Origin of the sequence: Paenibacillus vulneris (assembly GCF_039543185.1) — a bacterium.
GTDB lineage: Bacteria > Bacillota > Bacilli > Paenibacillales > NBRC-103111 > Paenibacillus_S > Paenibacillus_S vulneris.
Map to the genome: position 1 here is coordinate 57,672 of NZ_BAABJG010000004.1, position 56,853 is coordinate 114,524.

Here is a 56,853-nt window from a genome sequence, read left to right on the forward strand (position 1 = left end):
ATGCATTCGTCGGCAGGGTGCGGTCGCTCTCCACGATAGGCACATTTTCCGGTTCACCGTACGTAGCCGCCGTGGAGGAGAACACGATTTTGTTCACGCCGTACTCGTTCATTTTTTCCAGAAGACAGAGCGTTCCGTACACGTTGTTATGATAGTACTTGGCCGGATTCTGCATGCTCTCGCCGACCAGCGAGTTCGCGGCGAAATGAATGACAGCCTCAATCTCATTTTCCTTGAACACCGTATCCATAAAAGCCGCGTCACGCAGATCGCCCACGTACAGCTTGCCGCCCAATACCGCCTCGCGGTGTCCCTGCTGGAGATTATCGACAACGACAACCTCCTCGTTTCTTGCCAACAGCTCCGCAACCGTATGCGAGCCGATATAGCCCGCACCGCCTGTTACCATGATAGCCATTTTGATTGCCTCCCCTTCGTTGTATGTCATGTTTCCTATCCGAATGCCCGAACAAGCTTCAGCCCAGGCCAGGCTTTTTTATGCTTCCGTTACTTGCTCTACGCCATTACCGATGTCACATACGTAGAAATCCGCGGTTAACCCTGTTTTTTCCTTGTAGACGCGGCCCACCTGCTCGATAAACGTTTCGACGCTATCCTCATGCACCAATGATACGGTACATCCGCCAAAGCCTGCCCCGGTCATACGGGAGCCAAGCACCCCAGGAATCTTCAAGGCTTCCTCCACCATGACATCAAGCTCCAGGCAGGTTACTTCATACAGGTCACGAAGCGAGTTATGGGAGCCGATCATCAATTGGCCGAAGGCCTCGAGATCGCCTTTCTCCAACACTTTCATGGATTGAAGCACGCGGTCAATCTCCTCCACAACGTGCCTTGCCCGCTTGCGGACGGTTTCGTCCGGAATAAGATGCTGGTAAGCGTTAAACTGCTCCAGATTCAGCTGGCCAAGCAGCGTCAGCTCCGGAAATTGCTGCTGCAAATCCTTGACTGCCTGTTCGCACTGCGATCTTCTTTCGTTGTAGGCCGAATCAACGAGGCCGCGCTTCTTGTTCGTATTGCCGATCACCAGCTTGTACGCGCCGCTCTCAAACGGCACATGCTTGTACTCAAGCGTATCGCACATCAGCAGGATCGCATGATCCTTCTTGCCCATCGCCACGGCGAATTGGTCCATGATGCCGCATTTCACACCCATGAATTCATTCTCCGCCTTCTGCGACATCAATGCGATCTGAACTTTATCCGCAGGGTGTCCCTCCATGGTCAGCAAGCCATAAGCCGTTACCACTTCAATAGAGGCCGAGGAAGACAGTCCGGAGCCGTTAGGAATAGCGCCGCTGTACAAGATGTCATAGCCGCCTACGGACAGGCCCTTCTTCTGAATCTCATGGATAATCCCTTTGGGATAATTCATCCAGTCATCGGCCGGATCAAACGCGATGTTGTTGATGGAAATATGTTTGTGCAGCGGGAAATTGGTTGAGGCGAATCCAACCTGCTCATCCTCGCGCTTGCGGATCAGCATGGTCGTCCCGAAGGTAAGTGCCGCCGGGAATACGTAGCCTCCGTTATAATCCGTATGCTCACCGATCAAATTAACGCGCCCAGGTGCATGAAAAACGTGGATAGGTTCTGCGTTCTCGCTGCCGTATAGTTCTGTGAAACGGCCTTTCAATGCTTGTAAATCTGCCATGGGTACACCACCTGTTTTAGAATGATGCCGCACATCTATGGATGCGGGGCTCGTTGTTTGCTTGCTTTCAGTATACTGCTGCCGGGTTCTCTTCACTATGGAACGATGTCAGTATAGCATGGAAAAATGTTAGATCGCCCGTTTAACTTCTCCAGGGACATGATATACTCTATCTTATAGAAAGACAACCTGAGCGAAAATGCAAACTACGACCGATCATGCCAGGAGGATTGACCGATGACCGTGCCCACCAAACGAACGGAAAGCTATTATGTCGTCTCCAACCCCGAGCCGCCCGCCGATGACGATTTGACCGTGCTGTTCAGCGGCGGCAGCCAGACCAAGCCCGGGCACAAGCCCGGCCCGAAGGTGGTCGACTACTATTTGCTCCACCACATTCAAGCCGGGCGCGGTACTTACACATGCCAGGGGGTAACCTATCCTCTGGGGCCCGGGGACAGCTTCCTGATCGAGCCGGGCCGGCTTATCAGCTACAAGGCCGATGAGGATGATCCTTGGTTCTATCGCTGGATCGCGTTTGAAGGAGCTCGTGCGGAGCGGATGCTGAAGCAGATCGGCCTCTCCTCCCAGCAGCCAGTCGTCCACACTGGCCGCAAACGCAGCATCGGCGTGCTCTACCATCAAGTGCAGACCGTCTTCCAGACGAGAATAAGCCAAGCCAACCTTAGGGCAAGCGGCTATCTCCACCTGCTGCTGGCCGAATATGCCGGCGCTCTGCAGCCCGAGCCGAGCGGATCACCCCAGCTCCCAAGCAGCAGCGGGCAGATCGTCCAGCAGGCTATTCAATATTTGTCCACCCAATATGCGGAGCCTATCACTATAGAGCTCATGGCCGAGGCTCTCGGCTATAACCGTGCCTACTTGTCCACGTTGTTCAAGAAGCATACGGGCATGACTCCCGTAAGCTTCCTGCTTCAGCTCCGCACGGACAAGGCAAGGCTGCTGCTTCGCGAGAGACAGGAGCTTACCGTGGAGCAGATCGCCTCCTCAGTCGGGTTCCATGACCCGCTTTACTTTTCGAAGCAGTTCAAGCGGCTGTACGGGATGTCGCCGACCGACTATCGCCAGGCGATGAAGCGGCTCTAGCCTATTGTCCGGGCAGGAGAATCCTTCCTTCACTTAAGCGCGAATGATCTGCTTGACCGGCTGCAGAGGCAGCAGGAAGCAGATGCAGGCTCCTTGTCCGAGCCGGCTCTCTGCCCAGATGCGTCCGCCATGGAATTCCACGATTTCTTTGGCGATGGCAAGTCCCAGGCCGCTGCCCCCCTCGGCGGAGTTGCGCGCCTTGTCCTTCTTATAAAACCGGTCGAATATGTAAGGTAAGTCTTCCGGATCGATCCCGCTCCCATTGTCCTGTACCCGCATTACAAGCGCTTGTCCTTCAATGGCCATTTGGAGCTGTATAAATCCTCCCACGGGAGTATGCTTGATCGCGTTATAAATAATATTGGTCAATACCTGATCGATCCGGTCGATATCGATAAATACGCTGCCGGTTTTATTCCGCTCCTCCGGAGCAGGGATAGGAGCCTGTACACTGAAATGCAGGCCGGCATTCTTCACCTCAAGATCGTAGCGATCGCTGTAAAAGTGAATGACGTCTTCTATGGCCATCTCCTGCATGGAGAAGTCAATTTGTCTGGCCTCAAGCTTGGAGAGCTGGAACAAGTCGGCTATAAGCCGGTTCAAGCCCGTGATTCGCCCCAGAATGAGCCGCAAATATTTTTCCTGCTGGTCAGGGTCAACAACAACCCTGTCAATCAAAGCCTCCACATAACCCTGGATAAGCGTCATTGGCGTCCCGAGATCGTGGGATATGTTGCTCAGCAGATGGCGCCTGGAGGTTTCCAGACGTCCCAAATCCTCATTCATTTTCTCCAATCTCCGGTTAGACCTCTGAAGCTCGGCTGTTCTTTCCTTGATCCGGTGCTCCAGACCCATATTCAGCTCACGCAGCTGGCGGGACAAGGTCTCCACTGAAGCAAAGGCTTTGAAGGACTTGAGGCTGATGATAAACGATGTCATAAATATGAAGAAAAACAAGCCAAAGGAAGAGATGTTCCCTAAATGAATCCACTGATTATAATACAAAATATCTATACAAACCGTAATCGCGTATACGATGCCCCCCAATAGAGCAAACCAAGCCCCTTCCCTGCCGCGGAGCAGAGCTCTGACGATCCCGGTCAGCACATACACGCAGACCAGCACTGTAATCACTTGGTAGGGCTGGGTCGTGAATGTGAATTGCTTTGGCGGAAGGATTATCACTACGACTGAGAAGACGGCCCCAATCACCTGTGTTCCGACCACGAAAAAACGCATAATCTCCTGCGGGTATAATGATCTGCAGAACATGACCGCCAGCGGCAGCGCCAAATAGTAGCATAGATACTCTATCCGCAAGCCGCATTCCCAAGAAACGGACGGGAACATTTGCAGTGCGGCCCCCTCGCCGACATACGTAGCTCGTATTCCGATCAACAGGCAGAATAGGGAGAAATAAAGCGATCCTCTCTCTTTAAAGCGGATAAGGAACAGCCCGAAGTGGTACAGCCCCATCAACAGCAAGCTTCCTACCAGCATTAAATCAAGGCCCATATGATTATTATGGCTTGTTGTGATCTGAGAGGCTTCCCCCAACTTCAGCTCGTTCCATATTCCTCCGAGCCGGTGATCGTAATTGGAAACCTGGAGCACGATATCCAACGTCGTACTCGCCGGTTTAAAATAGACGACCTGAGGTCTATATCCCGGCTCCCCTTCCTCGGGACTGACCCCTACCTTACCTGCTTGGGCGAGCCGCTCGCCATTGATCCACAAGGTATAGGCTGTGCGTATAGAAGGCATCTCCACTGCCAAAATGCGATCGGTCGGCTGCGTCAACAGCTTCAGATGAAACGTCGCATAGCCGATCCCGGATAGCGCTTCACCGTTGACCCAATGTCCATTCCAGGCGGCGGGAAGCTTGAGCCGATCCGGAACCTGACGCAGATATCCGTTTGAGGCAGCCTCCTGCGGGTCAACCAATTGCCTCCAGTAAAAGTCCCAATCTCCGTTTAATTCCACGCCGCCGTCCTGCTCAAATTGCCAGCTCCGCAGATCCATGACCCCATCAACCGCAAGAGGCTGAAGCCGCTTTACCGTCTCGTCCTTGCCGCACCCGCTTAACAAAAGGATAGCAAAAACAACTGGAATCCATATATAATAGAGATATAATCTGGAAACGGAAATCACGTTCTTTCTATAACATTTTTCTCTCATCGTATCGCAATTTTCATTTTTTGGGAACTAGCAGGTTACAACAGGGGTCAGGAGATGAAGAGTGACAATGCCAGCTGAAAAAATATTAATCGTAGATGACGAACCGGAAATTATTGAGCTCATTCGATTGTACTTGATCAAGGAAGGATATGAAGTGATAAGCACGGACAGCGGCACCGGGGCTTTGGAGTATATGGAGCAGCATAAACCGGATATGGTGATCCTGGATGTGCTGCTGCCGGGGATGGATGGTATTGAAATATGCCGGCAGATCCGCAGAAATTACGACATTCCGATCTTGTTCATCAGCTGTAAGAGCGAGGATATGGATATCATTCTTGGCTTAAGCATCGGCGGCGACGATTACGTGACCAAGCCCTTCAGCCCGAGCCAGCTCGTCGCGAGAGTGAAGGCCCATCTGCGCCGCAAGCAGCAGCTGGACCAGCAAAAGGAGGAATCGCAGCAGCTGTCGTTTCCGGGGCTTGAAATCGATCTTCTCAGCCGCAATGTCTGGGTCAACGGAACCATTGCCCCTTTGTCGTCCAAAGAATTCGACCTGTTGGCCTTAATGGCCAAAAAGCCGAATAAAGTGGTGCCCATCGAGCAGCTGTACAAAATGGCCTGGGGAGTGGACAGCAACGGGGACACCCGAACCCTTCTCGTGCATATCAGCAATCTGCGCAAAAAAATCGAGCCCAATCCGACCGAGCCCGTTTTCGTACAAACGGTCCGCGGCGTAGGCTATAAGTTTAACTGCTAGAACTCTTACATAAGATTAGAAAAGTAAAGGGCCGCACAGACCAGGTATCTTCCAACCTGGCCTTGCAGCCCTTTTATTATTGATGAATTTAAGCCGTTAGTGTTTCTACGGACAGCTTCTTCACGATAATCCGCGAAACCCTGAGTTCATCCGTTTCTTCCACGATAAACTCATATTGGTCATTGTATGCGATCTTCTGGCCTTTTTTAGGGGGAATCTCGATATGGGAGTAGACCCAACCGCCGATCGTATCATAGTCCTCGGTATCGATCTCGGTCCCGAATCGGTCATTCACTTCATCGATCAGCATACGGCCGTCGATAGAAAACGTTCTTTCGTCCTTTTGCTCCAGCACTGGACGCTCATCCGTATCGAATTCATCCTGAATTTCACCGACGATTTCCTCAATGATATCCTCGAGTGTCACCATACCCGAAGTACCCCCATATTCGTCGATCAACAGAGCAATTTGCGCTCTCTTCTTCTGCATCAGCTTCAGCAGGTTGCTGATCGGCATCGACTCAGGCACTTTGGTAATAGGACGAATGACCTTACGAATGTCCGCGCTGTTGGCGTTGGCCTTCAATAAATCTTTTATATGGACAAACCCGATAATGTTATCTTTATCCGGATCACAAACCGGGTAGCGTGTTCGCATCTCGTCTAGCGCAATTTTCATATTCTCCTCAAACGACATTTGGACGTATAAGCAGCCCATATCCGTGCGGGGAATCATAATTTCACGCGCATTCGTTTCGGTAAATTCAAAAATATTATCAACCAGCGTAAGCTCGGTGTTATCGATCAAGCCGTTCTTATGGCTTTCTTTCATCAGTACGCGAATTTCTTCTTCCGTGTGAGCCGAGTCATGCTCGGAAGTAACCTCGATCCCCGCCTTGCGGAGCATCCAGTTGGAAATCGTATTCAATAGCCAGTTGAATGGGAACATAATTTTATAGAACAAAATCATAGGTCCGGCAGACATCATCGTGATCTGCTCCGGCTTGCGAATCGCATAAGTCTTCGGAAATTGCTCACCCAAAGTAATATGCAGCGTGGTAATTACGGAAAAGGAAATGATAAAAGAAATCGTATGAATCAGTGTATCGTTAAACCCAAAATCCTTGAGCACAGGCTCAATGATTCTCGATACGGTCGGTTCCCCGACCCAACCTAAAGCTAGTGACGCTAATGTGATACCTAACTGGCACGCAGACAGATAAGCATTCAAGTTGCTCGTAATTTTTTGGGCAAACTTGGCGCTTGTGTTCCCATCCTTGGCCAACGTTTCAATCCTGCTGTTACGAACCTTAACCATCGCAAATTCTACAGCGACAAAAAATCCATTCAATAAGATCAAAACAAGAATCAATACCAGATTCCACAATAAAGGTAACGGGTCACTACTCAATAATTCCCTATCCCCTCGGTGAGGCGGATAGGTACACCTCCCTTAAAACTCAATTTTTCAAACCATACATAAGCAACATTTATATATACTTATATATACTTATTATATCGCAATTTATGCATGCTTCCAAGGAACAGCTTGCCGCTAAACGGCGTTATATCCCGAGATAAGATGTAAAAAGTATAGGGATACAAACTATTTTCTAACAATTTTGCGCCGATTTGGACTGTTTTGGCCTTCCGAACCGGTTTCATTTATACCTCAGCGTCATGGAAAGGGCTCATATGAATGGTAAAGAAATGCCGGGTACTCCGGTCGTAAACCGTGTGATGTGGTGAAAGCCATGAAGGAAATTGTACATGAAACGAGCGTTTCTGCACAGGGGCTGGGAATCATTACTGCCGCCAGGAGACTTGGCTTCGAAGCTGATTCAGGGGTAGAGCGCGAGCCGGCCAGCTCCGGAGTCGAGCCGGCTTGCCTCATGCCGCCGCTTACTTACGATCGTGAGCGATCGTTCGCAGCAGCTCGTCCATTTCCTGATCCGTCAAGTCACGCCATTTGCCTGCAGGCAGCGGGCCCAGATGGATGTTCATAATTCTTACCCGCTTCAAGCGGCGGACCTCATATCCGAATGCACTGCACATTCTCCGGATTTGCCGGTTCAATCCCTGGGTCAGAATTATTCGGAACACCCTGTCTCCCTGCTTGTATATGCGGCAAGGCTTGGTTACAGTGCCCAAAATATGGACTCCGCCCGCCATGCCCTGCAAAAACATCGGGGTAATCGGTTTATCCACCGTGACGATATATTCCTTCTCGTGGTTGTTTTCCGCCCGCAGGATTTTGTTCACGATGTCTCCGTCATTGGTCAACAGGATCAGCCCCTCGGAATCTTTATCCAGTCGCCCGATAGGAAAGATCCGTTCCTTATGCCCGACGAAGTCAACGATATTGCCGCGAATGTGCTGCTCCGTCGTGCTTGTAATGCCGACCGGCTTGTTCAGCGCGATGTAGACGCCCTTCTTCCTGGTGCTGATCGGCTTGCCGTCGACCCGGACCTCATCCCCTTCTTCCACCTGGCTGCCCAGCTCGGCCCTCTTGCCGTTAATGGTTACGCGCCCGGCTTCAACCAATTTGTCCACCTCGCGCCGCGAGCAGAAGCCCGTCTCACTTATAAATTTGTTAATCCGCATATATTGTCACTCCACCTAATGTTCTCTCCATTGCCTGTATTATAACACGGCCTATCCTGCCCAAACAAAAATAGGCAGATTTCCCCTTTCCTTATTTACATAATATCCCTGTTTAGGTACGATAGTCCTATGCTCATGTTCGATAACTATCACAATCCATCGAAAGGAGGCGAAATTCGTTGTTGTCCAAAATGTCCTATCCGGCCAAAACGGTATTCTACTTCAGCCTGTACATGTTCACACTCAGCCTGGCCCTGTTGGTCGTACCGGGTCTGCTGGCTCTGCTGCTTGGCTACACCCAGGAAAGCGAAATCTGGATTCGCGTCATAGGCATGTTCCTGCTCTTCCTGGCGTTCTATTATTGTGCTTTGGCCCTTGGAGGAATGACATACTTCTTCTACTTGACCGTCTATACGCGGGCATCGATCATCGTGTTCATGACGACCTTCGTCTTGCTGGGTATGCTGAAGCCGATCTTCATTGCGCTCAGCCTTATCGACCTGTTCGGAGCGCTCTGGACGTTAAGCGCTCTTCGCTCGGCCAGGAAGCATCATAAGAGGACTTCCATTCATACGGCGCCATAAGGGGCTTCGCTCTGCCGCCTGTTTCAAGGCCCGGGAAACAGGGTAAATACAACTACCCGATTCTCGGGATGCCTGATTTCGGTCGCTGGCATTCCCACACCACCATTCAAGGAGTGTGAAGGCAATGACACGCAAGAAGCAGATGCATTTGATCACGCGCCCCTTTTCCCACGTTCACAATATATTAACGGCACTAGGCTTTGCCGAACGAGCTCAGCGAGATGGATGCGTATATGAGATCATGTTCCGCGACCCTATCACGCTGAAAGATTATCTGTACCAGCTGCCGGCCCAAACGGCAACCAACGGCCTCACCATCGTTCATCTTCACAAAGCTTGCTTCAAAGACGGAGGGGATATTCCTCTCAGCGCCATAGAAGCGGCGGCTCAGATGATGGCCGAGGTCGAGCAGTATTTGGCCAGCCACGAGCCCAAGGAGGCCGGCAAACCGATTGAGGAAGCCATGAACGGCCGCATGGCCAATAACGAGGAGGAAGTGAAGCGGCTTGGCAAGGAAATGGCCAGCATGCCGACGAACTCCCAGGTGATGAAAAGCGGGCTGGTGCCCGATCCCATTCAATAGCAATAGCAGAATGGGATTAATCAAAGAACTCCGGCAGCTGCGGTACCAGAGCCTGCCGGGGTTCTTTGGCATGCAGAAATATCGGCGGTATCAACTGAAAATCGGCCCATTGCCCGAATACATTACTATGCGACAGTTTGTATTGCTCGCCATATCCAGTTTTTGTAGCGAGGGGTTTACTTCATGACATCAAAACAACCTTCTTTACTAGCGCTGCTGCGAAAGAGACTGCGGCGCAAATGGGCAGGAAAGAACGCAGCACGAAATACCTCCGTTTCGAAGCAAACGAACAGGATGGAACAACCGGCCCCGGATGAAAGCCGGGGTCTGCAGCAGCCCAAGCGGCCGAAGCGTGCCCGGCGCCGATTCGGACGGATCGCGCTATGGCTTGCCGGGATTATGGCGGTAGCCTGCGGCATAGCAGCATTTGCAGCCGCGCAGTGGGTTCGCAGCCTCGATATCAGCAAGCTGGAGAACCCTCTGCCCGAGCCGACGCTGATCTATGACCGGAACGGCAAGCCGGCTTCCCAGCTGTCATCCTCCCGTATCGTCCCGGTATCGCTGGACCAAATCCCGCTCGATCTGCGCAATGCGGTCATCGCGGTGGAGGACCGCCGGTTTTATGAGCATTCGGGGATCGATCTCTGGTCCACGGCCCGCGCTCTGGTTCGCGATGTAATGTCCGGCGAAATGAAGGAAGGCGGCAGCACGCTGACCCAGCAGCTGGCCAAAAACTTATTCCTTCAATCGGATAAGACGTTAAGCCGCAAGCTGAAGGAAGCCGGCTACGCTCTTAAAATCAATACCGTATACAGCAAGGATGAAATATTAGAGCTGTATTTAAACAGCATTTATTTCGGGGAAGGCCGCTGGGGCGTCGAGGGCGCGGCTCAGGAATACTTCGCGAAGCCCGTGCAGGAGCTGAGCCTGGCCGAGTCTGCTCTGCTGGCCGGCCTGCCCAAGGCTCCCACGGCCTATTCGCCGGCCAAAAATATGCAAAAGGCGCTGGATCGGCGCAATCTCGTCTTATCGCTGATGAAGGAGCAGAACTTCATTACGGAGGCCGCCTATGAACAGGCCGTCGCTCAGCCGATCGTGCTGAAGCAGCACAATGAGGAATCGCTAAAGGGCAAATACCCTTCCTATGTCGATTATGTCATCCAGGAGGCGGCGGATCTGTACGGCTTTACGGAGGAGCAGGTGCTGACCACCGGGCTCCGCATCTACACCGACCTTGATCCGCAGGTTCAAGAGGCGGCTCAGGATGTGTACGCGAGCGACGCCTTGTTCCCCGAGAGCAAGCCGGATCAGCTGATCCAGAGCGGCGTGGTCATTATGGACCACAAGACCGGAGGCATCCGGGCGCTGGTCGGCGCCCGCGGACCGCAGGTCTACCGCGGCTTCAACCATGCGACGCAGCTGAAGCGGCAGCCCGGCTCGTCCTTCAAGCCGCTGGCGGTGTACGGCCCCGCTCTGGAGCAGGGCTATATCCCGAGCTCTCCGCTTTATGACGGAGACCTCGATATCGCCGGTTACCGTCCCAAGGACTGGGACGGTCAGACCCGCGGGCAGGTCACGATGCGGGAAGCCATTATGCGCTCGTGGAACATCCCCGCCGTATGGCTGATGAACGAGATCGGCATCGATGCGGGGATGGACTTTGCCCGCCGGGCAGGCATAGCGCTTGGGCCTGCCGACCGCTCTTTGAGCATCGCCCTCGGCGGCTTGTCCGAGGGCGTGTCGCCCTTGCAGATGGCGCAAGCGTTCGGCGCCATCGCCAATCTCGGCGTGCGGCAGCAGGCGCACGCCATCGTGAAGGTAACGACCAAGGAGGGCTACCCCTTGGTCGAAGCACAGGCGCAGCCGGCCGCGGTCACGAAGCCAGCGACCGCCTACACCCTGACTTTACTGCTGCAGGATGCAGTCAAGTCAGGTACGGGTCAGGCCGCCGCGCTCGGGCGGCCGACCGCAGGCAAGACGGGCACGACGCAGCTGCCCGACACCAAGGAATTCGCCGACATCGGAGCCAACGGCATCAAGGATGCCTGGTTCGTCGGCTTCACGCCCGAGCTGACCGCAGCCATCTGGCTCGGCTACGATCAGACGGACAAGAACCACTATCTGATGACCGGGGGAGCGGTCCCCGCCGCGCTGTTCAAGGAAATCATGTCCCGCGCGCTGCGCGATGTGCCCGTGACTCCGTTCACGGTGCCGGCCGATTACGTTCCCGAGCCGGACCCGCAGAGCACCTGGCTTCAATCCGTACAGGAAAAGCTCGGCATCGGTAAACAGGAGACGCCTTTCAAGCCCGGCCCCAAGGGGAAAGAGATTGACCCCGGGAAAGGCAAGGGCAAAGGCAAGCCGAAGGAGCATTAACCCATGACAAAAACCCCGCTTACAGCGCTTCGTCTTTATGACTAGGCCTGCTTGTTAGCGGGGTTTTTCCTTACCTGTTAAAGCAAAGCATCAATCATCATCATGACCGTTACGTCCCTTGTCCTGATGCTTTTCTTTTTCCTTCTCCTTCTCCTTGTCCTTGCCTTTTCCGTTATCCTTCGGCTTTTCCTTCTCGTTTCCTTTAGCCTTGGATTCCTGAGGCGAAGAGTTCGCTGCTTTATCCAGCCATTTCACATCCAGCTTCCATTCCGGGGATGTGTTTTTAAGCTGAAACTCCGAAGCAATTTTTTGCTTCAAGGAAGCCTCGAACGATTTGGCGTCAGAAGGAACCCCCTTCATCAGCAGCTGAATGAACGAGTCCGCCTCGGCGCCCTCGAGATGAATGATGGAGCGGTCGTTCGTCTGCAGGAACATCTCACTCTTCGATGGGCCCGACGAACCCGGCTTGGCCGGCTCCTGCTTGACCTTAAGCTCGAACTCGCGGCTCTTCCATTCAAAGGACAGTTTCTCCCAAGCCTTGGCTGAAGATGAACCGCTTGTTCCTGGCGTGCCGACGCTGGCGGTGTCCTTCCCTGTACTCGCATTGGACCCCGGCGTCGACTTCGAACCGGAAGCCGTCGCTGACGATGATGCAGTCGGGGCTGCAGGAGTACCTTGCGGAGCCGCTGCACCGGAAGTCCCTGCTTCCGCCGGCGCTGTCGGCGTCTTGGCGCCGGGCCCGGCGCTTGCCTCTGCGCTGTCGCCCGTCGCTGGCGAAGTAGGGCTGCCTTGGGAAGCCGAATCGTTGGATTCCTGGCCGGCCGAAGCCTGCGCCGACTCTTGAGCGCTGGCGGCTTTAATATAGGCAGCCTGATCCTTGCTGTTTAAAATAATGTCTACCGTATCCCCCGGCTGAAGATCCGCCAGAGCTGACTTTTGCATATTACGATATACCCATACCGCAGCAGAAACCGGATAAGCTGCTTCCTGCCCGCCAGTACTCACGACGAGCCGCTTGCCCCCATCCTCTACGCGGACAAACTGCCCCTTCGTTTCCTTCGATATTTCAGCCGATACCGGCCGTTCCGACAAGCCGAAAGCACCGTACGAAATGCCTCCGAGCACCAAACAACCGACAATAATCCATATGAGCCTTTTTCTCATAGTCCCCTCCTATAGGTCATCATGTCTTATCTAGTCCCTATAGGTTTCGTAATGATCTCCGCTTTTCGGGGAACATCGGGGATTTTTTCGATGATGGACCCGCTATTGCACGGCGTCCCACCTGTGGTCCGTGGTCTGCAGCCGGGGATGAAGCTCGGATGGGCTGGCCCCCGCAGGCATATCGATCCATAGACGGACCTTCTTGATCCAGGGCTCGAACGATTCGAAGGACGCCAGCTTATTCGCCATGTCCTGCGTTACCCATATGAAATGAGGCCCGGGGTACTTATCGGCCAAATAACGGAATGCGGTATCGGCGGGCGTGTACTTTTTGCGTTTGCCCTCGAACCGTTCGATAACCGTCTCCGTCTCCGAAGGAAGCCTCTCCAGCAAAGCCTCCAGCTCCTCTACCCGTCGAAAATAAGGCGCGGCCTCCCGGTCCCCCATCCGTTTGAGCGTCTCCTCATGCAAAGGATAGAACACGAGCCTGGCTACCGTTTTTTCCTCCGCCATGTGAACTAGTGCAGCCATCTGCTGCTCCCCGAACGTCTCGAAGCTGTCGTATACCCATACCGTACCCCGCTTAGCTTTACGTTCATCTTCCGGCATATAGCCGAAAGGCACACTGCTTGCTTGTCTCGCCATGCTGGTTCCCCCATCTATTGGAAATGATCGTTGTTAGCCTTAGTATACCATCCGCCTCTGTAAACATTCCCGCAATAAGGAATAAATGTCCTCTTTCCAGGCAAGCTTAAGAACAGCTTACTGCCTTCGGCACGGGCGTATCCGCGCTGCTCGGGAAAGAAAGCCAAGTATACAAGGAAATGGAGAGAGATCGAATGTCGGAAAATAAAAAGCATCAAGGAAACTACGAGGGAACCGCCTCCATGAAAGCGGAAAATCAGGATATGGAGTTCGTGAATGATACGGTGGAGGACGTGAAAACGACCAAAAACTTAAACGGAGCCATTTTCAAGGATTCGGCTGAGGAAGAGTAAGCAGGATATCTGCCGTTCGGTATCCTGACTTTGAAATGAACCAAACGGTTAGCGCTAGCTTACGATGTCATTAGGAGAATTCCCCGTCTGCGGCGGAGCCGATTCAGCCTATGTGGTGTCACCAAAATAAGAGGATGAGGGATTCCCGAAGGAATACCTTCATCCTCTTTTGCCAGAGAACCCGGGTTATAGTTTTACGGCGGATATCAGAAGAAACATCGGTCTTCGCAATTCATCCTTTATTTCAGGACCAGTATCCATAAGCCTTGGGTCCGGTTCAGGCTCCACCAGCTCCCTGATCTGGAACCCCGATCGGATTAATTGATTGATGTATGACGTCAGCGTCCTGTGGTATTTTGTGACTTTCTCGCCCAAAAACCGGGTATGACGCATGCCTTCTGCAAAATACTGGTCTACCGGCCAGAACATCCTCTGGCCCAGCTCATCGTAGTGCCAATCCTGCTTCTCATGGGCGGTGAACACCGGATGCTCGACCGAGAAAACAAACGCGCCCCCGCTTGTGAGACACCGGTTTACTTTGCGGCAAATCTCCTCGAAGGACTGAATATAGTGGAATGCCAGCGAGCTGAAGACGACATCAAAGCTATTCTCCGGAAAATCAATATCTTCAATTGGCAATTGCAGGTATTGAATAGAGTCTGACTGCGTCATACGCTTCGCCTCCCGGAGCATTCGTTCCGAAATATCGACGCCGGTGACCTGCTTCGCCCCTTGCTCGATTGCATAACGGCAATGCCAGCCATAACCGCAGCCCAAATCCAAAACCCGCTGATTCCGCAAGTCCGGAAGCATTCTTTTTACTGCATGCCACTCTCCCGCAGCATCCAGGCCTCCGATGGAACGGGCCATTTGACTATATTGTTGAAAAAACGCGTGATCATCATATTTGTTTTCTTTCATCTTGAAGACCTCCTTACCGTAGGTTAAACGTGTCGGCAGCCGTCGCTTCCTCTCTGAGTATGGCCCAGGATTCCAGCTTGGCCTCGAATGACAAGGTCCTCGCAGGGCTAGTGGAGGGCAGCACCATGTACGAGAGATGCTCCCCAATGCCAAGCTCCTTCAGCTTCGGCAGCACCCTCTTCCGGTACAGCTCGCCGGCGGCCTGCCCGTTGAAGAAGACTCGGCTTACTTGAGGGTACTTCCGAAACAACCATCCGAAGTCATTCGGCTCTGGATGGCGGATGTTCGTATCCAGGCTGCCCTCCCGCTCGCAGGAGGCCAGCACGTCCCATAGACCAATCCCATGCGATAAAGCAAACGCAAGCCGCTCCTCGTAGCTCTCGCTCGGGCTTACCTGCTGTCCCTGATGAGCCGTCGTCTGGGAGCCGAATAGGGTATACAGCAGCCTCCAGAAATGATTCCGCGGATGCCCGTAATATTGCTGCTTGGTTAAGGACAGCGCGCCCGGCATGGAGCCGAGCACAATCGTCCGGCATGATGCATTCATCACGGGTGGCAGCCCGATAAGACGATCTTCTTCTCTATTCACGTAGATCCTTATCTCCTTTCACCACGGCTGCGATCCGATTACGACCGATATCATCTCTATTGTTCCCTGTTTCCTGCCGCTAGCCGCCTCTAGGCTTCAAGCCGCTTGCTTTGATCGAGCTTGACCCTTTGCTTCAGAGGCCAGTTCAGCAGCAGCAGCCCGGCCATGAAAACGCCCGCCCCGCCTATAATATAGACAGTAATAGGATCATGAAAAAATAAATATGACCATGCTATCGTGAACAGGACTCCGCTGTTGCTGACAATGACGGCAACAGCAAAGCTCACTCTTTTGAGTGCCTGCGCGAACCAGTTGAAGCTTAGCCCGGTTATGAGCCCGAGCCCGAGCAGGGCTGCAATCGCCCATCCGTTCACCGGCCCTGTCGCATGGGCTTGTACCGGCAGCGGAAGCGCCATAAGCAGCGAGCACCAGAAAAAGACGGAGAAGTTCATATTTTCCGCATCCATCGATTGAATCAGCATTTTCTGGCTTAATACGTGGAAGGTTGTGCCGACCGCGGAGAAAATAAACAGAACGGTCGTCAAGCCGTTGCTCGCCAGCATCTGATGCAGCGGAAGCCCGTTCCAGCTGATCATCAGCACGCCTCCGATACAAAGACCCGCCGCCGCCCATCCGCGAGCCGAGACGCGCTCCTTAAAGTAAAAGGCCGAAACCAGCAGCAAAATCACGGTCTGGATCGGCCCTACCAAGATATTGCCATATGAATAGCCGATCGATAGGGCCAGGTTTTCGAAGAAATAGTTGCAGCTTTTGCCAAGCGCCCCAAGCCATATCCACTTCATATTGCCGCGAAGCTTGATTCGCCCGTCCTTCAAAAGCAGTAAAATGCCTAAAAAAACAATCCCTAACGCAAACCGTGCAAAGGTAATCGTCGTACTATCGACCATCCCCGATGCCGTCTTCACCAGGATCCCGACAAAGCTCCAGGATAACGTCGCCAAAAAAAGCAGGAAATACCCCACGCTGCCACACCTCATTCGTCCTCTTGACCCGCTCTGTCTTTCGGCATGCCGAGTCTGATTCTTGTCCGCTTCGATTTTACGTAGCTATTGTACCACAGCCCTGGGATGCCGTAACGATGAATATGAAGTTCGGCAGATCCGTATTTGGCGAAAAAAAAGAAACCGCGGGCGGTTTAAAACTTAAACCTGCCCACGGTTTCACTCAATTGCCCCTCGGCTGAACGAAGCGCATCCGATAGAGCCCGGGTTTCCTCCGATTCCTGGAGCTGCCGTTGTGATGCTTCAGCTACCTGGTGCGCATTCTCCGATGCCGATCCGGCGATTCTCGCCATTTCCTCGATGCCCGCGGTCACTTCCTCCGTACCGGCCGTCATTTGCTCGGCAGCAGCGGACACTTCCTCCATCTGCCCGGAAATGCTGCGGATCATGTCGACCATGCTCCCAAGCACCCGGCGAACCTCTTCAACCTGAAGAACTCCAAGCTCAACGTCCTTCCCGCCCTGCTGCATGGCCAGCACGGCGGCTTTCATGGTGGTTTGTATGCCTTCGACCATCTCGTGAATTTGCCCGGCGGAGGCCTCCGATTGATCGGCCAGCTTGCGTACTTCCCCGGCAACAACGGCGAAACCTTTGCCATGCTCTCCCGCCCGGGCCGCCTCAATCGCCGCATTGAGCGCAAGCAGCCCCGTCTGGGAGGCGATTCCCGAAATCACATGCGCCATCTCGCCCACAACCTGCATCCCTTCCTCCAGCTTGTGAATAGCCTCGGCTACCTTGCGGGCAGATTCATTCATCGTGCCCATCTGCTCCATCGCCTTCTCGGACGAATGGCCGCCCTGATCGGCCTCCTCAACGAGACGTTTTGTAGCCTCCGTCACATGCGAGGATGCTTCGGCAATGCGCTGAATACCTCCAGCCATCTCCTCCATCGCTTTGGCGCTGTCCTCAGCCCCGGAAGCCTGATTCTCGGCGCCGGCTGCCATTTCCCGAACGGTACGCGATATATCGGAGGCCATAGCGGTTGATTGGGCTGCGCTCTCCGTCAGCTTGCCGGATATATCCCCTATCCGGCCCGACATGCCATGCACCGTACCGATTATGCCTTGAAGATGGGCGATAAACCGGTTCACCTCTTCCGCCAGCTGTCCCATCTCATCCTTTCCTTTTACCGGAATCCGGTAGGTCAAATCGGCCTCATGGGAGTTCAGGTTGGCCGTTGCCCGAAGGACGAACCGCAGCTTGCGTGCAACAATCAAACGGGATAACACGAACAAAAGAAGGAGCATGCCCGCATACAGCAGCCCGAATGCGCCGCCCATCAGCATACGCTGCTTGGCCACCAAGGCGTCGGACCCTTCCTTGGATAAGGCGACGCGGACGCCGCCCCAATGCTTGCCTTCGATTGTAAGCGGGTACGAAATATTCCACGTTTCCACGATCTTGCCCTCGAGATTGCGGGGGTATTTCTGCAGCAGTGCCTTGGACGTGTCTTTGGTTGCGGCAGACCGGTATCCGGTCTCATCATTGAAGACCCGGTTGCCCCGGTACTTTTGACTCAACAGGCCTGTGGCCCCCCATGAATCCTTGGATGCCTCGCCCTGCGGACTGTATTTGCTGTTATGCGTTGCCGTATAGCCGACGAAGTCCGGATGATCCGAATACATCGATGGAATAGCAAAGATGACGTTATCGTCCGTCAGGAAGCTATCGATCACCGCCTGCCAGCGATCATCGGTATATTCGTCGAAAGCGCTTGTATATTTAAGCTCATATTGCGCAAGCGGAACGGAACGGCCGTCAAACAGCAGCTGCTTGCCTTCCGCATAAGCCGGGTCCTTCGAGCGCTTCTGCGCTTCCTGCTGGCTTTCCGGCACGACCGTCAGCGTATCATTGAATAAACGGCTCTTCAGCTCTTCTCCCGTCAGCCTTGTTCCATTCCTCAAGACAACGCCGTTGCGAATGTCATCTTCGGTGACGCTCTGCAGGGTCTTGGAGAGCGCCACTGCCAGGCTGTTCCCTTTATCCAGCAGCTGTGCTTCCGCATCCTTGTTTATCTCATGCCACTCGACGGCATAGATTCCCGCCATCAGCGCCAGTAGGATGATCCCGGTATACGCCATAAACTTGCCTGTTAGAGATACGAAGCCTTTAGCCATAAAATCCCCCCATGCCCTATGGATTAATTTTCCACCATTATACATGGTTTTTTGGGGATAAAGGCCTACCATCACGTACAAAATATGACATTTTCAGCAACAAACCGACATCCGTTAGACGAATCGTCTCCACAGAAGCATAAGCAGCATAACCGCAACAAAAACTCCTAAGACAACAAAAAAGGCCTTTAGAAACCCAACGATAAACGATGGCTCCTGCTTACGGTCCGGATCCCGGTCCAGCCAATCCCGCACCCATAATACGGCCACCGTACCCAAAGAGGCGCCGCAGGCCCAGCGGAGCAGCTTCAGCACATATTCTCTCATGGGCAATAATTCCGTTACGGTCGATGAAGCGCTTCTGGAGACGGTTATCTGATCGTCACACAGCAGGACGGCCAGGAACAGTCCGATGATGAAGCCGTATAAACCGCCTTTCACCAGCTTGGTTTCCAATGTTTCCTCCCCCTCGTATAAAAAATAATGAGCCCCTTCGATCTTTCGTCTTGGGAGCTCATCTCTTGGTTGTAAAGTTTTTTAGATTATCCGCTTTATTGGGCACTAGCGGCATAGGCGTTCCATAACGGCCGCAGCTCAGGCTCCAGCGCACGCTCCAGGTAGGGATCGGCCCCAAGGAAGCTCCGGTAGTCCACATAGCTGCGGACCATGGCCGACAGCTCCGCTTCCGCAGGCCGTTTTCCCTTGACGGCCCGAATCAGTACATTTTTGGGCGTATGCTCCATATCGATGAATTCCAGCAGCTGCGTCTTGTAGCCTACGATATCGAGCAGCTTGGCCCGAATGGCGTCCGTAGCCAGCGCAGCGAACCGTTCCTTCAAAATCCCGTGCTGCAGCAGAGGCTGAAGCACCTGATTCTGCAGCTGACGGAACAGCTCATGCTGACAGCAGGGCACGGACAAAATAACGTCGGCCTGCCAGCGGACCGCCTTTTCCAGAGCCGCATCCGTCGCCGTGTCGCAAGCATGCAGCGTCACGACCATATCGACCCGGTCCAGTTCGTTATACTGGGCGATGTCCCCTACGAGAAACTGCAAGCGGTCATAGCCGAAGTCTTCGGCAAGCTTGCTGCAATGCCGGATGACATCCTCCTTGAGATCCAGACCGATCACCCGGATATCGAGTCCCTGTACTTCTTTCAAATAATGATAGAGGGCGAAGGTGAGATACGATTTGCCGCAGCCAAAGTCGACGATGTTCAGCGTCCGGTCTTTTGACAGATGAGGCACTACATCCGCGATCATCTCGACAAAGCGGTTGATTTGGCGGAACTTGTCATACTTCTTGGCGAGCACCTTGCCCTCCGCGTTCATAATCCCCAGCTCGACCAAAAATGGAACCGGGGTCCCTTCCTCGAGCACGTAATTCTTTTTACGATTGTGGGATAGCTCTGCTGCAGGCTTCTTGGTCGGCGGCTTCTTTAAAATACCGGCCTTCCCCTTCTTGCTGATCAGTACCTGGTAGTCCGCTTCCACTGCTTGCAGCAGCGCCTGACGGAACGACACTGTCAGCATCTGCTCTATTCGTTCAGCGGCTTCCTCGGGCACAACATTATCATGCAGCACTTTGCTGCCGCAGTAGGAGCTGAATTGATAATGAAGCTTGCCCTTCAGCTCCAGCGGCTTCACGACAACCTTGGTGCAGCCCTGTGGATCCTTGGTGCGAACCTGGCTTAAGGTCGCTTGTATGAGCGAGCGCTGTTGGATAAGATCGTTCAATAGCGATGCTATGGATTGCATAAATGGTCATTCTCCGTTCCGATGGGTAAGTAAGGTCATGGCTATTTTTAGGAAGCAGGCCGCGATCCGTCCGGGCTCTTCCTGACCGAATCAGGCCCCCCGGCAAAGTCCGGTTGATTCGCCAGCATGACCATGATGGTTAGTAGTAATTATACCTAATTTGCCCACAGGAATGCGAGCAGGAACATTCGCCGCTTGAATCAGCGATAACATAGCTCCATTAGAAAAGAAAAAGCGCCGCATTCCGCAGCGCTCATTCCTTTTCCCTCCATTATTGCACGAACGATTTCAGCATCCACACATGCTTCTCCAGGCTCGCTTGTATGCCCAGCAGCAGATCGGAGGTCGACTCGTCTCCCGCCTCTTCCGCGGCTTCCATACCTTCCTGAAGCTCTTTGTTTACGGTATTGAAATCCTCGATCAGCTGAGAAACCATTTCCTCGGCCTTTTCTTTGCCGCTGGCCTCCTTGATAGAGGAATCCTGCAGCATTTCCTTCATCGTAGCTACGGGCTTTCCTTGAATCGTGAGCAGGCGCTCGGCCACCGCATCGAAATGAAGCGTCACTTCGTTATACAGCTCTTCGAATTTGACGTGCAGCGTAAAGAAATGAGGTCCCTTAACATACCAGTGATAGTTATGGAGCTTCATATATAATACACCGAAGTTGGCTACCTGCTTGTTCAATACTTTTTCAATCGATACGGTTGTAGCTGTAGACATATGGGTCACGCTCCTTTTTAGATCATTGGAATAGGATATTTTTGCTCACAATGGAATTACCCTTCTTAAGGAAGGTTGAAACGCGGCAGTAAGCTTTCACTTCAGCTCCGATGCACGCAGTGGCCTTCCGCTTTCTATTTATCGCTTTGGTCGATATGGAGCCTTGGCTTGGTATTGCCCTTGGTATTCTTGTACAGCTCTTGCTCCTCGCTCTCGAGAGGCAAGCTGACCAGCTCCCATTCGGTTTGGCCCATCATAGGATCGTAAGGAAACTCATCCCCCCGCTTCAGCGTCTCCTCGCGTCCCCATTCATTCTCATATATACCGTCTGTTTCGACTTCGTCACTGGATACAGGCTTCATGCTTTTATCGTTTGCCATAGATGCCAAAACCCTCCTTGATGTTGAACTCGGACGTTATTATACCCTTATCCCCCGGGATCTATGATGCGGAAATGACGGTGAAAGGCCGGTCGAGGCGGCGTAAAAACTTTAAGTTTATTTTCAGGTTTCCATAAAGTGGTTCTGCTACAATGATCTCAAACACTACTCTATGTAGTGTATAATCGCTTCAGAAGGCGGGTGTATTCGAAGGCAGCTGATACTTAGAGAAGGCTAGTAGTGCATTATATTAGATGAGAGGATGAGAGCGATGGATTATCTTATGAAAAATATGCATTTTATTTTTATCCATATTCCGATTGCCATGTTAATTTTCAGCTTCGTCTTCGACATCCTGGCTGTCGCCTTGAAGAAGAAGGATTGGCATACCGCCGCTATCCTTTGCTTGGTCGTAGGAACTCTGGGAGCGATCGCTGCGGTCTGGACCGGTCCGGACATCCCCAATCCTGCCATCCAGAAGCATGCGCTGTACGGAAAAATCACGATGGTGCTGTTCATTCTCTTAACAGCCCTGCGCTTATGGTTTCACTGGAGAAAGAAGGCCGAAACCGGGAGCCGGCCCGCTTATTTGGCTGCCGCCTTTATCGGGGTGCTGCTCGTGTCCTATACGGGGCATCTGGGAGGGCAAATGGTACATAAAGAAAAAGGCCCGATGCAGCGCCCCAACGGCCAGCCCGCCATGCAAGGAGGTCCTGTGACGAACGGCACCGCCCCCGCTTCCTCTCCGGCTTCAGGTAAGCCTGCTCCCTAATGGATAGCAGAAGCTTTTTTTCTTCACCCACACAAAAATCCCCCTCGCTTCTTCCAGTAAGCACAGGGGGAGTAAGTCTTATAACATATATCGGGCTGCATAATGCTGTATCAATTCCTCTTTACGCTGCAAAACGGGCAGGAAGGACTCAGGCACCCCTTTCGGAAAAAGTACCCCCAGGCCACTGCTGTGCGGGAATGACATATGCGGCAGCACTGATAATGCATCCCACAGCTTATATATACACCAAAGTCGGCAAGACGCGCCACAATATCATGGAACAAGATGATGCCATTGGGCGCTATCTTCGGATACCAGGTTTGAAAGTCATGAAGCACCGCTTCATAGGTATGATATCCGTCAATATGCAGTAAATCGATGGAGCCGTCCGCGAACAAATCCAACGCCTGATCGAAGCTCCCGCGAATCAGCGTACCGATCTGGGGAAACTCCCTCGCTGTCACCACAGAAACATCAAGGTAGATATTTTCTCCATAAGCCCCTGTATGCAAATCTCCCTTCCATGTATCCACAGCATAGCAGCGGGTAGACAACCCCCCGTCCTTCACCGCCTGGCAAAAGCTGAAAAACGAGGTTCCATACAGGGTGCCCAGCTCCACAATCGTTCTGGGTTTGGCAAAGCGAACCAGATCATAGGCGAAGCGCCGATGCCCCGACCAGGCTCCATTTACCATGAATTCAAGGGGCAGCTCGGGGGCTGAATCCGCGATAAATACCGCATCGTGAAACTCCCAATCCATTGAAATGATCACCACTCTCACATTGATACAAGGATTGGGATATTGTATGAAGAATGGGACCGTCTTGGGAGGGCATATCGGCCGGAGGCCTGCCCATTTTGGCAGGCCTCAAGAATCCGAACCCGTACGCGCATGATCGTTGAACCAGCGGTAACCCTTCCTCACTGCAGTCAACAAAAACTCAGGAACGGGCATATGGTGCAGAACCGGGAAGTAAAACCGGTCGTAAGCGGCCTTCAAATCGTCCCACATACTGCAAGGCTCCTCCTTCAGGAAGTCCGACACGTCGACCACGATTCCCCGTCCGTCTTTCAGCATGACGTTTTTGCCGTGTACGTCGTGCGGATTCAGCCCTTTTCGCCTCGCGTAATCGAGAGCTGCATCAATATCGTCGATGACCCGCCGGGGGATCGGAATCCCCCTCAGGATGCAGTTATACAGCGTAATGCCGCTTAAGCGCCGCAGAATCAGATAGGAATCCCCGGCATAATAGCATTCCGAATAGGCAGGATGGCTCCCCAGCCGCCTGTATACCTCCGCCTCCGCTTCAAGCCCCGGACGGCCGGGAGCGTATACTTTTACCGCCATATCGCTATAGTCGGGGTGATATACAACCGCGGCATAATTGCCGGCTCCGAGCAGCTTCCACGGCTTCGGCACATGATGCACCTTAACAGGGTCATGGGAGTGCTCGCTTTCGATGCGAAGCGCGGGGAGCAGCTCCCGCTCCACTATGTTGACGAACGTTTGGATCATGTACATCAGCTCCTTGTTTGCTGACTGTCAGCCTCCGTACATACGAGTAGGAAGTCCAACTACTCCCGGCTTTACGCGAAATACTCCACCGGCGTGCGGCTGCTTGGCGAGCTCCTCCTCCGACAGCCCCGTGCGCGCGGTCGTGATATACAATTCATCCAACCGCTCCCCTCCGAATGTGCAGGAAGTGACGCGGGCTGCTGGCAGCGAAATCTTGCCGATTTGTTCGCCCGTTTGCGGATTCCAGCGGGATACCTGCCAGCCGCCCCATTGAGCCACCCACAGCATTCCCTCCGCATCCACTGTCATTCCGTCGGGGAAGCCGCCGCCTTCCGGTATGGTCACTACCGTTCGCGCCTGTCCCAAGCTTCCGCTTTCCACATCGTAATCATATGCAACGACCTTCTTGGTTGGCGAATCAATGTAGTACATCGTTCCGCCATCCGGGCTCCAACCGAGCCCGTTGGATACCGTGATGCCGTCAAGCACTTTGCGTACCCTCCGATCCTTTTCCAGAACATAGAGCGCTGCTATCGGCTCCTTCTCATCAAAGCTGAGCGTACCGGCCCAGAAACGGCCTGCCGCGTCGCATTTGCCGTCATTAAACCGGTTCTCCGTCTTGTCGCTCTCCGGATCATCAATGAACGTCAGCTGCTCCGTCTCCCAATCCAGCAGATAGAAGCCGTGCTGGAGCGCCAGCACAAGTCCGCCTTCCTGCCTCGGAACAACCGCTCCCACCATTTGATCAAGCGTGATCGTACGGTTCGTTCCTTGCTCAGGACAGTAAGCATGAAGCTGATTTTGCTTGATATCCACCCAGTATAACGTTCCGCTCCGGGAGTCCCAGCAGGGGCCTTCTCCCAAGGTGGCTTTTAGGTCTAGAACCAGTTCCGCTTGAGGCTGTGTCATCGCAGATTCCTCCATTCATATTTAAGCGTTCTCAATGTCCATTATTGCCTTTATTGTAGCATAGGAGACCGGGAGAAATCACGGGCAGCCCCGAAGCAGGCTCCTTGGCTTTCAAACCTATTCCATGCCAAAAAAAACCTGCAAGCCGGTCCTACCGGTCATTGCAGGTCTTGCTGATTGCTTGGTTGAGCGGTCCGCTCATCGGGTTTCCGTTTCTTCCGGGCTTTCCATTGGTGTCAGGCTTTGCAGCGCCGCCTGATCCTCTGCCAGATCCGCTCTAGCCTCCTCTACCGCCTTCTGATTATGGCTGAAGCCGGCCTGCTCCACTGCACGCTCCGCCCGCTCCACCGCCGTTTGAGCCTGCTCGATCAATTGCTCGCTCGGATGGCTTTGCGCCTGCGTAACCGCATGGTGAGCCGTCTTAACGGAGTTTTGCGCCTGGGAAATCGGGTTCTGCGATTGCAGACTGGAATCCTCTGTCATGGAAGATACCTCCTTAAGTCTTGGTTTTCATTCCTTGCTTACTATGGAACAAAAGGAGGTATTTTATGCCGATGAGCCCTTCTTCGCAAAGCCCGGCATCCGAATTATAATAACGCCGTCGGCTGATCTTCCGTTTCAAAGCGCTGCGACTGATAGCCGTACAAATAGGGATGCGCGTGAAAGCGTCCGATTTCGTTAATCCGCTTGGGCAATGGAGGATGGGTCGACATGAGCTCATACCATGCGACGAAAAAGCCCCTCTCTCTTGCACCCTGCTCCACATATTCGTTTATATTGACCCGGTTAAACAGCTGCTTCCCTATAGCAAGGATGGTTAAAGCCCGCACGGCCGCATTGGCATTTCCGGTATACGCCGTTGCAATACGATCGCAAGTAAACTCGCAGGAACGGGAATAGGCTTTCCCCAGAAAAGGAACCCACATCGCAGGCCAGATCAGCATATGCTTGTTGATATGCTTTCTTTGGATATGCGCAAGCTCATGGGCAATTACGAAGGTCAGCTCCTCGTCATTCCCCTGCTCGATCAATTCGAATATGTCCGAATATAAAATCACGAAATTTCGTCCCAGAAAGCGGGTTGCGAATGCATTCAGAACTCCCCCGGATTGAACGACAAACACGTCGGGCACCTTCGCGATCCCCATTTGCCGGCACAGCTCCTGCACTTTTTCATGCACTACGGGAAACTGGTTCGATGACAGCTTCACGCCCGAGCTGCGAATGCCTGCTACCAGCAGCCCATGCAATATGAGCGATACGATCAAGCCTATGATCAAATATGGAATCCCGATCATGGAAAAAATCAGACTGAGATAAATAAACACACTAACGCAGACACATATAATGAATAAAGCTGTTTCATTCTCATGTACCAACCTCGGATTCATTCTCCTACAACACTCCTGTTCAAAATAAGTCCAGCTGCTTCGGGGCGTTCTCCTTCGGCTGCATCCCCAGCAGCTCCATCAATTGCTTGGCATTGGCCGCCGCGTCACCGCCGGAATTGTTGTTAAAGATGACGCATAGCTCATCGGTCTTTTCCTGAAGCCGTTCCAGATGCTGCTTCCATTCCATCAGCTCATCCCGGGAATAGCGGTACAGGTAGCGGACATCCCTCCAATTCGGGGCGCTTGCCTGACTCCAGCCCTCTTGATTCCGCCCGTGCATTCGAACCATCGTCATGGAGCGGACCGTGGGATGGAGAACCGCAGGCACCGAACCCAAGCCCGCCTGAGGCTCGTCACAGATGCTGTGCATCCATCCTTCCTTTTCCATAAACGACAGCGTCTTGTCCCTCATTTCGGGGGTAAACCAGCTCTGATGCCGAAACTCCAGCGCAACGGGAATGGGGCCCATGCGTTCTTTGGCCTCCCGCAGCTTCTGCACATGGGCTCTCGTGCAATCAAACCACGGAGGGTATTGGAACAAGACCGTCTTCAGCTTCCCTGCGGCCTGCACAGGTCCTATCGATCGGATGAAGGCCTCGAACATCGCGGCTTCGTCGTCGAAGGGAATTTTCCCCCGCGAATGTCCAGTCATGCCTTGATAGGCTTTAATGATAAATCCGAAATCATCCGGAGTATCATGTACCCATTTCTCATATGTCGTTTCCGCCTGAACGGCATAAAACGAGCTGTCCACCTCTACAATGGGAAAATGGCGGCTGTATACCTTTAATTTATCCCGGCCCGGGGTTCCTTCCCCATACAAATCATCATGATCGCCCCAACCGGCAAGTCCGATATGTATCATAGGCACCTCACTATTCTTGCAGCTCCTATTGTATACTGGAATCCATTTCCTTTTCAATTATAAAATAGGAGAGATCAATCTCGCCATCGATTCCGCAGCACGGGTCAGAAGCGGCCTTTTGTTGTAGCTATCCCAGGTCAGCAGCTGGCAGTAACGAATATCCTGCTCGAAAATATGCTCAAGACGGGAAGCCACCTTGGGATCGAATAAAAAGGCATTGATTTCAAAATTCAACTCCAGACTGCGGCGGTCCATATTGGCTGTACCCACGGATGCCGCCTGACCGTCGACCACCATCGTCTTCGCGTGCAAAAAGCCCTTGTCATACAAGTAACAGCTTGCCCCTGCACGAAGCAGCTCCACCAAATAGGCGTAGGAAGCCAGATGAACCAGAGGATGATCGCCCTTGAAGGGGATCATGATGCGAACGTCTATCCCGGACAGCGTCGCTATTTTCAATGCGTTCAGCACGCTATCGTCGGGAATGAAATAAGGCGTTTGAATATAGATTCTCTTCTGGGCCTCGAAGATAAATTTGATGAAGCCGTTCTTGATCCGCTGCGTCTCCGAGCTCGGGCCGCTGGTAATAACTTGTACCGCCGTTTGCGCCGTATCCCGCATCGCCGGGAAGAATGCAGGGTCAGCCATCGGGCTTTCACTGGAGGCGGCAACGCCCCAATCCAGCAAAAATTGGACCTGCAGCCGATGCACCGCATCGCCCCGCAGCATCAAATGCGTATCCCGCCAATAACCGACACGCTTGTCCATCCCCAAATATTCATCCCCGATATTAAAGCCCCCGACAAACCCGACCCGCCCGTCAATGACTACGATCTTTCGATGATTACGGTAGTTGAGGCGGAAGTTCAAATAAGGGATTTTGGACGGAAAGAAGGGAAGCGCCTCTCCGCCTGCGGCCAGCAAGTCCGTGAACATTCTTTTCCTGACCCCAAGGGACCCGATATGGTCATACAAGAGACGCACCTTAACGCCCTCTTGCGCTTTTCGCGTCAGAGCCTCGATAAGCCTGCTGCCGGTCTCGTCGTTGCCGATTTTATAATAAAGCAAATGAACGTGGTGCTCGGCACGGCTAATCTCCTTAAGCAGCGCTTCGAATTTCTCCACCCCGTCGATAAAGATCGTGACTTCATTGTTCTGAGTCAAAGGGGAGTAGCCGCTGATCAGGTTCATATAAATCAACCGCTGGTAGTCCCGAACCGAAGGATCGTGATATGCGAACGTATTGTTATGCAGGCTCTGGGCCTGCCCCTTCATCTCCTCCCGGACCCGCCTCTCCAAACGCGGACGGTTGCGGTACACCTTCTGTCTGGCCAGGTTTTGGCCAAGAAAAATATACAGAAGGAAACCGACCACCGGCAGAAGCAGCAGCACCATAAGCCAGGCCCAGGTAACCCCTACATTACGCCTTTCCAAAAAAATAATGGCCGCCGCAAACAGCAGGTTGATGACGGGAATCCAATCATTCAGCGTCTTCCATATATGTATCGTCCAAAAATCCATGATTCCCCACCTCAAACAACGATTCTAACCCAACATTTACTAATACCATACACCATCAATGAAAATATGCAAATCTTTCATTCTATAAAAAATCGTAAATCCGTCTGATAGCCCAAGTATCCCCTCCTGCTCCCGGCACAGGTATAGAATCTAGCAAAATCGGCAAATCTAGCTACTAGCAATCGATTCTATCATTTGTGCTATCGAAGGAGGAAAAGAACCATGTATCGTAAAAGCTTGAGCATTATGCTGTTACTTCCTGCATTGCTGCTATCCAACCTGACCTTGGCCGCCCATGTATATGCCTATCATGTATTAGACGATGGAACGGATTTGCTCGAGGCCTATTCCGACCCCTACTATTATTCTTTGGCTCCTGAACCTTTGCTCGGGCATCAGCCTGCCGATGAAGAGCCTTCGGCGCCAGAGCCTGTCTATTATCAGGTAAACTCCGGCGATACGTTGTATAAAATTGCAAGTATGTTCGGCATTTCCATAGAATCCCTTATGGTTGAAAATAATATTAACGACCCGCGCCTTCTCTCCATTGGCCAGCAGCTGCAGATCCCTTCTGCGGAATCCGTCCTCCCGCTTTCCGACGGTCAGCAAAAGGTTATCAAAAAAGTGCTAAGCTCGACGCTTACCGCATACACGGCCGGCAAAGAATCTACGGGAAAGGAGCCTACGAGCCCCGCCTACGGCATTACCTACAGCGGAAGCAAGGCGGAGGAGGGCCGGACTATTGCCGTAGACCCTGCCGTCATTCCTATCGGCTCTACCGTATTCATTGACGGCATCGGCATCCGCACAGCGGAAGATACCGGCTCTGCCGTCCGGGGCGCGCGAATCGACGTGTTCATGAACGATTTGGATGAGGCTATTAACTTCGGCGTGAAAAAAAATGTAAAGGTCTACGTGCTGTCTTAAAAAAGCAATAAGTTCCCCCCTCCCTGTACTCCTGTACGATGCGTCAGGACATGCTCGTGAATATACTGCATGGATACCTCAATATTCGAGGAGCGTGAGCACCATGAGTATACATTCACTGCAGCAGACATTCCCTCGAAGAGCGGAAGGGAGCAAAATATTTATTGGGGAATTTACTTACGGCTACCCGGAAGTTCTATCCTGGGGGGAGAACAGCATTCTGACCATCGGAAAGTTCTGTTCTATTGCCGATAGAGTATCCATCTTTCTCGGAGGAGAGCACCGCCCGGACTGGGTGACTACGTATCCTTTCAATGCCCTGATCCCAAGTTTCAGCTATATCCAGGGCCATCCGAAGACAAAAGGGAATGTGGTGATCGGCAATGACGTCTGGCTTGGGTCTGGAGCTACGATTATGTCAGGCGTGCAGATTGGTGACGGTGCCGTCATCGGGGCCCGTGCCGTTGTTACCAAGTATGTTCCTCCGTACGCTGTCGTAGCCGGTAACCCCGGCAAAATTATTAAATACCGCTTCGATGACGAGACCATTCGCCGCTTGCTTCAAGTGCAATGGTGGAACTGGCCTCTGGACCGGATCGAAAGAGCGATCCCCTTCCTGCTGTCCACGGATATCCAGCTGTTTCTAGCGTATTGTGAAGCGCAAATTTTGTAAGAACGCTTTTCGCGGGACGACCGAAAAATCCCTCCATCCGGCTTGCTTTCGCCTGGATTCGGAGGGATTTTCGTTCCTATTGACATATGCCTGCCAGCTGCAGCGTTTGCTCCCGTCACGCGGGGTCTCAAAAGCAAGGCTGTTAGGCTGCCGAAGGGAGCCTGTTTTCCCCGGAAACTGCCAAACTCCCAAAAAAGTCATAGTTTTAGAGGAAGGACCATTATATTTCAACCCGATTTTGTGTATTATATTAAGATAAACTATTACGTAAGAAAGGTTGATTCTGTTGGAGAACCCGTCTGCATCATCCAATTTTATTAAAAACATCGTTATGGAAGACTTGAAATCCGGCAAAGTCGACTACATATTAACCCGTTTCCCGCCTGAACCGAACGGTTATTTGCACATCGGACATGCCAAATCCATCTGCCTTAACTTTGAGCTCGCCGACGAGTTCAACGGCAAGACTAACCTGCGCTTTGACGATACGAACCCGGTTAAGGAAGATACCGAATATGTCGAAGCCATCAAAGAGGATGTGGCCTGGCTCGGTTTTGAATGGGACGGCTTGTTCTTTGCCTCGAACTATTTTGAAGAAATGTATAACCGTGCGGTGCTGCTGATCAAGAAGGGTCTCGCCTTCGTCGATGACCAGTCCGCCGATGAAATCCGCAATACCCGGGGTACTTTGACGCAGCCTGGACAAAACAGCCCGCATCGCGACAGAACCGTTGAGGAGAACCTCGATTTGTTCGAAAGGATGCGCAAGGGTGAATTCAAGGACGGCGAGAAGGTGCTGCGTGCCAAAATCGACATGAGCTCGCCGAATATTAACCTGCGCGACCCGGTTATTTACCGTATCGCTCACGTGACTCATCATAATACCGGCGACAAATGGTGCATTTATCCGATGTATGCCTTTGCCCACCCGCTAGAGGACGCGATTGAGGGCGTAACCCACTCTATCTGTACATTGGAGTTTGAGGATCAACGCCCGTTCTACGATTGGGTTGTATCCGAGTGCGAGATGGAGCACCAGCCGAAGCAATATGAATTTGCCCGGCTGAACATCACCAACACGGTGATGAGCAAGCGGTTCTTGAAGCAGCTCGTGGACGAGAACATCGTTGACGGCTGGGATGATCCGCGCATGCCGACGATCAGCGGACTACGCCGCAAGGGCTACACACCGGAATCGATCCGCAATTTCGTTCGGGAAACCGGCGTAGCCAAAAGCTACAGCGTCGCTGATGAGCGCATGCTGGAATATTTCATCCGCGAGGATTTGAAGCTTAAGGCGCCTCGCACGATGGCGGTTCTGCGCCCTTTGAAGGTTGTCATCACGAACTATCCGGAAGATCAAGTGGAAATGCTGGACGCGGAGATCAATCCGGAAAATCCGGACATGGGCGTTCGCCAAATTCCGTTCTCCCGTGAAATTTACATTGAGCAGGACGACTTCATGGAGAACCCGCCGAACAAATATTTCCGGCTGTTCCCCGGCAATGAAGTGCGTCTGAAGAATGCTTATTTCATCAAATGCAACGACTTCATTAAGGATGCGGAAGGGAATGTGGTCGAAATTCACTGCACGTACGATCCGGAGACGAAGAGCGGCAGCGGCTTTACCGGACGTAAGGTGAAGGGAACGATCCACTGGGTCGATGCCAAGCATGCCCTGCCTGCCGAATTCCATTTGTTCGAGCCGCTCATCCTCGATGAGGAAAAAGGCGACAGTGACAATTTCATGGAGCATATCAATCCGAATTCACTGGAGATCGTCCATGGCTTCGTAGAGCCGAACATGAAAGAGGCTCAGCCTCAGGACAAGTTCCAGCTCTTCCGCCACGGCTACTTTAATATTGATCCGAAGCTGACCAAGGGCGATAAGCTGGTCTATAACCGAATCGTCTCCCTTAAAAGCTCCTTCGAGCTGTAAGGAACGATCCCCATATTCATCCGAAGCAGTTCCGGCGTTGACGCGCTGGGGCTGCTTTTTTGGCTTTCAGGAGACTTTCAGTTGCACTTCAGTCGCTTTTCATAAAACCGTTTTATACTTGCTATCAGATCAGCAAACGAAAACATTATGATAGAAAAGGTGAAATTCTTATGAAGCGCACACGTCAACTGCATTTATGGATTGGATTGATCTGTTCTATTTTTATTTTGATTGAATCCGTCACGGGATTATTGCTATCGGAACGATGGCTGGTCGGATCGGGCGGCATGGACATGAAGCCTCCTCAAGCCATTACCCAATCGGCAGCAGCAGGACAAGATTCAGGAGCATCCGATCAAGCATCCGCCAATACGGGACGAGCTTTAGCCAACCGTCCAGACGGAGCCTCCGATACGGCTAATCGGCAAGCCTTTAAAGGCGGCGACCGCGGCGGGGAAGCCGGCGGCGTTATGGGGGTTATTAGAGGCCTCCACGAAGGCAGAATCGGCCAAACCGATGTGAAATGGCTCGTCGATTTGACGGCCGTCGGCATGATCGTCCTTACTGTAACCGGGATTACGCTGTCTATTAAGACCCTCCGGGCTCAAAGCATCAGCCGCAGAAAAAAGCAGCAGGCTTAGGCTTGAATAATGTCTGACCACGCTCTAAGGCGTGGTTTTTATTTGCCCAAATTTACCATAAATTAACACACAGTTGTTCATCCTTTAACATTCGGCTGATACAATGCGGTGGACAAATTAAATAGGTAACCTAAGGAGGGCAAGTATGAAGAAAAGAACAGCATGGCTTTCTGTAATGCTGACATTATTCATCGCCGCATCCACGGCGGTCCCTGCATCCGCTGCTGACGCAACGAGCGGGGCGGCAACGATCACCATCCTCCACACGAACGACATCCACAGCCGGGTTGAAGAAAGCAAGGAGGGCATCGGCTACGCCAAGCTGTCGACCTTGATCAAGCAGCAGAAGGCGGCTAATCCGAACACGCTGGTTCTGGATGCCGGGGACACGTTCCACGGGCAGACTATCGCTAATCTGGAGCGCGGCGAGAGCATCGTCAAAATCATGAACAGCATCGGCTTTGATGCCATGGAGCCCGGCAACCATGATTTCAACTACGGAAGCAGCCGGCTTGTCGAGCTGAGCGGCAAAGCTCAATTCCCGATTCTTTCGGCCAATGTGAAGAAGGCTGACGGAACCCGCCTGCTCAAGCCTTATATTATCAAGGACGTTGCCGGAGTAAAGGTGGGCATCTTTGGCCTTACGACCCCGGAAACGGCATACAAGACCCACCCCAATAATGTGAAAGGCCTTACGTTCGCCGACCCGGTAGCTGAAGCCAAAGCGATGGTTAACGAGCTCAAGGGGAAGGCCGATATCATCATTGCTTTAGCGCATCTGGGAATCGATAAATCAAGCGCGGATACGAGCACCAAGGTAGCTGAGCAGGTCCCCGGTATTGATGTCATTATCGACGGGCACAGTCATTCCACGCTGGAGCACGGGATAACCGTCGGAAATACCCTCATAGCCCAGACTGGGGAATATAGTAAAAATATCGGCAAGGTCGATCTCCAGCTGGACGGCAAAACCATCAAAAGCAAAACGGCAAGCCTTATTACCAAGCCTGCAACCGAAAGCGTGGAAGCCGATCCTGCGGTCCTGAGCATAATCGATGAGATCAAGAAGAGCCAAGACAGCATATTATCCCAAGTGGTAGGCTCTTCAGCGATGAAGCTTGTCGGAGAGCGCGAGGTGGTTCGTGTCGGCGAATCCAATCTGGGCCATCTGATTACGGACGCCATGCTGGATGAGACCGGGGCGGATGTCGCTCTGACCAACGGAGGCGGCATTCGCGCATCCATCGAGGCCGGTCAAATCACCAAAGGTCAGATCATTACGGTGCTTCCGTTTGGCAATTACATTCAGACTAAAAAGGTCAAGGGCTCTGATATCGTAGCGGCCCTCGAGCTGGGGGTTTCCTCCTATCCTGAGCCTCTCGGCGGATTCCCGCATGTCGGAGGGGTTACGTTCACGCTTGACGCCGGCAAGCCCTCCGGCCAGCGCGTAAGCGATGTATTGGTCAAGGGACAGCCGATCGAGCCAGACAAGGTCTACGTTCTGGCCACGAATGATTTTATGGCGGCCGGCGGCGACCAATATACGATGTTCAAGGATTATCCGATAGCTAACGACTTCTCCTCACTTGAGGAATCGGTCATCGCTTACCTGCAAAAAATAGGCTCCGTGCAGCCGAGCGCCGATAGCCGCATGAAGGTCATATCTTCCGCTTCGGAGCCCCAGCCGGCTCCGGTTAAACCTGCTGCGCCTGCAGAAGCTCAAGCCTCCTCGGGGGTATATATCGTACAATCCGGAGATTCCTTATGGACTATTGCCCGTCGGTATGGAACCCAATGGGAAAAGCTGCAGGAATGGAATCAGCTTGCCGATCCCAATCTGATTTTCCCCGGACAAACAATTGTCGTGCCGGCCAGCTAATATGACATAGGATTGGCATTGTGTTCGTTCCATTGTACACTGAAGATACGGCAGCCCCCGGCTTACGCCAGGCTGATACAATCTGATGAATGAGGTAGGACATGGAACAACAAATGTCGTCTTTGCTTGGCTTTTGGATGAAGCGGGCTTACCGGGATATTTGCAATTATTTGGACAGCCGCCTGGAATCGTACGGGGTCACCAATTCCCAGCTGGGTGTACTGATGATGCTTTGGGAGCAGGACGGGCTGACGCAGACCGATATTCAAAAAATGCTCGGCATCCAGCCCGCTTCTATGACTCATTTGATTAAAGGGCTGGAGAACAAGCAGCTCGTCACCCGCAGCGGAGACCCTAACGATTCTCGGGTCAAGCGATTATATATCACGCCGCAAGGAAAGGCATTGGAGAAGCCTTGCATGGCCATAGTCATAGAGGGCGAGGAGAAAATGCGCGGCGGCTTTTCCCCGGACGAGATTAAGATCCTGAGAGCCTGGATTCAGAGAATGATGGGCAATCTGAATGAAGGGAAATAACCCGTTTAAAGTTGGGCCCATGACTTCGAAGCAGATGTAGCGGTGCTTTCTGCGGGGAGAACCAAAATTATAATACTTTATCATGTGCACAAAGAACTCCCTTGAACGGGGGTTCTTTTATTTAGATATCGAAGTTTGTTTTTTCTTGTTATTATTCTTTTTTCAAACAACTGGGGCAGGTTGATAGTTCCCGATGGATGTCCTGATAGCCCTGAATTAATCTATATTAATCGTGATTTTATTTAATTATATAAATTCCTTGCTACATATGCACTCGGAACTATTTTGGAAATTTACGTATTTCCTTCTTGAAAAACCTTCCATTTTGGTTTATTATTCACTTAGATATCTAAATATATTTTCGAATGGAGGTTGTTTCCATTGCCTGATGACGTTTTATACCGCAAATCGTATTTAGGCCGCATTTCAGAATTGAGACCGATGGCCTTACCGGCAGCGAACAGCTATTTTCAATACGAAAAGGAAGCCTTCGCTTCCGGGCTCATCCCCCGTAAGACAAAGGAGCTTATTGCCGTAGCCGCCGCTCATATCACTGGCTGCCCTTATTGCATCGACGTGCATGTAGCCAAGTACAAAAAGCTGGGCGGCACGATGGAGGAGATCATGGAGGCCGTTATGGTCGCTTCCGCCGTCAATGCTGGAGCCGCTCTAGCCCATGCCGTCAATGCCCTGAATGCGTACGAGCAAAATTAACCTCAAAGACATCCCCAACCCGGCATGCTTCACTTCAACTATGGTCTATAGCCAAACAGGAAAGCCCGGCTCGAAGCTGAATGCTTCTACCGGGCTTATGTTGTTCCTAGTGATCCTGCTTGTTCAAAGATCTAAGCGCATCGCGAAATTGATTATCGCCTGTCGCCTTAGGCGGCAGATGCTGTTGATCCTCATCTTGCTCCTCTCCGCTCTCAAAGTTCCTAAGCGCCTGCCGATAGTCATAATCGCCCCGATTGCTTTGCTTTTGCACCTTGGGCTCCGACGGTAAAGATTCCGCTGCTGCGGGCACTTCCTTCACCGGCTCTCTTTCGGGTTCTGCAGGTGGCGCTGCGGAGGGTACGGCTGCAGGAGGAGCAACTTCCACTCTGGCAGGAGTTTCCATTTCGGCCTCCTTCTTTTTGCGGTTAGCCTCGACCTTCAAATTGTAAACAATGAGGAAGATAAGCCCGACAACGGCAATAATACCAAAAATGATATATTGCATAAGCTTACACCCTGTCGTGCTTCATCTTGGCGGTTATCGAAGCGACCCGTTTACCTAATGCCCGGCCAAGTGCAAGGTCTCGTTCCGAAGGCAGGTTCGGCGGATCATTACGTGACGCCTCTACCGGGCAGGTAACGCCGACTCCATAATAGGAGCCGTATAAGGCATTTTCAGGGATGTTGCCGGGAAGTCCCACAATGATCATTCCTTGATGCAGCATCGGAGTAATCAAGTTCAGCATCGTCGCTTCAATGCCGCCGTGAACCGTAGCGGTGGTGCAGAAGACAGCGCCGATTTTATCCATCAGCTTCCCTTGTGCCCAGAGATATCCCAATTGGTCGATCCACGTTTTCATGCCGGAGCTTATGGTTCCGAAATGCCCCGGACAGCCCCATATGATCGCATCCATATCAACTAACTCGCTCGTATCCGCATCGCTTACATGGCGAAGCTTGACCGTAGAGTGAGGATGGCTGTTAGCCCCTTCGTAGATGGAGCGTGCCAGCGCCTCCGTGTGCCCGTTCTCGCTATCATAAACCACAATGATTTTCATGGTTGCTCTGTCCTCCCTATCCTGTGCTTCTTCCTTCAATTTTCCCCATGAATCCGCAAAGTATGAGGCTGCTCATGAATTTCCAATCTCAGAAATCCATTGCATAAAGAAACAACCGTCAGGGGAAAATGTGTACAGAATATTGGAGTATGGAGGAATGTAAGATGAGCAAAGTAATTTTGGTTAATATTTTGGTTTTGATCCTCATTTTGGGTGGCGCCGGAGCGGCTATTTACTATTACAACCGTTCTATTAATTATGTAACGACTGATAACGCCAAATTCGAAGGCCAGGCTATAACGATTGCGGCCGTTGCTTCCGGTCAGCTTACGGATTGGAACGGTACGGTTGGCAAGGCTTATCGCTCCGGCGACCGTGTAGGCAGCATCCAGCCGGCAGCTGGCGCAGCCAAAGTTGATTTGACGTTCCCGATTGACGCCACTATTGTTCAGCAGACCGCCGTGCCCAACTCCTTCGTCTCGGCAGGCTCTCCGCTCGCCAGAGGATTTGACATGGCCCATCTGTACGTTACCGCTAATATCGAAGAAACAAAAATCAACAATATCAAGGTGGGGCAAACGGTGGACGTGTATGCAGACGCTTTTCCGGGAACCACCATCACCGGCCATGTGGAAAAAGTGGGATTAGCAACAGCGAGCTCCTTCTCCCTGCTGCCGTCCTCCAACAGCAACGCAAACTATACGAAGGTCACTCAAGTCATTCCTGTAACCATCACCTTGGACAGTTATAACGGACTCGCCATCGTTCCGGGCATGAACGTATCCGTACGAATTCATATTTAGCAGGGGGCCGTCATGGAAAACATTTCGATCGGCCGCACGCTAACCGTGTTAATGGCCGGGGCTTTCGTAGCCATCTTGAATCAAACCCTTATCAGTGTGGCTATCCCGCACATGATGAATGATTTCAACGTATCGGCCACAACGATCCAATGGTTGACCACCGCTTATATGCTGGTTAACGGAGTGCTTATCCCGATCACCGCGTTCCTGATTGAAACGTATGGAACCCGGGCCTTGTTTCTTTTTGCCATGGTGGCCTTCACAGTGGGAGCTCTCATCTGTGCCATAGCGCCCAGCTTCTCGATCATCCTCTTCGGCCGTATTATTCAAGCTATTGGGGCCGGTGTCCTAATGCCGCTGATCACCAACGTATTCCTGGCCGTCTTCCCTCCGGAAAAAAGGGGTGCGGCTATGGGAATGATGGGGATCGTTATGGTGTTCGCACCGGCTGTCGGGCCGACCTTGGCTGGATGGGTTGTGCAAAACTATACTTGGCGCATCCTGTTCTATGCTATGCTTCCGTTAGGGATACTGGATATTTTGCTGGCAACGAAATGGCTTAAAAATGTTACCAAGCTCTCCTACCCTCCGTTTGATTTGGCGGGAGCCATTTTCTCAACGATTGGCTTTGGAGCGCTGCTCTACGGCTTTAGTGAAGCCGGCAGCAAAGGCTGGACCAGCTTGCTGGTCGTATGCAGCTTTTTCATCGGAGGTATTTTCCTGCTGCTGTTCATTTGGCGGGAATTGACTACCGATCAGCCATTGCTGAACTTAAGCGTGTTTAAATACGATGTGTTTACGATGAGCACCATCATCGGGGCGGCCGTGAATATGGCTATGCTCGGAGCCATGATTTTGCTGCCGATTTACCTGCAAAATATTCGCGGCTTCACACCGCTTCAATCCGGCCTCTTGCTGCTCCCGGGAGCTTTGATTATGGGCGTCATGTCTCCCATATCCGGTGCGCTGTTCGACCGGATGGGGGCCCGGCCGCTGGCCATCGTCGGTCTGATTATTACGGCGATAACGACGCTGGAATTCAGCAGGCTGACGGATGACTCCACCTACGGTCACATCATGCTGCTGTATACCGTGCGGATGTTCGGCATGTCAATGATTATGATGACCGTTCAGACCGCCGGCTTGAACCAGCTTCCGCGGCAGCTCGGCAGCCATGGGACCGCGATGTCAAATACAACGCGTCAAGTCGCGGGCTCTATCGGTACCGCCCTGCTGGTTACCGTCATGTCGAGCCGTACCACCGTCCATTTGGGCAATTATTCGAATGAGCTGACAACAAGCAACCCCATCTTAATGGAAAATGTAACCCAGTTCGGGCAGCAGCTTGCCCTGGCCTCAGGCCAGGCCGTGGAAGCAGGGAGCACCTTGGCTATCCAAACGCTGTACTCCCTGGCGGCAACCCACTCCACCATCAGCGGGATCAATGACTCCTTTCTGGTGGCGACGCTGATCACGGTGATCGCCCTGTTCTTCTCCCTATTCCTTCGCCGGGCGAAGCATGCGGAACCAAAATCCTAAATAGCAGCTACGGGCCAACCGCTGTTTAGCAAATTCATGCTCATCAAGTTAACGAAACAAGACCAACCTGAAAGATCGGGTTGGTCTTGTTATATCCACTGTTCCTATGCGGCAGAATTTGATTCGCGTAATCAGTCCCAGCGGAATGTAAAACTGGCGACGATGAAGGCGACAATCGTCCAGCCGCCCAGCAAGGCGATTTGCGGCCACAGCTCGCCAAAGCCAGCTCCGATGTTCATCACTTGCCGGAACGCCGTCGACAGATGGGATATAGGAAGCAGCTTCACTACAGCCTGAAATCCCTCTGGCATCGAGTTGATCGGGAAGAAGACTCCGCCAAGGAACATAAGCGGAAAAGAAATCACACCGGCAATCGGACCGGCAGACTCCGGAGTCTTTGCTACTCCGGCAATAATAAAGCCAATAGCCATGAAGGTAAGAGTCCCGAGTACGACCAGTAGGATCAGCAGCCACCAAGATCCGTTAACCTGGGTGTCGAAGAACCAGCTGGCTATCAGAATCACGATGATAGCTTGAATACAGTTCAGCAGTAGCCGCGCTGTAATTTGACCCGCGATGAAGATAGGCGCTCGCAGCGTCGTGCTCTGCATTCTGCGAAGGATGCCGCGCTCACGCCATGAAGAGATTTGACCTGCTACACCGTTCAAGTTGTTAGACATGATCATCATCGCAACAATACCTGGCACAAGGAAATCGATATATTTCAAGTTAAGCGATCTTACGCCCTTTCCTTCAATCGTGACCGCCGGCTTATATTGCGTAATATTCTTGCTTACACCCTCAACGAGCTGCCCGATAACCGCAAGGCCTACATTGGCTCTGGCCGCATCGGTTTCATCGTAATATACATCGAGCTTGCCTGCTGCGGCCGATGAGGTAGAGTACGCAGCGATTTGATCGCCATATCCTTTCGGAATGATGATGACGAATTGCTTATCGCCCTTTTTAAGCTGATCGAGCGCTTGTGTTTCATCCGAGCTTATAACCGCGTTCAAGGGGGATACGGATTGTGCTTGCAGCGCGGCGATCATTGATTGAGACTGTGGTGTACTATCGTGATCGACGATGACGGTGTCTAGCGACACCCCTCCCCCTTTACCGATGAATGATCCAAGCATGATCATGAGAAGCAGCGGAAATAGCAATGTGAAGAACAGCATCTGGCGGTTGCGGGCGAAGATACGAAGCTGAGCGAGCGTCAGCTGGATATAAGCGGCTATATTCATTCCTCTCTCAAGCTCCTCCCTGTCATATGGATGAATACATCCTCCAATGTCGCCGTCCTTGTTTGCAGCTCTGAGTAAAATAAGCTCGCTTCGGCGGCCTTGCCAATGAAATCTATCAGTGAGTCTTGAAGATTATCGGTATAAAGAATAAACCCTTCTTTATGCGTGTCAACCTGCTTCACTTCCGCAACCGATTGGAGAAGCTGCACTATTCCTAAACGTTCTGCTTCCGGCAAGCTCTCATAGCTTGGCATGCGGAATTCAATGGCGCTGTCGGAATGAAGGCTGCGCACAAGCTGCTGCGGGGTATCCAGGGCGATTACCTTTCCCTGATCCATTAGGCAAATGCGATCACAGAGAACATGAGCCTCATCCATATAATGGGTGCTTAATACAATCGTCTTGCCCTGCTCCTTAAGCTTGAGAATAATGTCCCACAGCACTCGGCGCGCTTGCGGATCAAGACCCGTCGTCGGTTCATCCAGGAACACGACCTGAGGGTCATTAACGAGGGCGAGCGCTATCGCGAGACGCTGCTTCTGTCCTCCGGACAGATGCTTGACGCGGTCATTCATCTTCTCTTTCAAGATCATCGAATCGAGCAATGCATCTACCGGAAGCGATTTCGGATAGAAGCTGGCGTACATACGAACGATTTCTTTAACTTTCAGTAAATCGAACATTGACGTCGATTGCAGCTGAACGCCGATCACTTCCTTTACTTTCCGTAAGTCCTTCTGCGTATCATAGCCGGCTACTTTAGCAAAGCCTTGATCAGGACGCCGCAGGCCTTCAATCATCTCTATCGTTGTCGTCTTGCCGGCACCGTTCGGTCCGAGCAGCCCCAGTACTTCACCGCGCTTAACGGTAAAGCTGACACCGTTTACGGCAGTATGATCTCCGTATTTCTTTACAAGTCCATCGACAATAATAATTGCTTCGCTCACATCGTCATCAACTTGCATCGGCTCATTTATGTTTCTCATTATAACCTCCTCAGTTGTTCCTCCACTTCATTTTAGCATGTTATCGCGGGAAAGTTTCTTATAGATTGCTTGGATTTGTCCAAAACCGCTGCAAAAAAGCCGCAGCCTTCAGCCGCGGCTTCCGTTCTGCACACAGCTGCGCTGGCCAGCTCCCGGACGGTTCTCACGGCAGGGGCTTGGTCTGCAGGCAGATTCGGCAGCCGCGGCCGGTGGTCTGCATAGAGTGGCTCCCAGAAGCAGCCGCTGCTTTGCAAATCGCTCCCCGATTCGCTAAGATGATAGCAGCAGCAAGCACATTAAGGTGAAAAATGGGGATGGAAGCATGGAGATTGGAGCGACGATTCGGGCAATTCGCAAAAAAAGAGGGATCACCATAGGACAGCTATGTGAAGCGACAGGACTCTCGCAAGGATTTATGAGCCTCGTTGAGAACAACAAGACCTCTCCCTCGCTGGCCACCTTGGATTCCATTGCCGGCGTCCTGAAAGTCCCGCTAGCGTTTCTGCTGCTCAAGCAGGAGGAACGGATGAAAGTCGTCCGCAAGGAAGAACGCACCTTCAGCTTGTACAAGGATCAGCTGAAGGTGGAGCATCTGGGGGAGGAAGGCGGACTGCGCATGATTCTGATCGAGATCCCTCCGGGGCCGCCCATGACGGAAGAGCCTAGCGTTCACGAAGGTGTAGAGTGTCACCTCATCCTGAAAGGGACCCTGCTCGTAACCCAAGGCGAGGATGAGTTTGTTCTGGGCGAAGGAGATACCTTCACTTGGCAGGCCTGTGTGCCTCATAAAGTGGTCAATATCGGGGAGGACCAGGCCGTCATCCTGATCGCCAGCTACAATGAAAGCAGAGCGGGCCGTTCCTGACTGCAGGAAAGCCCGCAAAAATAAGCCACGGCTGCCCATCTTGGGAAAGCGGTGGCTTTTTGATTTAACTTAGGAGCCGCACTCGAATTGCTTGCGGTATTCCGTTGGGGTAAGGGTCAGCTTCTTGCGGAATACCTGGGTGAAATGCCGCATATCCTGATAGCCCACCCGCTCCGCTACGTCAGCGATTTTCAGATACGGATCCTGCAGCAGCTCCTTGGCTCTCTCCATCCGCAGCTGAATGACATATTCCTTATAGCCCTGCCCGATCTTTTGCTTGAATAACTGGCTGAAATATACCGGGTTGAGATAAACGACCGAGGCAACCTTCTCCAGGGACAAGTCGGCGCCATAATGCGTTCGGATATACTGCAAAGCGATATCAATCGGGCCTTCGCCGCCTTTCTCCAACGGCTTTGCCACCGGAGCCACGATGTGCAGCTTGAGCTTTTTCACCTCATCGGGAATGCGTTCGAATTCGGTTAGCCCTGCGCTGACGAACAAGTGAAAAGGAATTTTCAAGCATTGGTGCAGGTGGCTCTTCAGCTCGGCCCGGAAGGTCTCCAGACCAATCCCCGGACGCAGTGTCACCAAACCGAGCAGGCTATGGGTATCCAGGCTGACCACGAAGCCGTGGCCCTGATGTTCGATGAGCTCGGATAGCACATTATCTACGATAAAATGCTCCAGCTGAATGCGGTTGGTATGCTCAAGCCGTACCATAACCAAATGAAAATGTGAATGCTGCTCCATCATATCGGTCATGTCGAAGCGTCCAATGTCGAGACCCGAGGCCCAGCGTTGAAACACTGCTTCGCGCAAATATTTCAAATTGGATTTGAGAAGCTGCGTTTCTTTCGTCAAGCGGCTGTCCCTCTTCAGCTCGGCATCCAGCGCAGCTATAAGTCCGATCAGCTTTTCCTTGCCTATAGGCTTAATAAGGTAATCCCGCGCTCCGAGCCGGATCGCTTCTTGTGCGTAGGCAAACTCGGAATAGGCCGAGATCACAATCCATTTGACGTGGGGATGCCGGCGCCGGGACAGCTTCATAAGCTCCAGTCCGGTCATGCCGGGCATCAGGATATCGGTAAATACCGCATCCACCTGCTCGCTTTGCAGCACTTGAATGGCTTCCTCGGGAGAAGCCGCCAAAAGGATTCGATACTCGGGATATCCCGCCTGTATGGCGCGCCTGACCCCTTCGCGTATGATCTTCTCATCATCGACGACCAGAATATTCATGCAAGCTGCCCCCTTCTGCTTCCAAAGGCTTTATTAGAGGTATCGTAATCGTAACAACCGTTCCCTCTCCTTCGCGGCTGCGGATCGAGAGGCCGTAGGACTCCCCGAACATAAGCTGCAGGCGCTGATGTACATTGTGCAGCCCGATGCCCTGACGGCTCTTCACGGCTGTTTCTGCCGAGTCGGCGGGTTGCTGAGCAGCCTTCCGCGGGCCCTCGGCGAGCGACAGGTTGAGCCGTTCGAGAACAGGTCCTTCCATGCCAGGGCCGTTATCTTCAATATACACATGCAGAATAGATCCGGCTGCCTCGCCAAAAACCCGCAGCATCCCTGCCTCGTGCATAGGCTCCAAGCCATGCTTCACTGCGTTCTCGATGATCGGCTGCAGCGTCATCTTGGGCAGCCGGATCGCATGCCAGCTCTCGTCGATTCGGATATCCGTACGCAGCCTTCCCTCGAGCCGGGTCTCGATGATCGTCAAATAATGACCGATCTGCTCCAGCTCCTCACCTAAGGTCACGACCGAATTCTCCTCCCAATGGCTGCTGTAGCGGAACATGTGCGACAAGGAAAGGACGACCCTTCCCAGCCGGTCGTTCCCCTGCTCATCGAGCATCCAATAAATCATATCGAGCGTGTTGTACAGAAAATGAGGATTGACCTGAGACTGCAGAGCAAGCAGCTGAGCGTTCTTCTCGCTCTCGGACACTGCCCTGATGCGGTTGATCAGCTCTTCCATCCGGCCGACCATCTGATTGAACGAGGCTACCAGAATATTGATTTCTTCATAGGAATTGACGTTAAGCACTCCATGGAAATTCCCGCGTTCCACCTGCTTCATTTGATGAATGAGCCGTTTCAAGGGAGAAGCGAACGATTTGGAGACGAGTGTGGCCATGACCGTAGCAACGACCACGAGAATCGAGCCGACTATCAGCAAATAATGCTTCATCTGATCCAGCTCAACATTCAAGTCCTTGGAGGGGGTCAGGCTGATAAACTGCCAGTCCGCCAATGCGGGTCTCGACGCTACGACCAGAATGCCGGATTGCTCCTTTACGAGCACCTCATGCTCCTGAAGCGGATGGTCCTCGAGCGACTTGAGCAGCTTGGAATCAGCCTCTGAGGTGCCGCTTGAGCCCATCACCTTGCCGTCCTTGGATAGCATATACGCCTCGCTGTGCGCACCCAGGCTGAGGTTGGACAAGGCAGACACCACCTGGTCCGGCGTCATTTCCACAAACAGCACTCCGATAGGCTGATGCGTATGAAAATCGTATAAATGCCTGCCAAAGGCAAATACAGGGCGTTTCTCATTCTGATCAATCATGGACCGGTCCTTCACACCGAACCAGACCAGCTCCCCGGTCGAAGCCTCGACCTGCTTATACCAATCTGTTGCGGCAAAATTCGAATCTACCACGCTCATCATGCTGCCATAGCTGTAGACGGCGCCTTCGTTGGAGATCACGTGGATTCCGATAATATCCTCCCGCGAGTTGAAGAAGCCCCCTAATATATTAACGATCGTCCGTTCATTAATGGCTTTCACCGCGGGGTCCTTATGGCTGTCGTCCACAATCAGCCGCTGCAAATCCAGATTGCCCGCAATGGATTTGGACAGCATATTGTACCCTTGCAGCAGCAAATCAAACAGCTGCAGCGTCTGATACACGTTTTTTTCCGCAATTTCACTGAATTTATGATGAAATTGATCGGTCGAGCGCTTGTAATAGAGCCCGCTCACAACCAGAAGCAGGCTGAGCATGCAGATAAGAAAAAGGAAAAACAACCGGTTGTGGATCGAATGAAGCCCTCTCCGCACGAATGACGTCTCCTTTCGCTAAACTGCCTGCTTTTACTATACAACATCGCTTTGTGTTTGAGCAGATGCCCCCGTGCGGTACAAGGAAATTTTGTAATCTCTATCCTTTAACGGCTCCGGCGACCATTCCCTTCGTAATTTTCTCTGACAGGAGGAAATAGATGATGACAACCGGCACGGCCCCCATGACGAGGAAGGCTCCGATAGCTCCGTAGTTGGCCGAGTATTGGCTGACAAAGCTATAGACGCCGAAAGGCAGCGTTTTAAGCTTCTGGGACGAGATAAACGTAGCCGCCATAATGTACTCGTTCCAAACCGAGATAAACGTTAATATACAGACGGTCATGATAGGCGGTACGGAGATCGGCAAAATAATGCTGCGGAACAGCCGAAGGATACTTGCACCGTCCATAATGGCGGATTCCTCGATTTCCACCGGAATTGATCGCATGAAGCCGGACAGAACGAAGACGGCAATCGGCGTGGAGAAGGAAATGTACGGCAATATCAATGCCAAATACGTATTCAGAATGCCCAGGTGCTTAAAAATGATCATATTGGGCAGCAGCGTCGCTTGCAGCGGTATCATGATCCCGACGAGGAACACCAGCATCACTGCGTTCCCGTAACGGAACCGGAACCTTGTTATCGCATATGCGACCATCGAGCAGAGCACGATGACCGTCAGCATCGTTACCGATGTGACGAAAAAGCTGTTAAACAAATACCTCAGATAATTCCCCGAAACATAGGCGTCCTTAAAATTATGCCACTGGGGCGACTGCGGAAGCGAGAAGAAGCTGCCGCTTAATATTTCTTCATTGGTCTTCAGTGAATAGAGCAGCAGCCAGACAAGCGGATAAATCTGTGTGACGAACAGCACGGACAGCAGCACCATAACGAGACCTTTGCCTGCCGAAAACCGGCTTCGGCGGGCTTTCACGGTGCTCGGAACAGTGACTCTACCGGTTATGGAGCTCATTAGCGGGATCTCCTCTCGATTAAGCATACTTATTTTCCAGCCAGCGGAACACGGCATTCAACAGGACGGTCACGACCAGGCATTCTACGACGAGGAAGGACGCCAGAGCGCTTCCGTAGCCATATTTCATGGATAAAAAGGACATGTTGTACATATGGGTCGATATGACGTCTGTCGCGTGGCCCGGTCCTCCCGCGGTCATGACCATAATCAGGTCGAACGACTGCAAAGATCCAATGACGGAAAGAACTATCGATATTTTAAAAATCGGCAGCACCATAGGCAGCGTAATGTAACGGTCAGCAGTCAGCCCTTCAGCACCGTCGATACGAGCGGCCTCGTAAATGTCTGCCGAAATATTTTGTATCCCCGTAAACTGGATCAGCACATGGTAACCGAGATACTGCCATAAAGCTACGAAAAAAAGAGAGAAAATGGCGACCTTCGGGTCGGAAATCCATTCCCGGGTCCAATCCTTGAGGCCTGCCGAGATAAGAACCTGATTCAGCATACCGCCGAGCGATGCGGGATTATAGATCGTTTTCCACAGCTGCCCTATCACGACAACCGACAGGATAACGGGCAAAAAGTAGCTCGATACCCAGAAGTTCGGCTTGCGGACGAAACGGCTGATCAAGATGGCAATGAACAGCGCAATGGGAATCTCCGCCATCGAAAATAAAGCGAACAGCAGTGTTCTTCCGACAGAGGGCCAAAAAACCGGGTCCTGCGTAAACATCGTCTTGAAGTTGTCCAGACCGATAAACTCCGACGTGCCAATTCCATTCCAATCCAGCAAGCCGCTGTAAAAGGAGACGAGAATCGGAATAAAAACCAACAGCACATACAAGAGTAAGCAAGGGAGCACGAATAAAGCGATGGTCCATTTCGGAACCCTTAGTGCGTTCAACTGTAACATCCTCCTTGTCTAAGGATAAAGGGAACCGTCCAACTTCCCGGTTCCCTTCCCACCTAGCTTCGTTTTATTTGTTGTTCGCCTCGAAGGCCGCTTGATGCTCCTTCCCTACTTCCTTGGGATCCTTTTTCTGGACGAACAGGTTTTGAATGCTGGTCAAGTGAGCTTGAGTTGCTCCCGGGTTCATCGTGTTGTCGAAGGCCAAATCCCCGCCCTGTACCGTTTTAAACAGTTCCAGCACATCGATAGACAGCTGCGAATAGCCCGCGGCTTTGAAATCGCCGTCTACTTTTTGCGCCAGACCGACTGCATTGTTCAATTCAAACGATACTTTCGGGAAGTTCACCATGAAATAATTCAAGAAATCCTTCGTTTCCTTCAAATGCTTGCTGTTAGCCGATACGGCGAAGCCGCTGCCCGGAGCCAGCATGTATTGATCCGGATTTCCTTTTCCGTCCACCGTCGGGAACTTGAACACGCCGACCTTGCCTTTGATCGATGAGTCGTCGATGCTTCCCGTTGCCCAGGTGCCCATATAATACATGGCGGTTTTACCGCTGCGGAACAGGTTTTCGCCTGCATTATAGTCGAACGAGGTTGCCCCTTCCTGGAAGGCGCCGGCTTGGATGAGGTCCTGAAGCTTGGAAACAGCCAGCTCAAACGCCGGATCGTTGAACGTTTTCTTCTTATCCATAACATCCTTCAGGAAATTCGGTCCGCCGTTCGTCCTTAGCACCATGTTCATAAATAAGAAGGAGCCGGTCCATGTATCTTTCTCGGGGATGGAAATCGGTGTAATCCCTTTTGCCTTTAATTTTTTGGATACGTCCACCAATTCCTCGAACGTCCTGGGAACCTCAACGCCGGCCTGAGCGAAGAGCTCCTTATTGTAGTAGACAACCCCAAGGTTATTGCCGTCCGGGAAAGCGTATACGTTATTGTTGAAGGTGTAATAATCCAGAATGCCCTTCTGGAACGTGTCCTTCAGCCCGTTCTTATCCAACACATCGTTCAAAGGCGCCAGCAGGCCGGCATCTACGAACGGCTTCATTTGCGCACTGGGATTCACCATCGTAATATCCGGAACCTCCTTGGAGGCTGCCTGGGTTTTGAGCTTCAGCTTCTGCTGGTCCGTGTTCAGAGAGTCCAGCTCGATTTTAATGTTCGGGTTTGCCGCCGTGTAATCGGCTACAATTTTATGGACTACTTTATATTTTGGGGTCGTCGGATCCGGATATATATTTTGAAAGGTGATGGTGACTGCAGACTGCTTCTCCTTATCCTTGGCGGTATCGCCGGAACCTTCCCCCTGATTCGCTTGACCCGGCGCCGGGCTGCCCCCTCCCCCGCATGCCGCAAGACTTAATACCAGCGTTCCGGTCAAAGCCAGATGGACCTTACGCATTCTCCTCATTAGTGCTCCCCCTCACATCGATTCTCCTTGCTACATGCTTATTATGGCATCCTGAAGAACCATTCAACAATGAACAAACTTAAGAGGTTAGGTTTGTTTTTTCTAGTGGAGACATTCGCGGAGGTGTCCAAATTATTAATAATATAAATATTATATTTGTATGAGAAATATTTCTTCTTGACGCTCAGCGGCAAACATGTTAATTTTTATTTAAAGTAACTTACAAATTTATAGTTAAAAGGAGAGAATGTTTGTGCCAAAAGGAAGTATTATTCATACGATCGTACGCATCCTATTCGGTGTAATGTTCATGGCTCATGGTATAGCAAAGCTGCAAATGGGGTTAAGCAATGTGGCGGGCTGGTTCAACAGCATCGGGCTGCCTGGCCAGCTGGGGTATGTGGTTGCCCTCCTCGAATTGATCGGGGGGATCCTTATCATCGTCGGCTTCGCAACCCGTTATATATCGATCGCTTATATTCTGCTGATGGCCGGCGCCATTATCAGCACCAAGCTGCCGATGGGTCTTCTCGGAGACGGCAAGGCTCCGGGCTTCGAGCTTGAGCTGGCTTATATGCTGATTGCTCTCTTCTTAAGCGTCGAACCGAAAAAAGGCTGGGGAATCGACCGCCTGTTCGGACGTTCTGCGAATGCAACCCAATCTTAATTGGAGGAGGCTTTAAACAATGGGAACATCCTTTTTTATCGGTCATGGATCGCCTATGCTGGCGATTCAGGATCTCCCTTACACCCGGGAGCTCCGCCAGTTGGGTGAGCGGCTGGGTAAGCCGGAAGCGGTTATATTGTTCTCGGCCCACTGGGTAAGCCGCCAGCAAGAGCTTGCGTCAACGGATCAAGTCTACGAAACGATTTACGATTTCGGCGGATTTCCGGATGAGCTGTTCCGGGTCGTATACCCGGCGCGCGGTTCGGTCAGCATCGCTGATGAGCTCCATGGCTTGTTCGAGGCGGCCGGCATCCCGGCAGCCCGCAACACCGTCCGCGGACTCGACCATGGATCCTGGGTCGTGCTGCGGCACATGTATCCGGAGGCCGATGTTCCGGTGATCGCCCTCTCCGTCAATCCGCTGCTGCCTCCGGAGCAGCAATATCGCATTGGGCAAGCCTTGGCGGCATTTAGCGACCAAAGAAACGTCGTCATCATCGGCAGCGGCGCGACCGTGCATAACTTCCGCGCCATGGATTTCGGTAAGCCCGAGCAAGCCGACAGTTGGGCCAAAGAATTCGACGATTGGCTCATCGGCCGCATGCAGGACTGGGATACCGCGGCCTTGTTCGATTATTTGAATCAAGGTCCTTACGCGAAGGTGGCAACGCCCGACTACGAGCATTTCCTTCCGATCTTTATCGCGATGGGTGCAGGGGATACCCGCAAGAAGGCCAAACTGCTGCATCAAAGCTATCAATACGGCTCGCTCAGCCATTTGATCGTTCAATTTTAATTTGGAAGGCGGCTGCCCCGCGGGCGGCCGTCTTTTTGCTTGTTGAAGATTGAAAAAACCGTTTGGTGGAAATAATAACAAACAGGAAAGAAACCGGTTACAGGGAGCGATGCGAATGCAGTATAACCTCACGACCAAACGTGATATGAAAGAAATTATTTTATCCGCTATTGAGCAGGAGAAATGGAATGCCGCCATCAAGCTGATCCAGACGGTCCAAGAGATGGAGCGGTGCGGCAGAGATAGCATTCTCATCGAGATTAAGCAGCATCCTTCCTGACCGCCGGTTTACAAGAGACCGTCTTAATCCGGTCCGTTCACTAGGCGAGTCACCCTGCATCCCGCCCCTTCATATTCTAACCATACGGAGGGGATTCGTAATGTCCTGGCAGCAAAGCATTCATTACTTGATAGGTAAACCGGTCGGCGTCTCTTTGACCAACGGGCAAGGGGTATCGGGGATTTTGTGCAGCGTCAGCGGCGGGGAGATATACCTTATGGAATATTTGTACCATACGCAATTCGCAACGAAGCATTACCCCCTGAGCCAGATTCAAAATATTCTCCCTTACCCGGCCTGTTATTCGGCCCAGCCCGCTTATCCGCCGTCTCAGCAAAGGCCCTACTATTAAAGCACGGTCTTCATCTTTCCAGCCTCATCCATCTCGACTAAAAGGATTGCCTGCGCAATAAGGTAATCCTTTTTGCTTTGGGAACATATCCTCTTGGTCATCCAATACATTCCGTTTATATTCCGTTTAAAAAAGTTTCGTATTCTGTTCTTAGCAAAAAACAAAGGAGCGGATACGTGAATGGCGACTGCAAAACCAAGCCTGGAGCTGACTTTGACCGACTGGCTGCTTGGGCTGTTGCTGGCTGCTCTTGACCCTGCGGTGTCAACGGCAAGGCCGGCCATGATGAAAGATCCGGGTGAGGCAGGCCCGAAAGAGGCCCTCTCCTCTCCCGAGCTCGCATAAACCGAGGAACTGATATATGATATTGCCAAGATTATTCCTTATCCCGTTCGAACCGTTGGCGGTTATTGCACAAAGGAGGCAGGCTGGGAAGATGGCCAAATTAATGATTGTCGATGACGATTCGCATATCCGCGAGCTGGTGCGGGTGTTTCTAAGCGGAGAGGGATTCGAGGTGATAGAAGCCTCGGACGGCGTAGAAGCGCTTGCCTTACTGGAGTCCGTTACTGTCGATATGGTGATTCTGGATATCATGATGCCGAACATGGACGGCTGGGAGCTGTGCCGCGAGCTAAGAGAGCATTACGAGCTCCCCCTTCTTATGCTCACGGCCAAAGGCGAAACGGCCCAGAAGGTCAAAGGATTCGAGCTCGGCACAGACGATTATTTGGTAAAGCCGTTCGATCCGCTGGAGCTGGTCGTCCGGGTGAAGGCGCTGCTCAAGCGATACCGCATCGCCTCCTCTCAGACCATCCAATTCGGCAAGCTGTCGATGAACCGCAAGACGTACGAGCTTATTGCAGACGGCGAGAGCATGACGCTGCCGTTAAAGGAATTTGAGCTGCTGTTCAAACTGGGCAGCTATCCGGGCAAAACCTTCTCTCGCGAACAGCTTATCGAGCAGCTGTGGGGTTATGATTTTGAAGGCAATGAACGGACCGTGGACGTCCATATCAATCGGCTTCGCGAGAGGTTTCCGGAGGACCAATACGGCTTCAAGATCCATACGATCCGCGGGCTCGGCTATCGGCTGGAGGATCTATCATGAAACCGCGAAAAAAATTCGTCCTAAGCGTGGCTTTCGGCATGACACTCTTCCTCACCGTGTCCATAGCGCTGTGGACGATAGCTTCGCTGTTGACCGCTTATTATTATGATTGGCGCGGCAAGGAAGCCATATGGGACGAGATGCTGGGCAACGGGAGGACGATAGCCCTTCTCGCCGACAGCCATGCCGGCAATTGGGACGGCTTGATGGAAGAGCTCGCGATCCTCAAGCAGGAGCGGCTCGTTCTCGTCGATGATTCGGGCCGCAAGCTGGAGTTCGGCGGAGCGCCGGCCGTTATGTTCGCCTCGTCCCTCGATCGGACCGAGATCGACCGGGTGCTGTCCGGCACCGAGATGAAGTATATGGAGCGCAAGAACATATTCCGGCCGGGTCTGGCTATCACCGGCCAACCCATCTCGATTGCAGGCCGTTCCTATGCCCTCTTTATCCAGGCGGATACGGAAAGCTTGTTTCATGATTACGGCAAGCAGCTCGTCACGGTCATCGTCGACTTGCTTCTGTTTCTCCTGCTTGCTTTGCTCGCATCCCCGAAGCGAAAGCAGCAGATGCTTTCTTTGAAACGAATGATCGATGCCATCCGGAAAATAGCCAAAGGGGACTTCAACGTCACCTTCGATACGCGCAAGGACCATGGCCCATGGGGAGAGCTGGCGGAAAACCTGAACCACATGGCGGTCGAATTGAACCAGATCGAGCAGATGCGGCAGGAGTTTATCTCGAACGTCTCGCACGAGATTCAATCTCCACTGACATCCATTACCGGCTTCGCCCGCGCCCTTCATAACGAGCAGCTGAGTGCCGACGAGCGGAGGCATTATCTTGAGATCATCGAGACCGAAAGCACCCGTCTGTCCAAGCTGAGCGATAATCTGCTCAAGCTGACCTCGCTCGAGTCGCGGCACCACCCATTCGAGCCCAAGCCTTACCGGCTGGACAAACAGCTTCGCAGGCTCGTGCTTGCATGCGAGCCTCAATGGGTTAACAAGAACCTGGATATGGATGTATCTCTAGATGAGGTTGTTGTGGAAGCAGATGAAGATATGATGAGTCAGGTATGGGTGAATCTGATTAACAACAGCATCAAATTCACCCCGAAGGACGGCACGATCGGGATTCATTTGACCCGGCATGATGGCGATGCCGTGATTCGCATATCGGATACGGGCATTGGCATTTCCCCGGAGGATCAGGAGCATATTTTCGAGCGCTTCTACAAAGCCGATAAGGCACGGCAGCGGTCAGCCGGAGGCAGTGGTCTCGGGCTCTCCATCGTCAAGAACATCATCGAGCGCCACCAGGGCTCTATCCAAGTGCACAGCCGTTTGGGTGAAGGCACGGCTTTTACCGTCAAACTGCCGCTTAAGAACACCCGTGACGAAAAAAACGCTCTTTCCTAAAAAGCTTGGAAAGAGCGTTTTTGCTGCAAGCATGGCTTTATCCTTTTAAGGAGCCTGCGGACATTTGCATAAACGATTTGTTCGCCAAGGTGTAGACGACCAGAATTGGCAGGATGGACAAGCAGGCACCGGCCAGCATCAGGTTGAGCTGAGCGGCATCGCCTGTGCCGTAGCGCAGATTTGCAAGACCTACGGTCAACGGCTGCAGCTTCGGCGAGCTCATTGTGAAGACAAGCGGCAGGATATATTCGTTCCAGCCGTGACGGAAGGCAAACAGTGCCGATACACCAAGACCTGGAGCCACGAGCGGCAGAACGATCCGCCAGTAGATGCGGAAGTAACCGCAGCCGTCCAGCATCGCCGCTTCATCCAATTCCTTCGGAATCCCTTGGAAGAACCCGAGCAGAATGAAGAAGGTCGAAGCATGGGCCGCAATAAGGATAATAACGACGCCCCACAGCGTTTTATTCAAGCCGAGAGAAACCATGATATCATATTGCGGACGAAGTACGACCGCACCGATCGAGATAAACATCGTAGCGGATTGAATGAACACGAACAGCTTTTTCCCCGGAAAAGGAAGCCGGTTCGCCGCGAAGGCCGCCATGGAAGCGACGATCAGCGTACCGATGGTGGACACAATACTGATAAACAAGCTGTTCCACGTAAAGGTGCTGAAATTCCCCTTTTTCCACGCAGTCAAGTAGTTGCTGAACTCCCATGTCTTAGGGAAGAACGTATCGCCTAAGTTAATTTCGATATTCGTTTTAAACGAGTTGATAATCGCCATAATAACTGGAAACACAGTAACGATAAGGACAATTAGCAAAAATGCCCAAAGGATGATTTGGCTTGTATATTTGCTGGCCTTGGACCGGCTTTTTTGCCCCGCATGTACGGTTGCAGGCGCGTTATTCATAGTCTTCGCTCCCTTCCCCTATTAATAAACCTTGTTAAGACGTTTGGAAATGTAGAAGTAGGCCGCCGTAATCAGACCGACGATCAAGGCCGTAACGAAACCTACCGCAGAACCGTATCCGAATTGCGGCTGTACGCCGGAGCCTGTCGATACCGGGAAGAACAGCTTGTAGACATACAGGAACATAACCTCCGTCTTTCCGACCGGACCGCCCTCGGTAAGTACCATGATGCTCTCATAGCCCTTCAGCGAGTTGATGATCGCGTACATAATAATAATTTGCAGTACAGGTCCGAGCATGGGAATCGTAATGTACCAGAATTTTTGAGCCTCGTTGGCTCCGTCCAGAGAAGCACTTTCGTATACATCGTTAGGAATGCTTTGCAGGCCCGCGATGAACAGGAGCATATAGTTCCCGAAGGCTCCCCAAGCCGCGATCAGAATCACCGTAAGCATCGCATGCTTCTGTCCGAGCCAGTCAATAGGCTGCGAGATGATGTGAAGATTCAGCAGCATTTTATTCAAAATGCCGTTGTAGGAGTTAAATACGATGAAGAAGACAACCGCCATAACCGCGGAGCTGATAACCGTCGGCATAAAATAGACCGCCCGCAAAAACTGGCGACCCCGGATCGCCCGGTTTAAGATAACAGCAAGAATCAAGGACAACGGCAGCGTGATGAGCAGCTTGCCTCCCGCATAAATAAAGGTGTTCCACACCGAATCCCAATACAATTGGTCGTGCATCAGCTGCTTGAAATTATCGAGTCCGATAAACACTTCTTTCCCGTACCCCTTATAGTCGTAAAACATATACCGGATAGCCCAGCCGATCGGATATACGGAGAAAATAAGCGTAAGGAGCAGACTCGGGAGTACGAATACGGCAGATATCCCTAACAGCCTGGATTTTTTGGTCATCATGTTCCCTCCTGAGAGTTTCGTCGGAGACGAAACTTACTTCGTAAGCATTGACTTTGGCAAAAAGAAGGGGACCCATCAAGATAAGGTCCCGCCTCTCAACAAACCAGCCTGATTTACTTCAATTTCATCGGATCGAAGTTCGGATCCGGATTCACTTTCACGTCGCCGGCTTTCACCGCTTTATCCAGGGCATCGTTGTAACGCTTGCTCAGGTCGGCAATAATGCCGTCCAGGTCGCCGCTGCCGTCCAAGATGTATTTCCAGAACGCATCCGCATATTTCAAGCCTTGCAGCGAGCTGTCCACGTTCGGTTTGATAGGCCAGATGGCATCGGATTTGTTAGGAACGAAATCTTTATATCCATAGATATCCGGAGTTTTCATTTTTTCCGCAACGGATTGAAGGACTGGCATCCCAAGACCTGTTTCTGCATATTTCACCAGGTTCTCTTCGCTGTACATGTAGTTCACGAACTTCCATGCCGCTTCTTTATTCTTGGAGCTGTTGCTGATAGCGAGCCATTGAGCTCCGTTCATCCCGTTAAGACCTTTGATGGTACCGTCAATGGATGGTACCGGTGCTGCAGCCCATTTGATTTTGGTAGGGAATTGAGTCTGGTACACGCCGATTTCCGCAGAGTAGGACAAGTACATCCCGATTTTACCTGCGGCAAATTGCGCGCGCAGCGGGTCGATATCCATCGATTCCACGCCTGGCAGCATGCTTCCGTCATCCTTCATTTTCTTGAATGCGGAGATTACCTCTTTATAGCCTGCAAAATCGTATTTGCCTGTTTTGAAGTTGTAGCCGTCTACGCCGTAGCCGCTAACTTGGAGAATGTTACGTACGGAACGCTCCATAGCGCTTGTAGGGTTTTTGAAGTTCTCGGCAAAGCCGTAGATGCCATCCTTTTTACCCATGTCCGTAATTTTCTTGGCCGCATCCACCATTTCCTGAAGCGTTTTCGGCGGGTTCGCGATGCCGGCCTTTTCGAACAGCTCTTGGTTATACACGAGACGAATCGTTGTTCCGTAGTTAGGCAGCGTGTAGATTTTGCCGTCATACATGTTGGCGCTGTCACGAAGCGTGCCTTCAAAACGTTTTTTCATATCATCCTTCATGAACGAATCGAGCGGTTCGAAGTATTGCTTGCGAGCCATGTTCACGAAATCAAATTTGGCATTCAGAATATCAGGAGCTTGTCCGCTGGCATAAGCCAGATCGACGGATTGAACGTAGTTCTCCGACATCACGCTCATTTCCACTTCGATATCCGGGTTATCCGTATTGAACTTTTCTACAAGACCTTTAATATAATCCGCATCATGACGGTCTGCTGTCCAGAATGTCAGTTTCGTTTTGCCGCCGCTGCTGGCTCCTCCGCCATTAGCGCCGTCCTCCTTGTTTCCGCAAGCCGCTGCCGTAAAGGCTAATGACAAGCAAAGCAAGGCTGCCATTGATTTTTTTACCATGGTGTAACCCTCCTGTTCAAATCATAGGTTTCTCTTATGAATATAGGATATGCGATTTTTGTCGAAAATGGAGTGCGGTGAAACGATGACAAAGGGATAAAATCCGACGATGGTCCTACATCGGTATGTCCTCCCTACGGTGCTGCCTTTAGAATAGCGCGTTAGAAAGAGTCGATCCGCCGATCATGATAAATTGGCTGAGGCCAGGTTATCCTAT

General features: G+C 52.1%; 58 protein-coding genes and 1 pseudogene (1 of these 59 cut by a window edge). 25 read left to right on the plus strand and 34 right to left on the minus strand.

From position 1 onward, the window contains the following. Together galE and ABEA66_RS04440 are read right to left on the minus strand one after the other, a co-directional pair. A protein-coding gene (galE, locus tag ABEA66_RS04435; RefSeq protein ID WP_079911125.1) for a UDP-glucose 4-epimerase GalE crosses the window boundary here: on the minus strand, positions 1-418 show its 5' portion. It extends 569 nt beyond the left edge of the window; the window shows 418 of its 987 coding nt (coding positions 1-418); the start codon lies at positions 416-418; its stop codon lies beyond the left edge, outside the window. A 78-nt stretch (positions 419-496) separates the two neighbouring features. Further along, on the minus strand, positions 497-1,675 hold the full coding sequence (locus ABEA66_RS04440) for a galactokinase (RefSeq protein WP_345586441.1): 1,179 nt from the start codon (positions 1,673-1,675) through the stop codon (positions 497-499). Between the two features lie 237 nt (positions 1,676-1,912). Between ABEA66_RS04440 and ABEA66_RS04445 the strand changes: the two genes are divergently transcribed. Continuing rightward, a complete protein-coding gene (locus ABEA66_RS04445) occupies positions 1,913-2,782 on the plus strand; it encodes an AraC family transcriptional regulator (RefSeq protein ID WP_345586443.1) in 870 nt (289 codons plus the stop codon). A gap of 33 nt (positions 2,783-2,815) precedes the next feature. Here the strand turns inward: ABEA66_RS04445 and ABEA66_RS04450 are convergent, their stop codons facing one another. Then, a complete protein-coding gene (locus tag ABEA66_RS04450) occupies positions 2,816-4,960 on the minus strand; it encodes a sensor histidine kinase (protein WP_345586445.1) in 2,145 nt (714 codons plus the stop codon). 67 nt (positions 4,961-5,027) lie between these two features. Between ABEA66_RS04450 and ABEA66_RS04455 the strand changes: the two genes are divergently transcribed. Then, complete coding sequence (locus ABEA66_RS04455) at positions 5,028-5,720, plus strand: response regulator transcription factor (protein ID WP_192703202.1); 693 nt, start codon at positions 5,028-5,030, stop codon at positions 5,718-5,720. Between the two features lie 88 nt (positions 5,721-5,808). Here ABEA66_RS04455 and ABEA66_RS04460 read toward each other — a convergent pair whose 3' ends face one another. Together ABEA66_RS04460 and rluF are read right to left on the minus strand one after the other, a co-directional pair. Next, complete coding sequence (locus ABEA66_RS04460; RefSeq protein ID WP_256865366.1) at positions 5,809-7,131, minus strand: hemolysin family protein; 1,323 nt, start codon at positions 7,129-7,131, stop codon at positions 5,809-5,811. Between the two features lie 491 nt (positions 7,132-7,622). Beyond that, a complete protein-coding gene (rluF, locus tag ABEA66_RS04465; protein WP_079911131.1) occupies positions 7,623-8,324 on the minus strand; it encodes a 23S rRNA pseudouridine(2604) synthase RluF in 702 nt (233 codons plus the stop codon). A 179-nt stretch (positions 8,325-8,503) separates the two neighbouring features. Between rluF and ABEA66_RS04470 the strand changes: the two genes are divergently transcribed. From ABEA66_RS04470 to ABEA66_RS04480, 3 genes are all read left to right on the plus strand, one after another. Further along, positions 8,504-8,908 (plus strand): hypothetical protein, encoded by a 405-nt coding sequence (locus ABEA66_RS04470; RefSeq protein WP_345586450.1) that lies wholly within the window; start codon positions 8,504-8,506, stop codon positions 8,906-8,908. 124 nt (positions 8,909-9,032) lie between these two features. Further along, entirely contained in the window at positions 9,033-9,491 is a 459-nt protein-coding gene (locus tag ABEA66_RS04475; RefSeq protein ID WP_079911133.1) for a hypothetical protein, read from the plus strand. 183 nt (positions 9,492-9,674) lie between these two features. Beyond that, positions 9,675-11,867, plus strand: a complete 2,193-nt coding sequence (locus ABEA66_RS04480; protein ID WP_345586452.1) for a transglycosylase domain-containing protein — start codon at positions 9,675-9,677, stop codon at positions 11,865-11,867. Between the two features lie 90 nt (positions 11,868-11,957). Here the strand turns inward: ABEA66_RS04480 and ABEA66_RS04485 are convergent, their stop codons facing one another. After that, positions 11,958-13,031: a hypothetical protein gene (locus ABEA66_RS04485; protein ID WP_345586454.1), complete on the minus strand. Its 1,074-nt coding sequence runs from the start codon at positions 13,029-13,031 to the stop codon at positions 11,958-11,960. Positions 13,032-13,133: 102 nt separating this feature from the next. Then, the gene (locus ABEA66_RS04490) at positions 13,134-13,676 is read right to left on the minus strand and encodes a hypothetical protein (protein WP_345586456.1); all 543 of its coding nucleotides are present in this window, start codon (positions 13,674-13,676) and stop codon (positions 13,134-13,136) included. Positions 13,677-13,870: 194 nt separating this feature from the next. On the opposite strand from ABEA66_RS04490, the gene ABEA66_RS04495 reads away from it, so the two are divergent. Continuing rightward, positions 13,871-14,029, plus strand: a complete 159-nt coding sequence (locus tag ABEA66_RS04495; RefSeq protein ID WP_179136032.1) for a hypothetical protein — start codon at positions 13,871-13,873, stop codon at positions 14,027-14,029. Between the two features lie 186 nt (positions 14,030-14,215). On the opposite strand, the gene ABEA66_RS04500 is transcribed toward ABEA66_RS04495, so the two are convergent. From ABEA66_RS04500 to ABEA66_RS04535, 8 genes are all read right to left on the minus strand, one after another. After that, a complete protein-coding gene (locus ABEA66_RS04500; RefSeq protein WP_345586459.1) occupies positions 14,216-14,950 on the minus strand; it encodes a class I SAM-dependent methyltransferase in 735 nt (244 codons plus the stop codon). 13 nt (positions 14,951-14,963) lie between these two features. Continuing rightward, positions 14,964-15,539 (minus strand): DNA-deoxyinosine glycosylase, encoded by a 576-nt coding sequence (locus tag ABEA66_RS04505; RefSeq protein WP_256865367.1) that lies wholly within the window; start codon positions 15,537-15,539, stop codon positions 14,964-14,966. An 89-nt stretch (positions 15,540-15,628) separates the two neighbouring features. Next, the gene (locus tag ABEA66_RS04510; protein WP_345586462.1) at positions 15,629-16,537 is read right to left on the minus strand and encodes a DMT family transporter; all 909 of its coding nucleotides are present in this window, start codon (positions 16,535-16,537) and stop codon (positions 15,629-15,631) included. Between the two features lie 158 nt (positions 16,538-16,695). Continuing rightward, positions 16,696-18,678 carry a methyl-accepting chemotaxis protein gene (locus tag ABEA66_RS04515; RefSeq protein WP_345586464.1) on the minus strand — a complete coding sequence of 661 codons (1,983 nt, stop codon included), beginning with the start codon at positions 18,676-18,678 and terminating at the stop codon, positions 16,696-16,698. A 114-nt stretch (positions 18,679-18,792) separates the two neighbouring features. Further along, positions 18,793-19,134 (minus strand): hypothetical protein, encoded by a 342-nt coding sequence (locus tag ABEA66_RS04520; protein ID WP_345586466.1) that lies wholly within the window; start codon positions 19,132-19,134, stop codon positions 18,793-18,795. Between the two features lie 95 nt (positions 19,135-19,229). Next, a complete protein-coding gene (locus tag ABEA66_RS04525) occupies positions 19,230-20,435 on the minus strand; it encodes a class I SAM-dependent methyltransferase (RefSeq protein ID WP_345586468.1) in 1,206 nt (401 codons plus the stop codon). Positions 20,436-20,706: 271 nt separating this feature from the next. Then, positions 20,707-21,156 carry a Dps family protein gene (locus ABEA66_RS04530; protein WP_345586470.1) on the minus strand — a complete coding sequence of 150 codons (450 nt, stop codon included), beginning with the start codon at positions 21,154-21,156 and terminating at the stop codon, positions 20,707-20,709. A gap of 134 nt (positions 21,157-21,290) precedes the next feature. After that, positions 21,291-21,536, minus strand: a complete 246-nt coding sequence (locus tag ABEA66_RS04535) for a hypothetical protein (protein WP_079911142.1) — start codon at positions 21,534-21,536, stop codon at positions 21,291-21,293. A 271-nt stretch (positions 21,537-21,807) separates the two neighbouring features. Here ABEA66_RS04535 and ABEA66_RS04540 point away from each other — a divergent pair, with 271 nt between their 5' ends. Continuing rightward, positions 21,808-22,308: a DUF2231 domain-containing protein gene (locus ABEA66_RS04540; RefSeq protein ID WP_345586472.1), complete on the plus strand. Its 501-nt coding sequence runs from the start codon at positions 21,808-21,810 to the stop codon at positions 22,306-22,308. 78 nt (positions 22,309-22,386) lie between these two features. On the opposite strand, the pseudogene ABEA66_RS04545 reads toward ABEA66_RS04540, so the two are convergent. From ABEA66_RS04545 to cls, 7 genes and pseudogenes are all read right to left on the minus strand, one after another. After that, a pseudogene (locus tag ABEA66_RS04545) lies at positions 22,387-23,069 on the minus strand (class I SAM-dependent methyltransferase). 108 nt (positions 23,070-23,177) lie between these two features. Beyond that, positions 23,178-23,831 carry a serine/threonine protein kinase gene (locus ABEA66_RS04550; RefSeq protein WP_425571475.1) on the minus strand — a complete coding sequence of 218 codons (654 nt, stop codon included), beginning with the start codon at positions 23,829-23,831 and terminating at the stop codon, positions 23,178-23,180. A 21-nt stretch (positions 23,832-23,852) separates the two neighbouring features. Further along, complete coding sequence (locus ABEA66_RS04555) at positions 23,853-24,734, minus strand: SMP-30/gluconolactonase/LRE family protein (RefSeq protein WP_345586476.1); 882 nt, start codon at positions 24,732-24,734, stop codon at positions 23,853-23,855. A gap of 198 nt (positions 24,735-24,932) precedes the next feature. Further along, on the minus strand, positions 24,933-25,217 hold the full coding sequence (locus ABEA66_RS04560; RefSeq protein WP_079911147.1) for a hypothetical protein: 285 nt from the start codon (positions 25,215-25,217) through the stop codon (positions 24,933-24,935). Positions 25,218-25,321: 104 nt separating this feature from the next. After that, entirely contained in the window at positions 25,322-26,125 is an 804-nt protein-coding gene (locus tag ABEA66_RS04565) for a M48 family metallopeptidase (protein ID WP_345586480.1), read from the minus strand. Positions 26,126-26,144: 19 nt separating this feature from the next. Continuing rightward, a complete protein-coding gene (locus ABEA66_RS04570; RefSeq protein WP_079911149.1) occupies positions 26,145-26,990 on the minus strand; it encodes a DUF72 domain-containing protein in 846 nt (281 codons plus the stop codon). A gap of 57 nt (positions 26,991-27,047) precedes the next feature. Further along, entirely contained in the window at positions 27,048-28,511 is a 1,464-nt protein-coding gene (gene cls, locus ABEA66_RS04575; protein ID WP_079911150.1) for a cardiolipin synthase, read from the minus strand. Between the two features lie 222 nt (positions 28,512-28,733). On the opposite strand from cls, the gene ABEA66_RS04580 reads away from it, so the two are divergent. The 7 genes from ABEA66_RS04580 to ABEA66_RS04610 all read left to right on the plus strand — a co-directional run bounded on the left by ABEA66_RS04580 (position 28,734) and on the right by ABEA66_RS04610 (position 35,820). Next, entirely contained in the window at positions 28,734-29,438 is a 705-nt protein-coding gene (locus ABEA66_RS04580; RefSeq protein ID WP_345586485.1) for a 3D domain-containing protein, read from the plus strand. Between the two features lie 103 nt (positions 29,439-29,541). After that, entirely contained in the window at positions 29,542-30,111 is a 570-nt protein-coding gene (locus tag ABEA66_RS04585; RefSeq protein ID WP_345586487.1) for a CatB-related O-acetyltransferase, read from the plus strand. 286 nt (positions 30,112-30,397) lie between these two features. Then, complete coding sequence (locus ABEA66_RS04590) at positions 30,398-32,050, plus strand: glutamine--tRNA ligase/YqeY domain fusion protein (RefSeq protein ID WP_345586489.1); 1,653 nt, start codon at positions 30,398-30,400, stop codon at positions 32,048-32,050. 170 nt (positions 32,051-32,220) lie between these two features. Continuing rightward, positions 32,221-32,691, plus strand: coding sequence for a PepSY-associated TM helix domain-containing protein (locus ABEA66_RS04595; RefSeq protein ID WP_345586491.1), 471 nt, complete (start codon positions 32,221-32,223; stop codon positions 32,689-32,691). 145 nt (positions 32,692-32,836) lie between these two features. Beyond that, positions 32,837-34,570, plus strand: a complete 1,734-nt coding sequence (locus tag ABEA66_RS04600; protein WP_345586493.1) for a 5'-nucleotidase C-terminal domain-containing protein — start codon at positions 32,837-32,839, stop codon at positions 34,568-34,570. Between the two features lie 101 nt (positions 34,571-34,671). After that, positions 34,672-35,106 (plus strand): MarR family winged helix-turn-helix transcriptional regulator, encoded by a 435-nt coding sequence (locus tag ABEA66_RS04605; protein WP_345586495.1) that lies wholly within the window; start codon positions 34,672-34,674, stop codon positions 35,104-35,106. A gap of 381 nt (positions 35,107-35,487) precedes the next feature. Beyond that, positions 35,488-35,820 (plus strand): carboxymuconolactone decarboxylase family protein, encoded by a 333-nt coding sequence (locus ABEA66_RS04610; RefSeq protein WP_345586497.1) that lies wholly within the window; start codon positions 35,488-35,490, stop codon positions 35,818-35,820. 106 nt (positions 35,821-35,926) lie between these two features. Here ABEA66_RS04610 and ABEA66_RS04615 read toward each other — a convergent pair whose 3' ends face one another. Both ABEA66_RS04615 and ABEA66_RS04620 read right to left on the minus strand, forming a co-directional pair. Then, the gene (locus ABEA66_RS04615; RefSeq protein WP_345586499.1) at positions 35,927-36,325 is read right to left on the minus strand and encodes a hypothetical protein; all 399 of its coding nucleotides are present in this window, start codon (positions 36,323-36,325) and stop codon (positions 35,927-35,929) included. A gap of 4 nt (positions 36,326-36,329) precedes the next feature. Then, positions 36,330-36,917 (minus strand): NAD(P)H-dependent oxidoreductase, encoded by a 588-nt coding sequence (locus ABEA66_RS04620; RefSeq protein ID WP_345586500.1) that lies wholly within the window; start codon positions 36,915-36,917, stop codon positions 36,330-36,332. Positions 36,918-37,042: 125 nt separating this feature from the next. Here ABEA66_RS04620 and ABEA66_RS04625 point away from each other — a divergent pair, with 125 nt between their 5' ends. Both ABEA66_RS04625 and ABEA66_RS04630 read left to right on the plus strand, forming a co-directional pair. Continuing rightward, on the plus strand, positions 37,043-37,681 hold the full coding sequence (locus tag ABEA66_RS04625) for an HlyD family secretion protein (RefSeq protein ID WP_079911159.1): 639 nt from the start codon (positions 37,043-37,045) through the stop codon (positions 37,679-37,681). Positions 37,682-37,693: 12 nt separating this feature from the next. After that, on the plus strand, positions 37,694-39,220 hold the full coding sequence (locus ABEA66_RS04630) for a DHA2 family efflux MFS transporter permease subunit (protein ID WP_079911160.1): 1,527 nt from the start codon (positions 37,694-37,696) through the stop codon (positions 39,218-39,220). A gap of 131 nt (positions 39,221-39,351) precedes the next feature. On the opposite strand, the gene ABEA66_RS04635 is transcribed toward ABEA66_RS04630, so the two are convergent. Both ABEA66_RS04635 and ABEA66_RS04640 read right to left on the minus strand, forming a co-directional pair. Further along, positions 39,352-40,461, minus strand: a complete 1,110-nt coding sequence (locus ABEA66_RS04635; RefSeq protein ID WP_345586631.1) for an ABC transporter permease — start codon at positions 40,459-40,461, stop codon at positions 39,352-39,354. Between the two features lie 2 nt (positions 40,462-40,463). Beyond that, on the minus strand, positions 40,464-41,453 hold the full coding sequence (locus ABEA66_RS04640; RefSeq protein WP_345586501.1) for an ABC transporter ATP-binding protein: 990 nt from the start codon (positions 41,451-41,453) through the stop codon (positions 40,464-40,466). A gap of 75 nt (positions 41,454-41,528) precedes the next feature. Between ABEA66_RS04640 and ABEA66_RS04645 the strand changes: the two genes are divergently transcribed. Next, the gene (locus tag ABEA66_RS04645) at positions 41,529-41,675 is read left to right on the plus strand and encodes a hypothetical protein (RefSeq protein ID WP_179136034.1); all 147 of its coding nucleotides are present in this window, start codon (positions 41,529-41,531) and stop codon (positions 41,673-41,675) included. 100 nt (positions 41,676-41,775) lie between these two features. Then, positions 41,776-42,318, plus strand: coding sequence for a helix-turn-helix domain-containing protein (locus tag ABEA66_RS04650; RefSeq protein ID WP_079911162.1), 543 nt, complete (start codon positions 41,776-41,778; stop codon positions 42,316-42,318). Between the two features lie 69 nt (positions 42,319-42,387). Here the strand turns inward: ABEA66_RS04650 and ABEA66_RS04655 are convergent, their stop codons facing one another. The 5 genes from ABEA66_RS04655 to ABEA66_RS04675 form a co-directional block, all read right to left on the minus strand. Further along, positions 42,388-43,560 (minus strand): response regulator transcription factor, encoded by a 1,173-nt coding sequence (locus tag ABEA66_RS04655; RefSeq protein WP_079911163.1) that lies wholly within the window; start codon positions 43,558-43,560, stop codon positions 42,388-42,390. After that, positions 43,538-45,385, minus strand: a complete 1,848-nt coding sequence (locus ABEA66_RS04660; RefSeq protein WP_345586505.1) for a cache domain-containing sensor histidine kinase — start codon at positions 45,383-45,385, stop codon at positions 43,538-43,540. The genes ABEA66_RS04655 and ABEA66_RS04660 overlap by 23 nt, the downstream gene beginning before the upstream one ends. Before the next feature lie 100 nt (positions 45,386-45,485). Beyond that, the gene (locus ABEA66_RS04665) at positions 45,486-46,283 is read right to left on the minus strand and encodes a carbohydrate ABC transporter permease (RefSeq protein WP_225948250.1); all 798 of its coding nucleotides are present in this window, start codon (positions 46,281-46,283) and stop codon (positions 45,486-45,488) included. Positions 46,284-46,386: 103 nt separating this feature from the next. After that, positions 46,387-47,277: a carbohydrate ABC transporter permease gene (locus ABEA66_RS04670; RefSeq protein ID WP_345586507.1), complete on the minus strand. Its 891-nt coding sequence runs from the start codon at positions 47,275-47,277 to the stop codon at positions 46,387-46,389. 73 nt (positions 47,278-47,350) lie between these two features. After that, on the minus strand, positions 47,351-48,697 hold the full coding sequence (locus tag ABEA66_RS04675; protein ID WP_345586509.1) for a sugar ABC transporter substrate-binding protein: 1,347 nt from the start codon (positions 48,695-48,697) through the stop codon (positions 47,351-47,353). A 253-nt stretch (positions 48,698-48,950) separates the two neighbouring features. On the opposite strand from ABEA66_RS04675, the gene ABEA66_RS04680 reads away from it, so the two are divergent. The 7 genes from ABEA66_RS04680 to ABEA66_RS04710 all read left to right on the plus strand — a co-directional run bounded on the left by ABEA66_RS04680 (position 48,951) and on the right by ABEA66_RS04710 (position 53,321). Beyond that, positions 48,951-49,364 carry a DoxX family protein gene (locus ABEA66_RS04680; protein WP_256865371.1) on the plus strand — a complete coding sequence of 138 codons (414 nt, stop codon included), beginning with the start codon at positions 48,951-48,953 and terminating at the stop codon, positions 49,362-49,364. A gap of 19 nt (positions 49,365-49,383) precedes the next feature. Beyond that, positions 49,384-50,160, plus strand: a complete 777-nt coding sequence (locus ABEA66_RS04685) for a DODA-type extradiol aromatic ring-opening family dioxygenase (protein ID WP_079911169.1) — start codon at positions 49,384-49,386, stop codon at positions 50,158-50,160. A gap of 115 nt (positions 50,161-50,275) precedes the next feature. Continuing rightward, positions 50,276-50,440 (plus strand): hypothetical protein, encoded by a 165-nt coding sequence (locus ABEA66_RS04690; protein ID WP_179136035.1) that lies wholly within the window; start codon positions 50,276-50,278, stop codon positions 50,438-50,440. A 100-nt stretch (positions 50,441-50,540) separates the two neighbouring features. After that, the gene (locus ABEA66_RS04695) at positions 50,541-50,792 is read left to right on the plus strand and encodes a hypothetical protein (protein WP_079911170.1); all 252 of its coding nucleotides are present in this window, start codon (positions 50,541-50,543) and stop codon (positions 50,790-50,792) included. 180 nt (positions 50,793-50,972) lie between these two features. Continuing rightward, a complete protein-coding gene (locus ABEA66_RS04700) occupies positions 50,973-51,137 on the plus strand; it encodes a hypothetical protein (RefSeq protein WP_345586514.1) in 165 nt (54 codons plus the stop codon). Positions 51,138-51,228: 91 nt separating this feature from the next. Further along, the gene (locus tag ABEA66_RS04705) at positions 51,229-51,903 is read left to right on the plus strand and encodes a response regulator transcription factor (RefSeq protein ID WP_079911171.1); all 675 of its coding nucleotides are present in this window, start codon (positions 51,229-51,231) and stop codon (positions 51,901-51,903) included. Further along, complete coding sequence (locus ABEA66_RS04710; protein ID WP_345586519.1) at positions 51,900-53,321, plus strand: sensor histidine kinase; 1,422 nt, start codon at positions 51,900-51,902, stop codon at positions 53,319-53,321. Before ABEA66_RS04705 ends, ABEA66_RS04710 begins: the two co-directional genes overlap by 4 nt. A gap of 37 nt (positions 53,322-53,358) precedes the next feature. On the opposite strand, the gene ABEA66_RS04715 is transcribed toward ABEA66_RS04710, so the two are convergent. The 3 genes from ABEA66_RS04715 to ABEA66_RS04725 all read right to left on the minus strand — a co-directional run bounded on the left by ABEA66_RS04715 (position 53,359) and on the right by ABEA66_RS04725 (position 56,636). Next, positions 53,359-54,240 carry a carbohydrate ABC transporter permease gene (locus ABEA66_RS04715; protein WP_345586521.1) on the minus strand — a complete coding sequence of 294 codons (882 nt, stop codon included), beginning with the start codon at positions 54,238-54,240 and terminating at the stop codon, positions 53,359-53,361. A gap of 21 nt (positions 54,241-54,261) precedes the next feature. Then, the gene (locus tag ABEA66_RS04720) at positions 54,262-55,161 is read right to left on the minus strand and encodes a carbohydrate ABC transporter permease (RefSeq protein ID WP_345586634.1); all 900 of its coding nucleotides are present in this window, start codon (positions 55,159-55,161) and stop codon (positions 54,262-54,264) included. A gap of 116 nt (positions 55,162-55,277) precedes the next feature. After that, positions 55,278-56,636, minus strand: coding sequence for an ABC transporter substrate-binding protein (locus ABEA66_RS04725; protein WP_079911174.1), 1,359 nt, complete (start codon positions 56,634-56,636; stop codon positions 55,278-55,280). Positions 56,637-56,853: the final 217 nt, after the last annotated feature.

What these genes read in the sequence shown, in the direction of transcription:
- ABEA66_RS04440 (WP_345586441.1), bottom strand. Translation starts at nt 1,675, where the DNA reads ATGGCAGATTTACAAGCATTGAAAGGCCGTTTCACAGAACTATACGGC.
- ABEA66_RS04445 (WP_345586443.1), top strand. Translation starts at nt 1,913, where the DNA reads ATGACCGTGCCCACCAAACGAACGGAAAGCTATTATGTCGTCTCCAAC.
- ABEA66_RS04450 (WP_345586445.1), bottom strand. Translation starts at nt 4,960, where the DNA reads ATGAGAGAAAAATGTTATAGAAAGAACGTGATTTCCGTTTCCAGATTA.
- ABEA66_RS04455 (WP_192703202.1), top strand. Translation starts at nt 5,028, where the DNA reads ATGCCAGCTGAAAAAATATTAATCGTAGATGACGAACCGGAAATTATT.
- rluF (WP_079911131.1), bottom strand. Translation starts at nt 8,324, where the DNA reads ATGCGGATTAACAAATTTATAAGTGAGACGGGCTTCTGCTCGCGGCGC.
- ABEA66_RS04475 (WP_079911133.1), top strand. Translation starts at nt 9,033, where the DNA reads ATGACACGCAAGAAGCAGATGCATTTGATCACGCGCCCCTTTTCCCAC.
- ABEA66_RS04480 (WP_345586452.1), top strand. Translation starts at nt 9,675, where the DNA reads ATGACATCAAAACAACCTTCTTTACTAGCGCTGCTGCGAAAGAGACTG.
- ABEA66_RS04485 (WP_345586454.1), bottom strand. Translation starts at nt 13,031, where the DNA reads ATGAGAAAAAGGCTCATATGGATTATTGTCGGTTGTTTGGTGCTCGGA.
- ABEA66_RS04490 (WP_345586456.1), bottom strand. Translation starts at nt 13,676, where the DNA reads ATGGCGAGACAAGCAAGCAGTGTGCCTTTCGGCTATATGCCGGAAGAT.
- ABEA66_RS04495 (WP_179136032.1), top strand. Translation starts at nt 13,871, where the DNA reads ATGTCGGAAAATAAAAAGCATCAAGGAAACTACGAGGGAACCGCCTCC.
- ABEA66_RS04500 (WP_345586459.1), bottom strand. Translation starts at nt 14,950, where the DNA reads ATGAAAGAAAACAAATATGATGATCACGCGTTTTTTCAACAATATAGT.
- ABEA66_RS04510 (WP_345586462.1), bottom strand. Translation starts at nt 16,537, where the DNA reads ATGAGGTGTGGCAGCGTGGGGTATTTCCTGCTTTTTTTGGCGACGTTA.
- ABEA66_RS04515 (WP_345586464.1), bottom strand. Translation starts at nt 18,678, where the DNA reads ATGGCTAAAGGCTTCGTATCTCTAACAGGCAAGTTTATGGCGTATACC.
- ABEA66_RS04525 (WP_345586468.1), bottom strand. Translation starts at nt 20,435, where the DNA reads ATGCAATCCATAGCATCGCTATTGAACGATCTTATCCAACAGCGCTCG.
- ABEA66_RS04530 (WP_345586470.1), bottom strand. Translation starts at nt 21,156, where the DNA reads ATGTCTACAGCTACAACCGTATCGATTGAAAAAGTATTGAACAAGCAG.
- ABEA66_RS04535 (WP_079911142.1), bottom strand. Translation starts at nt 21,536, where the DNA reads ATGGCAAACGATAAAAGCATGAAGCCTGTATCCAGTGACGAAGTCGAA.
- ABEA66_RS04540 (WP_345586472.1), top strand. Translation starts at nt 21,808, where the DNA reads ATGGATTATCTTATGAAAAATATGCATTTTATTTTTATCCATATTCCG.
- ABEA66_RS04550 (WP_425571475.1), bottom strand. Translation starts at nt 23,831, where the DNA reads ATGTACATGATCCAAACGTTCGTCAACATAGTGGAGCGGGAGCTGCTC.
- ABEA66_RS04555 (WP_345586476.1), bottom strand. Translation starts at nt 24,734, where the DNA reads ATGACACAGCCTCAAGCGGAACTGGTTCTAGACCTAAAAGCCACCTTG.
- ABEA66_RS04560 (WP_079911147.1), bottom strand. Translation starts at nt 25,217, where the DNA reads ATGACAGAGGATTCCAGTCTGCAATCGCAGAACCCGATTTCCCAGGCG.
- ABEA66_RS04565 (WP_345586480.1), bottom strand. Translation starts at nt 26,125, where the DNA reads ATGAATCCGAGGTTGGTACATGAGAATGAAACAGCTTTATTCATTATA.
- ABEA66_RS04570 (WP_079911149.1), bottom strand. Translation starts at nt 26,990, where the DNA reads ATGATACATATCGGACTTGCCGGTTGGGGCGATCATGATGATTTGTAT.
- cls (WP_079911150.1), bottom strand. Translation starts at nt 28,511, where the DNA reads ATGGATTTTTGGACGATACATATATGGAAGACGCTGAATGATTGGATT.
- ABEA66_RS04580 (WP_345586485.1), top strand. Translation starts at nt 28,734, where the DNA reads ATGTATCGTAAAAGCTTGAGCATTATGCTGTTACTTCCTGCATTGCTG.
- ABEA66_RS04585 (WP_345586487.1), top strand. Translation starts at nt 29,542, where the DNA reads ATGAGTATACATTCACTGCAGCAGACATTCCCTCGAAGAGCGGAAGGG.
- ABEA66_RS04595 (WP_345586491.1), top strand. Translation starts at nt 32,221, where the DNA reads ATGAAGCGCACACGTCAACTGCATTTATGGATTGGATTGATCTGTTCT.
- ABEA66_RS04600 (WP_345586493.1), top strand. Translation starts at nt 32,837, where the DNA reads ATGAAGAAAAGAACAGCATGGCTTTCTGTAATGCTGACATTATTCATC.
- ABEA66_RS04605 (WP_345586495.1), top strand. Translation starts at nt 34,672, where the DNA reads ATGGAACAACAAATGTCGTCTTTGCTTGGCTTTTGGATGAAGCGGGCT.
- ABEA66_RS04615 (WP_345586499.1), bottom strand. Translation starts at nt 36,325, where the DNA reads ATGCAATATATCATTTTTGGTATTATTGCCGTTGTCGGGCTTATCTTC.
- ABEA66_RS04625 (WP_079911159.1), top strand. Translation starts at nt 37,043, where the DNA reads ATGAGCAAAGTAATTTTGGTTAATATTTTGGTTTTGATCCTCATTTTG.
- ABEA66_RS04630 (WP_079911160.1), top strand. Translation starts at nt 37,694, where the DNA reads ATGGAAAACATTTCGATCGGCCGCACGCTAACCGTGTTAATGGCCGGG.
- ABEA66_RS04640 (WP_345586501.1), bottom strand. Translation starts at nt 41,453, where the DNA reads ATGAGAAACATAAATGAGCCGATGCAAGTTGATGACGATGTGAGCGAA.
- ABEA66_RS04650 (WP_079911162.1), top strand. Translation starts at nt 41,776, where the DNA reads ATGGAGATTGGAGCGACGATTCGGGCAATTCGCAAAAAAAGAGGGATC.
- ABEA66_RS04655 (WP_079911163.1), bottom strand. Translation starts at nt 43,560, where the DNA reads ATGAATATTCTGGTCGTCGATGATGAGAAGATCATACGCGAAGGGGTC.
- ABEA66_RS04665 (WP_225948250.1), bottom strand. Translation starts at nt 46,283, where the DNA reads ATGGTGCTGCTGTCCGTGCTGTTCGTCACACAGATTTATCCGCTTGTC.
- ABEA66_RS04675 (WP_345586509.1), bottom strand. Translation starts at nt 48,697, where the DNA reads ATGAGGAGAATGCGTAAGGTCCATCTGGCTTTGACCGGAACGCTGGTA.
- ABEA66_RS04685 (WP_079911169.1), top strand. Translation starts at nt 49,384, where the DNA reads ATGGGAACATCCTTTTTTATCGGTCATGGATCGCCTATGCTGGCGATT.
- ABEA66_RS04690 (WP_179136035.1), top strand. Translation starts at nt 50,276, where the DNA reads ATGCAGTATAACCTCACGACCAAACGTGATATGAAAGAAATTATTTTA.
- ABEA66_RS04695 (WP_079911170.1), top strand. Translation starts at nt 50,541, where the DNA reads ATGTCCTGGCAGCAAAGCATTCATTACTTGATAGGTAAACCGGTCGGC.
- ABEA66_RS04700 (WP_345586514.1), top strand. Translation starts at nt 50,973, where the DNA reads ATGGCGACTGCAAAACCAAGCCTGGAGCTGACTTTGACCGACTGGCTG.
- ABEA66_RS04705 (WP_079911171.1), top strand. Translation starts at nt 51,229, where the DNA reads ATGGCCAAATTAATGATTGTCGATGACGATTCGCATATCCGCGAGCTG.
- ABEA66_RS04710 (WP_345586519.1), top strand. Translation starts at nt 51,900, where the DNA reads ATGAAACCGCGAAAAAAATTCGTCCTAAGCGTGGCTTTCGGCATGACA.
- ABEA66_RS04715 (WP_345586521.1), bottom strand. Translation starts at nt 54,240, where the DNA reads ATGAATAACGCGCCTGCAACCGTACATGCGGGGCAAAAAAGCCGGTCC.
- ABEA66_RS04720 (WP_345586634.1), bottom strand. Translation starts at nt 55,161, where the DNA reads ATGACCAAAAAATCCAGGCTGTTAGGGATATCTGCCGTATTCGTACTC.
- ABEA66_RS04725 (WP_079911174.1), bottom strand. Translation starts at nt 56,636, where the DNA reads ATGGTAAAAAAATCAATGGCAGCCTTGCTTTGCTTGTCATTAGCCTTT.